Source organism: Streptomyces sp. cf386, from assembly GCF_900103585.1.
In the GTDB taxonomy this organism is placed as follows: Bacteria; Actinomycetota; Actinomycetes; order Streptomycetales; family Streptomycetaceae; genus Streptomyces.
On record NZ_FNHV01000005.1, the window covers coordinates 110686 to 168356 of the forward strand.

Consider the following 57671-nt stretch of genomic DNA (forward strand, 5'->3'; position numbering starts at 1 on the left):
TGCGGGCCCGAGGACGACCGGGAATTCTGAGGACGACCCCCGGGAACAGGGCCTTGTCCGTGCGGCGGATTGCCCCTAATGCCCGAACGGCGAATCGGTCCTATCGTGCTGTTATGGAGCACGCACTCAGTCCCACGACCCTTATCGAGCTGCGGCGCCCGCGCCCCTACCCGGCAGTGTCCGTGCTGACGCCCACACATCGCCGAGAGCCCTACCGGGCGCAGGACCAGGTCCGGCTGCGCAACGTCGTCGCCGAGGCCAAGAAGCAACTGGAGGCCGATCCCTCGGTCACCCGCGAGCGACGGGCGGATGTCGAGCGGCAGCTCGACCAGGCACTCGCCGAGGTCGATCTGACGCACGCCGAGGACGGTTTGGTGATCTTCGCCGCCCCGGGTGAGCACCAGGTGTGGTCGCTCGCCCGCACGGTGCCCGAGCGCGTGGTGCTCTCGGACACCTTCCTGACCCGCAACCTCGTCTCCGCGGAGGCCGCCGAGCGGCCGTTCTGGGTGCTGTCGGTCTCCCCCGACCGCGTCACGCTGTGGGCCGGCGGCCTGGACCGCGTCACCGAGGCCCGCATCGGCGGATTCCCGCTGACCAGGCCCGTCGAGAACTTCGACGCCGAGCGCCGGGAACAGATCGGCGACAACCCGAGCACGTTCCGCGACGAGGGCACCCGCCACTTCCTCAAGGACGCGGACTCCGCGATGAGCACGGTCCTGCGGGACAACCCGCGCCCGCTGTACGTCACCGGCGAGCAGGCCGCACTGTCCCTGCTGGACGAGATCGGCGGTGTCACCAAGGAGGCGGTGCATGTCCCGCACGGCGGGCTCGCGCACGGCACGCACGAGGCGGTGTGGCAGGCGATCCGGCCGGCGATCACCGCCGAAGTCCGCCGGAACACCGACGCCGTGGCACGCGAACTCGAATCGGCCATGGGCCGCAAGTCGTTCGCGGCCGGAGTCGACGAAGTCTGGCGCAGCGCCCGCGAGGGCCGGGTACGGCTGCTGGCCGTGGAGGAGAACTATCGGGTGACGGTGCGCGGCGAGGCCGGCGACCATCTGATCCCGGCGGTGAGCGGCGATCTCGACGCCCGCGAGGACATCGTGGACGAGATCGTCGAGCAGTGCCTGGAGACCGGCGCCGACGTCCGCTTCGTACCGGACGGCACGCTGGGCGACGCCCACGGGATCGCGGGGGTGTTGCGGTACTGACGCCGGAGCGTCGAGGAGGCACAGCGGCGATACCGTCGCCTCCTCGACGGTTCATCTCCTCATGCGGGTGACCGCCTCGTCCGGGAGCCCTCCTCACACACCGTCGAAGAGCGCGCTCAGGCCGCGCTCCACGACCGCCCCGAGGTCCTCCTCCCCGGCCGGCACCGCCGCATACGTACGCAGCAGGAAGCGCTGCAGGGCGGAGGTGTCGAACTGGAGCAGCGCCATGCCGTAGGGCGAGTGCAGTTCCACGACCGTGCGCTCCGGCCCGCACGGCCAGATGTGCACGTCCCCGTCCCCGGCCGGCTCGCGCAGCCCCGCCTCCAGCAGACCGCGGGCGAAGATCCAGGTGGCCCCCTGCCCGTCGAGGGACACCTCGCCCGGGAAGTCGAGGTGCACCGCCAGCGGATCCGTGGAGGCGTACCGCAGCTTGGCGGGCACGGGGAGTTCGCGCTCCTCGCCGGTGATCAGACGGGCGGAGGCGGGCTGCTCGAGGGCGATGTCCATGGGCGGTCTCCCCTGCGGTCGGAGGTCGGACGGTTTTTGCCGCTGTGCTTTTACGACCCCGCAGGTGCCCTTCGCATTACTCCGAACCCGGCACCAATTATGTGATCTGCATCACTCCCATGGAGTGCAACCCTCGGGCCGCCGTGGATCCCCGCGCCACCCCTGGAACACACGACCGTCGAACACGCGAATGAGCGCCGTACGATCGTCTCCCGGGACCGTCAAATCGCGTACGCCGTCTACGACTTGCCCCTCCGACGACGTACCGCATACGCACGGCGCGAGCCCTCCGTGAAGACTCTGGCATATGCCAGACGCACCACCGTATCGGGTGTTGCCAAATCCCTTACAGGGCGTCGCGGGCTGTGCAACAGTCGTAACGGTCCTTCCGTCAGCCTTGGTCGTACCGTCCCCGCATCGGAGTGCGTCATGCCGTCCCATCTCTCTGCGGACCGCCCAGCCGCCCAGCCGCCCGGGCGCGGCTCGGTCGACGCGCTGATATCGCAGACGCGACGGCTCCGCGGTGACGTCGACGCCGTACGGCGGGACGCGCGCAGCGACGATTCGGACCCGCAGGAGCGGTGGCAGCGGGCGCTCTACGACCTCGCCCTGCACCAGCTCAACGACCTCGACGAGCACCTGGCCCAGCTGCGGGACGGCCCGCACCCCGCCGCACCGGCTCCCGCGGCCCAGCCCGAGCCGCCCGTCGCACCGCGCGGCTCGCTGCTCAGCCGGGTCGGCAGCGCGGAGTGGAACCTGCTCACGGACGAGGCCAGTTGGTCCGGTGAGCTCTACCAGATCCTCGGGCGTGACCCCGCCGCTCCGCCGCTCACCCTCGACGAGCTGCCGGCCCTGGTGCTCGACGAGGACCGGCCGAAGCTGACGGCGATGGTCACCCACTGCCTGGTCGACGCCAAGCCCATCGACGGGGAGTTCCACATCGTGCGGCCGGACGGCGAGGTCCGGACCGTGCACATGATGGGCGAGCCCGTGCTCGATTCTGACGGCAGCGCCGCCTCGATGTGGGCCGTACTGCGGGACGTCAGCGAACTGCGCAGGTGCCGGCGCGAGGTGAGCGAGACCCGTGACTCGCTCCAGCGCCAACGGCATCACGCGCAGACCGAGCACCGGCTCGCGGTCGAGCTGCAGGAGGCCGTGCTGCCGCCGTGGCGCGGCTCCCTGCGGCTCCCGCACGGAGGGCCCCGGACCCTGGACCTCGCGGCTCGCTATCTGCCGTCGTCGACGAGTGCGCTGATCGGCGGCGACTGGTACGACGCCCTCGAACTGGCCGACGGCGACACGCTGTTGAGCGTCGGTGACCTCACCGGGCACGGCGTCGCCGTGACATCGGGCATGGCGACCCTGCTGGGCGCCGTCCGCGGCATGGCGATGGCGGGCACCCAGCCGGGACAACTGATGTCCTGGCTCAACCAGTTGCTCGACGCCACCGTCCAGCCGGCCCTCGGCAGCGCCGTCTGCTGCCGCTACCGGCCCGAGACCCGCACCCTGACCTGGGCGCAGGCCGGACACCCCGCCCCGCTGCTGTTCCGCGACGGGACGGGGCGCAGGCTGAACCCACCGGACGGCGTCCTGCTCGGCGCCACCTCGGGTGCCGTCTACGCACAGGCGGAAGAGACCCTGGAGGTGGGCGACCTGCTCCTGCTGCACACGGACGGGCTGGCGCCCAGGCACAGCGGGGACTCCCTGAACCGACTCCTCGACCTGGCCCCCCGTCTGGACGGGGCACGCGGTGCGCAGGACTGCGTACGGCTGGTCGTGGAGGCGTTCGGAGAGAGTGAGCGCGAGGACGACGCCTGTGTGCTCATGGCCAGGGTGACGTCCTAGAAGTCCGGTGAACCGAGGTGGACTTCGGTGACGTCGGTGACGTCGGTGACGTCCTGGAGCTTGCCGGAATCGATCAGCTGCACAGTCCCCCTATGCCCGTGCGCTGTTGCCGCCCTCCGGCCTCCTCGCCTTGGGCAGCGCCAACCGGATCTCCTCCCGTAGTTCGTGGATCCTCGGGTAGCTGGAGTACTCGGCGGTGAGCCGGTACATCTGGCGCAGCCGGTCCCAGGTGCGTCCGGACGAGTTCGAGCCCATCGCCATGAGGGCCAGCCGTGCGTACCGGTCCGCCTGTTCGGGGTCGTCCGCGATGAAGCAGGCGGACGCCATGGACAGATGATCGAAGATCTTCGACCGTTCCCGGCCGTCGATGCGCAGGGACAGGGCCTTCTCCGCGTAGTGCTGGGCGTGCGCGGCCGCACCCGGCTCGAACTCGGCCAGCGTGCGGTAGGCCAGGGCCTGCATGCCGTACAGATCCTCGTCCTTGAAGGTCTGCATCCAGCTCGGCGGCGGTACGTCGCCCCGGTCGGAGACGAAGAGGTCCTCCGCCTGTCCGAGGGTGCGGCGCATGGCCTGGCCCTTGCCCATCGAGGCCTGTGCCCAGGCCTCGATGGTGTGGAACATGGCCCTGGTGCGCGGCAGCACCTCGTCGCCGGAGCCGGACTGGGCGAGTTTCAGCAGGTCGAGTGCGTCGTCGGGCCGGCCGAGGTGCACCATCTGGCGAGCCGCTCGGGAGAGCGCCTCCCCGGCGCGGGGCCGGTCGCCACCCTCTCGGGCCGCATGGGCGGCGATGACGAAGTACTTCTGTGCCGTGGGCTCCAGGCCGACGTCGTGCGACATCCAGCCCGCGAGGACGGCGAGATTGGCGGCGACGCCCCACAGGCGCCGCTGCAGATGTTCGGGGTGACGGTAGGCGAGCATGCCGCCCACCTCGTTGAGTTGGCCTACGACTGCCTTGCGCTGGAGCCCGCCGCCGCGAGCCGCGTCCCAGGCCCGGAACACCTCGACCGAGCGCTCCAGCTCCTCGATCTCCTGCGATCCGATGGGGGCGGCCTCGTAGCGGTCGAACCCGGCGGGATCGGCTTGCAGGGGGTCGTCGTACTGGGGGGTGTCGGCCCTGAGGGCCGGGTCGGTGTGCAGCCAGTCGTACATGGCGCTGCTGAGTGCGGATCCCGCGGCGAGCGCGGCACCCGCGCCCACCAAGCCGCGTCGGTTGAGCATGAGGTCCATTCCCGTGAATTCGGTGAGGACCGCAGCAGTCCGTTCGGGCGCCCACGGCACACCGTCGGGATGCTCCACACTCCCGCCGTCCTGCCGTTTCCCCGCACGCCCGTGCCGGACCAGACCGAGGTCCTCGATGGTCACGACACGGCCGAGACGCTCGGTGAACAGGGCTGCCAGCACCCGCGGCACCGGATCGCGCGGGATCTCTCCCATGTCGATCCACCGCCGCACCCGCGAGGTGTCGGTCGCCAGCTGGGGGTGGCCCATGGCCGCCGCCTGCCGGTTGACCAGCCTCGCGAGCTCGCCCTTGGACCAGCCGGCCAGGCCGAACAGGTCCGCCAGGCGGGTGTTGGGTTCTCCGCTCACGTCAAGCCCCCAGGTTCTCGGCTGAGTTGACAGTAGCCCCGTGCAAGTTGCCGGGCGACTATTCGCCAGGGTTCGCCAGGGTGCGCCAGATGGTGTGCCACTGGGCATCGGGTGTCAGGTAGGAACGCGCCACCCCGACCCGGTTCGCCGAGGGACATTCCCCAGGGTGCACCCGGGCGACCGGATCGGGCAGCGCTTTGTCGTCGCAGGCACACGAAGGGATCTGTCTCTCCCATGTACGCAGCATCATCCTCCGTGTCCGCCCCGCCCCGGTCGCTGCGTGCCCGCCCGGCGGGCAGCGGCCCCTACCTCGACCCCGCGCGGCCGACAGCAGCCCCCGTGCTCGGCACGGGCCGGCCGCGGCGCGCCGCGGGGCTCGGCACCCAACCGCTCAGCGGGAGACTCGACTTGTCCGGCCCTCAGGGCACCCAACTGCGTACCGCGATCGCGTCGGTGCACCGGATCTGCCCGGAGTTCGCTCCGGTCCAGGTACTGCGCCGCAGCGGGCGGGCCGTGCTCCTGGTCGGCACGACCGGGCGCAGCACGGCCGTCGCCAAGTGTTTACTCGACCACTCCCCAGCCTGGGCCGAGCGGATCAGGCACGAGATAGCGGCATACCGCTCGTTCGTCCGGCACCGCCCACCGGTGCGCGTGCCGAGACTGATCGCAGCGGATCCGGACAACTGCACACTCGTCATCGAGCGGATGCCGGGCCGGGTGGCGGCACTGCAGCGGCACCCGTTGGAGGTGCCGCCGCGTGCGGACATCAGGGCAGCGCTCGGAGCGATCTGCCGGCTCAACGCGTGGCGGCCACCGGCGGGCACGTTCGACGCGCCGCTGGACTACGCGACGCGCATCTCCCGGTACCACGAGCTGGGCCTGCTCACCGACCGGGACATGGGCGATCTACAGAAGCTGCTGCACGGCATCGCGGCGACCGCGGGCCGGCAGGGCATGGGCCAGTTCTGTCACGGCGACGCACTGCTCTCGAACATCCTGCTCTCACCGGCCGGTCCAGTGCTGGTGGACTGGGAGCACGCGGGCTGGTATCTGCCGGGCTACGACCTGGCGACGCTGTGGTCGGTGCTCGGGGACGCACCGGTGGCCCGGCGGCAGATCAGCCAGATCGCCCAGTCGGCGGGTCCGGCTTCACGGGACGCGTTCCTGGTGAACCTGATGCTCGTACTGACCCGGGAGATCCGTACGTACGAGACGGCCGTGCAGCGTTCGATGCACGACACGACCCCGGCGGCACCGGGAGTGGCCCACCCGGGTGCTGCGCCGTCCGGCGAGGAACAGCGGCTGCTGCTGAGGCGGCTGCACGACGACTGCCAGTTGGCCCGACGGGCCGTACGTGCGGCGGTCGGCACTCGCTGACGGGGACGGTGGTCCGCGGTGCGCGAAGGACAATGGCGCACCGCGGGCTTTCGTATGTCCGCTCGCGCACGGCCTCTTGGACACTCCTCTCTCACGGCCCATTGGTGTACGCCACTGACGCCCCGCAGGCCTGGCGGCCGCCGCCGCGAAACTCCCGGGACCTCCGATCTCCAGGGGATTTCGCCTGCCTGGCGGCATGATTGACGGATCGTCGGACAGCCGGTACCACAGACGCACGCCCGGCCCCGCACGGCTCATCGCGCCCGACCGTCCCAGGAGGCTGCAATGCGCGGATCCGTCACTGCCCCCATCCGAGCAGCCGGGCGCAGACGTACCCGCGCCGCCGCCGTCGCGTCGGCCGCGGTGGCGCTGTTGTTCCCGCTGCTGGGCGCGGCCCCGCCGGATGCCCCGCACTCGGCGGACCGCCTGCAGTCGGCCTTCGCCTCCGCAGCCGCCGAGTACCACGTGCCGCAGAGCGTCCTGCTCGGCGTCTCCTATCTGCAGTCCCGCTGGGACGCGCACGCCGGGGCGCCCAGCGTGACCGGCGGCTACGGCCCGATGCACCTCACCGACGCGCGCACCGCGCTCGCCGAGACCACCCCGCACCACAGCGAGGGCTCCGAGGACGCGCGCGGCGACAGCGCCCGCCCGCCGCTGCTCCCCGACGCGAAGCTGCCGAGCACCTCGGAGATCCCGGCCCGCCTCAGGACGCTGCCGAGGGCCGCGGAGCTGACCGGGCTGAGCCCGCAGGCGCTGCGTACGGACGCGGCGGCCAACGTGGCAGGCGGCGCCGCGCTGCTCGCCGCCGCGCAGAAGGACCTGGGCGAGCCGCTGAGCTCGGACCCGGCGGCATGGTACGGCGCGGTGGCCCGGTTCTCCGGCGCCGACGACAGGGCGACGGCCACGGCGTACGCGAACGACGTGTTCGACGTCCTGCGGACCGGCCAGGAGCGCCGGACGGACGCGGGCCAACGGGTCGCCGTCGCCGCCCTGCCGGGCCTCTCCCCCGACACCGCGCAACTGAGGCGGGCGGGGTTGCGAACGACGAACGTGCCAGGGACGGAGTGCCCGGCGACGGTGTCCTGCGAGTGGATCCCGGCGCCGTACGAGGAGTTCGGTGAGGGTGACTACGGCAACCACGACCTCGGCAACCGTCCCACCTCCCAGGGCATCGACTACATCGTCATCCACGACACGGAGGGCGCCTGGGAGGGTGTCCTGCAGATGGTCCAGGACCCGACCTATGTGTCCTGGCAGTACTCCCTGCGCTCCACCGACGGCCACATCGCCCAGCACGTGAAGGCGAAGGACGTGGCCTGGCACGCGGGCAACTGGTATGTCAACGCCAAGTCGATCGGCCTGGAGCACGAGGGCTTCCTGGCGCAGCCGGACTCCTGGTACACGGAGGCGATGTACCGGTCCTCGGCACGCCTGGTGACGTATCTCGCCGCCAAGTACGGAATCCCGCTGGACCGGCAGCACATCATCGGCCATGACAACGTGCCGGGGCCGACCACGTCGACGGTGGGCGGCATGCACACCGACCCGGGCCCGTACTGGGACTGGCGGCACTACTTCGAGCTGCTCGGCAAGCCCTTCGTGCCCACCGCGGGCGCGAACGGCGGCATGGTGACGATCCGGCCCGACTACGCCACCAACCGGCCCGAGTTCACGGGCTGCGTGTCCGCCGGCCGGACCTGCGCGGCCCACGGTTCGAGTGCGGTGCGGCTGTACTCGGGGCCCGGCACGTCGTATCCCCTGATCAAGGACATCGGTCTGGGCTCGACCCCGACCACCGGGGTGAACGACCTGTCCTCGCGGGTGTCGACCGGCCAGCAGTACGCGGTGGCCGGCCGGAGCGGCGACTGGACGGCGATCTGGTACCTCGGCCAGAAGGCGTGGTTCAAGAACCCCGCGAAGAGCCCGACCGCGGTGAACGCGACCGGTCTCGTGGTGACGCCCAAGGCCGGGGCCACGAGCATCCCGGTGTACGGGCGTGCCTACCCCGAGGCCTCCGCCTATCCGTCGGGCGTCCCCGCCCAGGCCGTGTCGCCGCTGTCGTACACCCTGCCGGCGGGCCAGCGGTATGTGGTGGGTGACAAGGTGCCGGGCGAGTACTACTACGCGGTGGCCTTCGACACCTCCTCGCACCGGGTCGTCGTCGGCAAGGACCTGTACTACGAGATCCAGTACGGGCACCGGGTCGCGTTCGTGCGGGCGGCGGATGTGCGGGTGGTGTCGTCGGCCGGCTGACGACACCACCGCCGGTCCTGTCGGGCGTCAGTCCTCCCTCTGCCAGGTGTACCGCCGCCCGGCAACCGCCCTGAAGGTCAGGTCCCCGTCCTTGAAAAGGTCACTGCGCACGGTGAGTCGACGGGTCGTGGACGCCTTCAGGGCGATGCGGGTCGCCCGGCCGCCCGCCCACTCGATGTCGAGGGTGGCGCCGCCGCGGGCGCGCAGGCCGCGTACCGAGCCGGTCGGCCAGGTGGCGGGGAGGGCGGGCAGCACCTCGATGATGTCGTACTGGCTCTGGAGGAGCATCTCGACGATCCCGGAGGTTGCGCCGAAGTTGCCGTCGATCTGGAACGGCGGGTGGGTGTCCCAGAGGTTGGGCAGGGTGGAGGACTTGAGCTGTTCTCCGAGCATCTTGTGGGCGTGGTCGCCGTCGCGCAGCCGCGCCCAGAAGTTGATCTTCCAGGCCTTGGACCAGCCGGTGCCGCCGTCTCCGCGTGCGGTGAGGGAGACCTTGGCGGCCCGGGCCCACTCGCTGCCGGGTTCGATCTGCCGTCCCGGATGGAGGGCGAACAGGTGCGAGACGTGCCGGTGGTCGTCGGTGGCGTCGTCCAAGTCCTCCTTCCACTCCTGGAGTTGGCCCCAGGAGCCGATCCGCAGTCCGGAGTCGAGTCGGCTCAGCGTCTCCTCGACGCGGCGGCGGAAGTCGGGCGCGTCGCCCAGGATCCGGGCCGCTTCGAGGGTGCTGGTGAACAGGTCGTGGACGATCTGCTGGGACATGGCCGCGCCGGCGGTGAAGTCGCCGTGCTCGGGCGAGTAGCTGGGGGTGACGACCAGGGTTCCGTCGCGCGGGTCGATGCGCAGGTTGTCGAGCCAGAACTCGGCGGCTTCCTTCATCACGGGGTACGCGGTGGTGCGCAGGTAGTGCGCGGAGCCGCCGAACCGGTAGTGCTCGTAGAGCTGTTGGGTGAGCCAGGCCGCCGCCTCGGGGAACCAGAAGGCGGTCGCCCAGTCGTGCACTCCGGTGAAGCCGTACGGGTTGGTCTCGTTGTGCACGACCCAGCCGCGCGAGCCGAACATCTCCTGTGCCGTACGGCGTCCGGGGGCGCGTAGGGCCTCGACGAAACGGTCGTACGGCTGTGTCGTCTCGGCGAGGTTCGCGGCCTCGGCGGGCCAGTAGTTCATCTGGATGTTGATGTTGGTGTGGTAGTCCGCCGACCACGGGGGCGAGGTGCTGTTGTTCCAGACGCCCTGGAGGTTGGCCGGCAGGGAGCCGGGGCGCGAGGAGGCGATGAGCAGGTAGCGGCCGTACTGGAAGTAGAGGGCTTCCAGGGCGCGGTCCGCCGGGCTCGTCCCGCCGGTGTATGACGACAGCAGTCGGTCCGTGGGCACGTCCGCGGGGAGTGACTGGCCGATGTCGAGTCCGACTCGGCCGAACAGGGCTCGGTGGTCGCGGATGTGCCGGGCGAGCAGTGCCTCGTAGCGGTCGCCGGCCCTTTCCACGGCACGGGTGACGGCGGCGTGCGGGTCCGGACCTCGGTAGTCGGGGTAGGTGTCGGCGTAGTCGGTGCCCGCGGCCAGGACGAACCAGGCGCTGTCGGCCCCGGTGACGGTGAGGGTCCCGTCGGCGGTGGATGTGAGGGTGCCGCCCTGGCTGTGCACCCGGACCTGTGTCTCGAAGCGCAGTCCGTTGTCGGCGAGTGCGCCCCGCACGGTCAGGGTTCCGTCGGCCGCGTCGGTGGTGAAGTCGGCGCGGGGCGAGGTGTGGCGCAGGGTGAAGGTGACGCTGCCGGGGCGGTCGGCGCCGAGCCGGCCCACGATCACGCCGTCGGGGTGGGAGGCGAAGAAGTCCCTTTGGTGGCGGACGCCTTGGTGGGTGTAGGTGACCGAGGCGACGGCGTTGTCGAGGTCGAGTTCGCGGCGGTAGTCCTCCGGGGTCGTCGTCGGCGCGCCCGGCAGGTCGAGGTGGAGGTCGCCGAAGGTCTGATGGGCGCCGTAGCCGATCCGCGGCTGGCCGAGGCGGTCGGCCACGGACTCGGGATCGAGGGTGGTCCGCGTGTCGAGGTCGTCCTGTACGGCGGAGATCGCGCCGGGGCGGGGCTCGCGCCAGTTGCCGTGGTCGTAGCCCTGGACGGAGCCGGGGCCACCGGTCCAGAGAGTCTTCTCGTTGAACTGCAGCCGTTCGGAGGCGAGGGTGCCGAAGACCATGGCGCCGAGCGCGCCATTGCCGATGGGCAGGGCTTCGCGCTCCCAGTCGGCGGCCGGGGCGGCGTACCAGAGCACGGACACCCCCCTCGATACGTCGGAGGAATCAACGGCGGCAGCCTCTACGGTCCCGGCGCCCAGAGCGAGCCCTCCGGCGCCTCCGGCTGCTGCTTTTAAGGTCGTTCTTCGGGTGATCCCATGCGGCTCATACGACATGACCCCTGACGCTAGAGATCCGATGACTCTGCGGCAAGGGTCATGACAAAACGAGGAGGGCGCGGAACAGCGCAGACCGTGGCGCGTGCCACCGCCGGGACGATTCAGCCCTGCTGGAAGAGCTCCGCGGGCAGCGGCTTCAGGAGGGCGTACAGGTCGTCCGTGATGGGGCGGTCCCAGGCGGCGATGGTGACCAGGACGTTGTCGCTGCGGTCGAACTGCACGCAGGAGATCCGACTCTCGGAGAGCTTCAGGCGCCGCACGATCAGGAGGTTGTCGCCCTGCATCACCGGCACGTCCTCGCTGCCGACGACGGTGACCTCCTCGTCGTTCTCCAGGGCCAGCAGCAGCTGCGCGACCTCGAACGGGATCTCTCCCTCGACGACCTCGCGGGCCGGCGAGCCCTCCGGGAGGTTGCCGATGATCATCGCGGGGCCTCGGCCTCCGAAGAGGTCGTATCGCAGGAAGACGCCCTGGCAGCTGCCGTCGGGGGCGGGCAGCAGCCCGGCGCCCAGATTGCCGGGCCAGTCGCCCGGGTCCATGGCCAGTACGTCGAAGTCGGGCCCGGCGGGCGTGGCGCTGCGGCGGCGGAGGAACGACATGTCGCCATGGTACGTGGCCCGACCTGCTCCGTGACGTGCGGGCAGGGGTTCGAGCAGTGCCCCTCGCGCATGAGCTCGGGCTCTCGCGTGGCCCACTCCGCCGCCTGGCGCCGCGAAAATCCGTTGTCCCGCCGAAGGGGCCACCTTACGGTCCCGATCATGCTTCCACCGGTGGAAACGGACGAGGAATGGGACGCCGTAGTCCCTGACGAAACGATCATGCGGCCCGGAGTGGAGGACCTGTGCGCCCGCCTCGGCCTGGGCAGAGCCCCGCTGACCCGCTTCCCGGACGGGTCGCAGCCGGTCTACGCCGTGGGCGACGAGCACGTCCTCAAGCTGTTCCCCGGAGCGGCCGCCCAGGACGGCATCGCCGAGGGCCGGGTCCTGTCCCACCTTCAGGGGCTCCTGCCCGTACCGACGCCGCGCGTGCACGACGCCGGACCGTACGAGAACGGCTGGCAGTACGTGCTGATGTCCCGGCTGCGCGGCGAAAGCCTGGCCGGTGCCTGGGACCGCGTTCCGCGCGCCGACCGTGAGCGGCTCGTCGCCGAGATCGGCGAGGCCCTCGCCGTGCTGCACACTGTGGATCCCGCGCCGCTCACGGACGTCCTCGGGCCCGGCGACTGGGGCGCGTTCGTGGACCGGCAGATCGCCGGGGCGGTGGCACAGCAGAGCGGGCACGAACTGTCGGCCGCCTGGCTGGAGCAGATCCCCGAGTTCCTCGCCTCGGTCCCCCTCCCGCGCACCCCGCGCCCGGCGTTGCTGCACACCGAGGTCATGCGGCAGCACTTCCTCGTCGATCCGGACGGCCCTCGCCTGACCGGGCTCTTCGACTTCGAGCCGGCCATGATCGGCGACCGCGCCTACGATTTCGTCGGCGTGGGCCTGTTCGTCACCCGCGGCGACCCGCACCTGCTGGCCCGCCTCACCAAGTCGTACGGCGCGGTCTTCGACCCGGCCGAGCTGCTCGCGTACACCTTGCTGCACGTGTACAGCAATCTGCCTTGGTATCTACGGGAGTTGGGCGCACCGGCCGACGGCACGTTGGAGTCCCTGGCCGAGTCCTGGTTCGGCACGGCATGACGGGCCCCTCGGGCCCTTCACCCCTCCGGCGGTGCGGGCGGGGCCAACAGGCGGCGTCGGTGGCGGAACCCGAGCGGAACACAGCCGGATCGGCGCGCAGACGGCCGGCGCGAGGGACGGCCGTCCGTCGGCTCACCTGTTTCCACGCGTCATGTCAGGTCGAACTCGCCCTCCCTCGCACCCGACACGAAGGCACCCCACTCGGCGGGGGTGAAGATCAGGGACGGGCTCTCCGGGCTGCCGCTGTTGCGCATCGCGATGAACCCCTCGACAAAGGCGATCTGGACATCCCCCAGGCCACGGCTGCTCGAGTGCCAATCGGCGTTGCTGAGGTCCAGCTCCGGCTTGTCCCAGCCCGCGAGCGGGTGCTGCTGGATGGTGCTCTCGGCCACGTCCGTGCTCCTCCCGATTCGTCGTCCGCGGCCAGCCTAGCGATCGGGTCCGAGTGCCAACAGGCCACGTGAGGGGGACCTTTGTGGAGGCGTCTGAACCGCCGTCCGGGGAGCCCTCTCAGGCGTCCGGGGCCGTGGAGCCCACGAGCCACATCGAGAAGAACTGGGACCCGCCGCCGTAGGCGTGCCCGAGCACCTTCCTGGCCCGCTCCACCTGGTGGTCCCCGGCCTGTCCGCGCGCCTGAAGGGCGGCCTCCGCGAAGCGGATCATGCCGGAGGCCCCGATGGGGTTGGTGGACAGGACGCCGCCCGACATGTTGACGGGCAGATCGCCGTCCAGCTCGGTCACCCCGGCTTCCGTGAGCTTCCAGCCCTCGCCCTCGGCGGCGAAGCCCAGGTTCTCCAGCCACATGGGCTCGTACCAGGAGAACGGCACGTACATCTCGACGGCGTCGATGTCCCGGCGCGGATCGGCGATCCCCGCCTGCCGGTACACGTCGGCCGCGCAGTCCTTGCCTGCCTGCGGTGAGACGAAGTCCTTGCCCGCGAACAGGGTGGGCTCGCTGCGCATCGCGCCGCCGAGCATCCAGGCGGGCGGTCGGGGCGCGCGGGCGGCCCCGGCACGGTCGGTGAGGATCATCGCGCAGGCGCCGTCGGAGGAGGGGCAGGTCTCCGAGTAGCGGATCGGGTCCCACAGCATGGGCGAGGCCTGGACCTTCTCCAGGGTGATGTCGTGCTCGTGGAGATGGGCGTAGGGGTTCTTCAGCGCGTTGCGCCGGTCCTTGTACGCCACCAGCGAGCCGACCGTGTCGGGTGCACCGCTGCGCCGCATGTACGCGCGCACGTGCGGCGCGAAGAAGCCGCCCGCCCCGGCCAGCAGGGGCTGCTGGAAGGGGATCGGCAGGGACAGTCCCCACATGGCGTTCGACTCGGACTGCTTCTCGAAGGCCAGCGTCAGGACGGTGCCGTGCACGCGGGCGGCGACCAGGTTGGCGGCGACGAGGGCCGTGGAGCCGCCGACCGAGCCGGCCGTGTGCACCCGGAGCATGGGCTTGCCCACCGCGCCGAGCGCGTCGGCGAGATACAGCTCCGGCATCATGACGCCCTCGAAGAAGTCGGGCGCCTTGCCGATGACGACGGCGTCGATGTCCGGCCAGGTCAACTCGGCGTCGTCGAGGGCACGTCGGGCGGCCTCACGGACGAGCCCGGCGATCGACACGTCCCGGCGCGCCGCCACGTGCTTGGTCTGGCCGATCCCTACGACGGCCACGGGCTCCTTGCTCATCGCGGATCCCCTTCGAGTACGGCGACCAGGTTCTGTTGCAGACACGGGCCGGAGGTGGCGTGCGCGAGCGCCCGGTCGGACTCGCCCCGGTGGATACGGGCGGCGGCCTCTCCGATGCGGATGAGCCCGGCGGCCATGACGGGGTTGGCGGCGAGGGCCCCGCCCGAGGGGTTGACGCGCACGCTGTCGTCGAGCCTCAGCGCCTTGCGCAGCACGACCTCCTGCGCGGTGAAAGGCGCGTGCAACTCGGCGGTGTCGACGGGCCGTTCGAACGCACCCGCCCTTTCGGCGGCCAGCCGGGCGGAAGGCGAGTCGGTCAGATCACGCACCCCGAGGCTGTGCGCTTCGATGCGGTGGTCGATGCCGCGGATCCAGGCGGGCCTGGCGCACAGTTCCCGGGCCCGCTCCCCCGCCGCGAGGACCACGGCGGCGGCCCCGTCGCCGATCGGCGGGCAGTCGCCGGTACGCAGCGGTCGTACGACGTACTCCCCCTGCGGCACCGAACCCCGCAGCTGCGCATGGGAGTTGGCGGTGGCGTCCGCGCGGCTGCGGGCGGCGACGGTGGCGAGCGCGGGTTCGTCCGTGTCACCGGCGTCGATGAGGGCCTGCGCCTGGAGGGCGGCCAGGGCTACGGAGTCGGGCCAGAGGGGGGCGACGTAGTAGGGGTCGAGCTGGCGGGTCAGGACGTCGCGCAGGGGGCCGGGTGAGGACTTGCCGTAGGAGTAGACGAGCGCGGTGTCGGCGTCCCCCGTGAGCAGCTTGGTCCAGGCCTCGTACAGCGCCCAGGCACCGTCCATCTCGACGTGCGACTCGGAGATCGGCGGCCAGGCGCCGACGCCGTCGAGGGCGAGGGTGAAGGAGAAGGCGCGGCCGGCGAGGTAGTCGCTGGAGCCGGAGCAGGTGAAGCCGATGTCGGCGGTCTTGAGGCCGGTCTGCGCGAGCACCTCGTGCAGGACGGGCATGAGCATCTCCACCTCGGAGAGCTCCTCGCTGGTGCGCCGGTGGTCGGTCTGTGCGAAGGCCACGACGGCGATCTCACGGTTCACAGCAGCTCCCGGTAGGTGTCGTAGTCCGCGTCGGGCTCGCCGGTGGGCCGGTAGTGGTCGGGGTAGCGGGCGCCTTCGGTCCACACCGGTTCGACGCGCAGACCCATGCGCACCTGGTCGTACGGGATGCCGCCGATACGGCCGTGCAGGGCGAGGTCGGCGCCGTCGAGGGCGATGTGGGCGTAGACGTACGGCACTTCGATGTCCAGGTTCTTCGCCTTGATGTTGACGATGCAGAACGTGGTGACTGTGCCGCCTGGACCTACCTCGACCTGTTCCGATGTGGCGACCCCACATGTGGGGCACGCACCCCTCGGCGGGACGTACACCTTGCGGCAGGACGGGCAGCGCTCCCCGACGTTGCGGTTTTCGGCCAGGGCGTTGATGTAGGCGGTCTGGGCGCGGCCGGGTGAGTAGGTGTAGTCGAGACGGGCGGCGGCGACGATGCCGGTGATCGGGTCGTCGAACTCGCCGCTGTGGCCCTTGGGTTCGGCAGGGTCGCCGTCGTACGGCTCGAAGCAGGCGATGTCGGTGATGGCGCCGGTGCGGTCCTCGGCCCAGCGGACCCGGACGCGCATGCCGGTGTGCACGGCGTCGGGGCCGGGGGCGTCCAGGGCGTGCAGGAGAGCGGTGTCGGCGCCGTCGAGGCGGACCAGGACCCAGGCGAAGGGGGTGTCCAGGGGCTGGTCGCGGCGGGGGGCGTGGTTCCAGGCCCAGGTGGTGACCGTGCCCGTCGGGGCGACCTCGACCAGATCGCGGATCTCCTCGGCGGTGACGGGGTCGTACTCGACGGGCGGGACGAGCGTGCGGCCGTCGCCGGTCCGCACCCCGAGCACGATGCGTTCGCGCAGGCCGGTGAGGAAGGCGCTCTGGACGGGGCCGAGGGAGCGGGTGAAGGGGAACTCGACGACGAGGGGCGCTTTGAGGACTTCGGGCACGGTGGCTCCCTCTCTAGACTCGCTTGTAGACGGGCGGCCGCTTCTCCGCGAAGGCGCGGGCGCCTTCCTTGGCGTCTGCGGTGTCGAAGATCGGCCAGCCGCGCCCCAGTTCGGCGGCCAGGCCGTCGGTCTCGGTCAGCTCGGCGGTGTCGTAGACCGACGCCTTGACGGCCTCGACGGCCAGCGGCCCGCAGGCGTTGATCTGCTCGGCGATCTCCAGGGCCTTGGCCAGGGCCGTGCCGTCGGGGACCACGTGCCCGATCAGGCCGATGTCGGCGGCTTCCCGAGCGTCGTAAGGGCGTCCGGTGAGCAGCATCTCCAGGGCGTGGGTGCGCGGGATCTGGCGTTGCAGGCGGACCGTGGAACCGCCGATCGGGAACAGCCCGCGTTTCACCTCGAAGAGCCCGAAGGTGGCCGACTCGCCCGCGACCCGGATGTCGGTGCCCTGGAGTATCTCGGTGCCGCCGGCCACGCAGTACCCCTCGACGGCGGCGATCACCGGCTTGCGGGGGCGATGGTGGCGCAGCATCGCCTTCCAGTGCAGGTCCGGGTCGGCCTTCAGCCGGTCCCGGTGGTGCTCGCCCTCCATGCCCTGCCCGGCCAGCGCCTTGAGGTCCATCCCGGCGCAGAAGGCGCCGCCCGCCCCGGTGAGCACGATGGAGCGGATCGCGTCGTCCTCGTCGGCCTCGATCCAGCCGTCGTACAGCCCGACGAGCATGGACAGCGAGAGCGCGTTCCTGGCCTCGGGCCTGTTCAGCGTGAGCACCAGTGTGGCGCCTTCGCGCCGCACGGTGAGGTGTTCCGTCCCACCCATCGCCCATCTCCCCTCTGAAAGAACGAGAACAGGTTGCAGTAGGCGGGGAGGCACTTCAAGGGTTTTCTGACAGACAGTCAGATTTCTTGTGCGCGGACCCTTCACACTTGTGCCGCCCTTTGCTCTGATGACCGGCAGCCGGTGGTGAGCGAGGTCAGGAGGAGCGGTGGAGTACAACCTTGCCGACCTGTTCGAGTCGGTCGTCGACGTGGTTCCGGGCCGCGAGGCGCTTGTGTACATCGACCAGCCGGGCACAGGCGCGGAACGCCGTCTGACGTACGCGGAGCTGGACACGGCCGCCAACCGGATCGCCCACCATCTGATCGACAGCGGGATACGGCCCGGCGAGCACCTCGGGCTCCACCTCTACAACGGGGTCGAGTACCTGCAGACGGTATTGGGCTGCCTCAAAGCGCGGATCGTTCCCGTCAATGTGAACTACCGGTATGTGGAAGAGGAGTTGGTGTACCTGTACCGGGACGCCGATCTGGTGGCCCTGGTCTTCGACACCGAGTTCACGGAGCGGGTGGCCGCGGCGCTTCCGCAGGTGGACGGGCTGCGGCATCTGGTGCGGGTGGGCGGTGCGGCTCCGGGTTCGGCGGCGGCGCCGGTCGTGCCTGCAGTGGCCTTCGCGGACGCCGAGCGCGGCGGGTCGCCCGAGCGAGGGTTCCCGGCGCGGTCCGGCGACGACCAGTTCATCATCTACACGGGCGGCACCACCGGCATGCCCAAGGGTGTGATGTGGCGCCAGGAGGACCTGTTCTTCTCGGGGCTGGGCGGCGGTGCGCCGACCGGCGAGCCGGTGCAGAAGCCCGAGGAGCTCGCCGAGCGCGTGGCTGCGGGCGGCGACGGGATCACCTTCTTCCCGACCGCCCCGCTGATGCACGGGACATCCACGCTGACCGCCTTCATCGGCTTCAACTTCGGCCAACGCGTCGTGATCCACCGCAAGTTCGCACCGGAGGAAGTGCTGCGGACGATCGAGAAGGAGAAGGTCACCAGCATGTCGCTGGTCGGCGACGCGATGCTGCGCCCCCTGGTCGACGCCCTCAGCGGGCCCATGAAGGGCACGGACTGCTCGTCGATGTTCAGCGTGTCGTCGTCCGGGGCGATCATGTCCGACACGGTGCGCCGGCAGTTCCAGGCACTCGTCCCGAATGTCCTGCTGCTGAACAACTTCGGCTCCTCGGAGTCCGGCTTCAACGGTACGGCGACCGAGGACTCCGGCCCCGAGCGCGGCTTCCGCGTCCGCGTCAACTCCCGTACACAGGTGGTCGATCCGGCCACGCACGCGCCGGTCGCAGTGGGCGAGGTGGGCAGGATCGCGCAGTGCGGCCATGTGCCCCTCGGCTACTACAACGACCCGGGGAAAACGGCCGAGACCTTCTTCGAGAAGGACGGCGCGCGGTGGGTGTTGCTCGGCGACATGGCCACGGTCGACGCGGAGGGCGTCGTGACCGTGCTGGGCCGCGGCTCGCAGTGCATCAACACCGGGGGCGAGAAGGTGTACCCGGAGGAGGTCGAGCAGGCGCTCAAGTCCCATCCCGACGTGTACGACGCGTTGGTGGCCGGGGTACCGGACGCGAAGTGGGGGCACCATGTGGCGGCTGTGGTGCAGTTGCGGTCGGGGGCTGTCCAGCCGTCGTTGTCGGACATCCAGACGCACTGCCGCTCCCATCTCGCGGGGTACAAGATCCCGCGCCAGTTGGTGATCGCGGACTCGATCCGGCGCTCGCCGAGCGGGAAGGCGGACTACCGGTGGGCGCGGGAGGTCGCGTCGGCCGCGGACGGGTGAATTCCGGGCAGCTCGGATTGAACCTAAGGTGACGTGCGGACGTACTCGTGGTGGCAGGCTCGCCCATAGGGCGCTGTCTGCCATGCCATCGCAAGACCGCACGGAAGGACCACCGGGTGTCGCTCTTCACTCGCTCTCGTCAGCCAACGGACCCTGCTGAGGGCGGGGCGGACAGGGACGAGGACACCGCCGCGACAGAGGAAGCCTCGGAAGGGGCGGATGGGGCGGCGGACGCGACGGAACCGGTGGCAGACGCGGCTGACGCGTCGAAAGCCGCCCAAGCAACCGCGACGGCCACGGAGGCGGACGGCGCCAAGGAGACCGACCCCGCGGAAGCGCCCGCCTCCCCCTCCCCCGGCTGGTTCGGCTGGCGCCGCCGCTACCCCCGTACGGCACGCGGCGTCACCGTGGGAACGACGGTCCTGGCCGGTGCGCTCCTGCTCTTCGCGCTCCTCGTGCCGAACCGCCTCGAACGGCTCGGCCCCGAGGCGTTCTTCCGGCTCCCGGCCGAGGGGATCCTGCTCGCGGGCCTGCTGCTGGCGCTGCCGCCCCGGTCACGACGGCTGACGGCGAGGGTGGCGGGAGCGCTCCTCGGGCTGCTCACCGTCCTGAAGTTCGTCGACATGGGCTTCTACCAGGTGCTGGCCCGCCCCTTCGACCTCGTCCTGGACTGGATACTGCTCGACGACGCGGCGGAGTTCGTCCGGGAGACGTTCGGGCGGACCGGTCAGGTGCTCGCGGTGGTCGGCGTGATCGTCCTGCTCCTCGCCGTGCTCGTCCTCATGACGCTGGCGATGGTGCGGGTGACGAACCTCATGGTCCGTCACCGGCCCACCGCCGCCCGCACGACGCTGATCCTGGGGACCGCCTGGATGACCTGCATGACGCTGGGCGTCCAGGTCGCCGGCGTCCCACTGGCCACCAAGGGCAACGCCGAGTTCGTCAACAACCGTGTCGAGCAGGTGCGCGCGGGCCTGAAGGACGGACAGATCTTCCAGAAGCAGGCGGCGGTGGACGCCTTCGCCCAGACACCGCCGGACCAGTTGCTGACGGGGCTTCGCGGCAAGGACGTGCTGTTCACGTTCATCGAGAGCTACGGCCGTGTCGCGATCGACGACCCGGCGATGGCGCCGCAGATCGACTCGGTGCTCAAGGAGGGGACCAACTCGCTCAAGGCGGCCGGGTTCCAGTCCCGCAGCGCCTGGCTGAAGTCGCCGGTGACGGGGGCGGGGAGCTGGCTGGCGCACTCCACGTTCCTCTCCGGTCTGTGGATCAAGAACCAGCAGCGGTACCGGAGTCTGACGACCAGCGACCGCGCGACGCTGAACAGCTACTTCCGCAAGACCGGCGCCTGGCGCACGGTCGGCGTCGTGCCCGGGGTGCGGCGGGCCTGGCCGGAGGGCAAGTACTTCGCCCTGGACCACATCTACGACTCCGAGCACCTGGGCTACCACGGCCCGTACTTCAGCTGGACGCCCGTACCCGACCAGTTCAGCCTGGAGGCCTTCCAGCGTCTGGAGCACGGCAAGAAGAACCGCGAGCCGATCATGGCGGAGATCATCCTGGCCTCCAGCCACAACCCCTGGTCCCCCATCGCCCGCATGATCGACTGGGACGACCTCGGCGACGGCTCGGTCTTCCACCAGATCAAGAAGGAGGGCACGGACCCCAAGGAGGTCTGGAAGGACCCCGAGCGCGTCCGCACCGAGTACCGCCGCGCCATCGAGTACTCGATCCGCAGCCTCACCGAGTGGGTGGAGCGCTACGGCACCGACGACACGGTCCTCGTCTTCCTCGGCGACCACCAGCCCGTCCCGACGGTCACCGCGGGCAGCACGAGCAAGGACGTCCCCGTCACGATCGTCGCCCGCGACCAGAAGGTCCTGGACCACATCGCCGACTGGAACTGGACGGACGGCCTCAAGCCCGCCGAGAACGCTCCGACCTGGGGCATGGACCGCTTCCGGGACCGGTTCATGACGGCGTACGGGCCCCGGACGGGCTGAGCGGGCGGCAGCCGGGGAGAGCCGGCAGCCGGGGGGGGGTCGACAGTCGGGGGGGCTTCGCCTGGGGGCGGAAGCACCGTATGGCGTAGCTGTACGCGACGGCGCACGGGTGGCATCCCTACGGTCGCAATGACGGTCGTCGAGGCCTCAGGACCTAAGGGGAACCCCGTGAACATACCCATACGCGCACTGTGCGCGACCGCCCTCACCGTTGTCGTCACCGCCGGACCGGCGGTCCAGATCGCCCACGCACACGGCGACCTGAACTGCAGCGACTTCCGCTTCCGGGAAGACGCCGAGGCCGAGTTCAACCGCAATCTCAGCGACCCCCACCGCTTGGACGAGGACCGGGGGCGGAACGACAACATCGTCTGCGAGTTCCTGCCCCGCCGCGGCACGGCCGTGGCGGTCGTCCCCCCCGTGGCGGTACTCCCCACGCTCACGCCGCTCCCCACCCTGGGAGTCAGAGGCGGCCTGGGCGGCAGCACGGGGCCGGCGGACTTCGAGGTGGCGCTGGGAGCGGGCATGGCCGCCTGCGCGCTGGGGCTGACCGCCGGATACGTCGTACACCGGCGCCGGCGAGCGCGGAGCTAGCTCATCGCCTCGCACCGGTCGCCTCCCGTTCTGCGCCGTTGCCCCCGGCCCCATTCCGAGGCGGCAGGCGTACGGCCGGAGAGCGGCAACTCCCCGGCCGTACCAGGTGCCCCCGCTCAGGGCCGGCCCACCACGTCCTGGCCCTCCACCACGTCGTGCGGCGCGTCCGCCGACGGCTCGGCCTCCGCATCGCTCTCGGCCCCGCCCCGGGTGTCCGCCTGACGGCCCGGCGTGCGCCCGCCCAGGCGCTCCGTCAGCCTCGTGGCCACAGGCTCCGTGTACCGGGCCGTGAGCGGGCCCAGGATCACGAGGATCAGCACGTACGCGGTGGCCAGCGGACCCAGCGACGGCTCGATGCCGGCGGTGATGGCAAGCCCGGCGATGACGATGGAGAACTCACCGCGGGCGACCAGCGTTCCGCCCGCGCGCCAGCGGCCCTTGACGGAGATCCCTGCGCGCTGGGCGGCCCAATAGCCGGTGGCGATCTTCGTCAGCGCAGTGACGACCGCAAGGGCCAGCGCCGGCAGCAGCACCGGCGGGATGCTCGCGGGATCGGTGTGCAGTCCGAAGAAGACGAAGAACACGGCGGCGAACAGGTCCCGCAGCGGCGCCAGCAGGTTGTGCGCGCCCTCGGCCACCTCGCCGGACAACGCGATGCCGACCAGGAACGCGCCGACGGCGGCGGAGACCTGGAGCTGCTGGGCGAGCCCGGCCACGACCAGGGTGAGACCCAGCACCACCAGGAGCAGCTTCTCGGGGTCGTCGCTGGACACGAACCGCGAGATGTGACGGCCGTAGCGGACCGCGAGGAGGAGGACGAGCCCGGCGACGCCCAGCGCGATGGCGAGGGTGACGCTGCCCGCCGCGAGACCGGCGCCGGCGAGCAGCGCGGTGACGATCGGCAGGTAGACGGCCATGGAGAGGTCTTCGAGGACCAGGATGCTGAGCACCACCGGTGTCTCGCGGTTGCCGAGCCGTCCGAGGTCGCCGAGGACCTTCGCGATGACGCCGGAGGAGGAGATCCAGGTGACGCCGGCCAGGACGACGGCGGCGACCGGGCCCCAGCCGAGCAGCAGGGCCATGAGGGCGCCGGGCAGCGCGTTGAGCGCGGCGTCGACGAGTCCGGCCGGGTACTGGGTCTTGAGGTTGGAGACGAGGTCGCTGGCCGTGTACTCGAGGCCGAGCATCAGCAACAGCAGGATCACGCCGATCTCGGCGCCGATGGCGACGAACTCCTCGCTGGTGCCCAGGGGAAGGAGCCCGCCCTCGCCGAAGGCGAGCCCGGCCAGCAGGTACAGGGGTATCGGCGAGAACTGGAAGCGGGCGGCGAAGCGGCCCAGCAGGCCGAGGCCGAGGATGATCGCGCCGAACTCGATGAGGAAGACCGCGGAGGAGTGCATCGCGGCTCACTCCCGTCCGAGTATCGCGGCGGCCGCCTCCACGCCCTCGCGGGTGCCGATGACGATCAGGGTGTCGCCCCCGGCCAGCCGGAAGTCGGGCGTCGGAGAGGGGATCGCCTCGGCGCGGCGCAGCACGGCCACGATCGACACGCCGGTCTCGGTACGCATCCGGGTCTCGCCCAGCACCCGTCCGTTCCAGTGCGACGTGGCGGACAGCTCGATCCGCTCGGCGACGAGGCCCAGTTCGGTGGTGGACAGCAGGTTGGGGCTGTGGTGCGCCGGCATCAGCGCGTCGATCAGCGTGTCCGACTCTCCCGAGGTGAGCCGAACCGACAGCGCGCACGCGTCCGGATCGTCCTTGCGGTACGCGCTCAGAGTTCGGGAGCCGTCCCGGTGCGCGACCACCGACAGACGGCGCTGTTCGCGTGTGGTGAGGTCGTAGCGGACTCCGATGCCGGGCAATGGCGTACTGCTCAGGCGTGGAGCGCCCATGGCCTTCCCCCTCGTTCAGGTGTCTCTTCCAGCATTCTTTGACGAAACTTTAACGACCCCTGATCTTGCGGACCGAACTCAGTCCCCTCTACGGCCACTCCCGTCCAGGAAGGCGACGACACGTCGTACGAACCATTCCGGGTCGTCGAGCCACGGAAAGTGCCCGGCACCGGGCTGCACGGCGAACTCGGCGTTCGGGAAGGCACTGGCGGCGCGACGGGCGAGTACGGGGCAGGGGCCTCCGTCGAGTTCGCCCGCCAGGACGAGCACTGAAGCGGCGAGGCGGGAGAGTTCGGTGCGCGTCGTGGGCGGGTCGTAGGCGCCGTCGGAGCCGTAGATGTCTCCTGCCTCGTCATTGAACTCGTCGTCGCCACGCGCCTCGTGCTCCTTTGCCGCCTCGTCCCAGCGCCCGTAGAAGAAGGGCGCGAACACGGCGTCGAAGTCTCCCGACCCGGCCAGCCATGCCTCGAAGGCCGGGAACGCCTCCTCGAACCACGGCTCGCCCGCCCTGAGCCGGGCCGCGGCCAGTCGCTCCTCGGCGGTGGCCGGCATGCCCAACGCCCATGGCGTCGCGGTCACCAGGGCCAGCCGCGACACCCGCTGCGGGTACCGGGCGGCATAGAGCATGGCGAGGCTTCCGCCCGCCGAGTGGGCGAGCACATCCATGTGGGCCAGCCCTATGTGGGCCCGCAACACCTCCACGTCGTCCACCAGGTGGTCGCAGCGGTACGTCGCCGGGTCCGCCGGCACGGCCGAGTCCCCGGTGCCCCGCAGGTCGAGCAGCACCAGCTGCCGGTGCGCGGTCAGTCCACCCAGGCCGCCCAGGTAGGCGGAGGCGCGCATCGGGCCGCCGGGCAGGACGACGAGCGGTTCGCCCTCACCCCGCAGGTGGTAGGCGATCTCGGTCCCGTCTGAAGCATGGAAGGTCGGCATGGCGTCGATCTTGGTCGCAGGCGCCCTGTCCCGCAACGGAGCAGCTCACAGGCGCGTGAGTCGACTTGCCCCGCGGCCCCACTCGCGAAAGTGCGGCCCGCCCCCTTGCCTGATCAACCACCGCCTGAATTACTGATCCCGAACACCCGGACCGAATGATCGGTCGTCCGAATTGACGTGGTCGGCGAGGGAGAACTCTCCATGGCGGATGCGACGGAGCTGCTGGACTCGGGGGAACGGCTCGACCCTCAGGCGCTGCGGGCGGTGCAGTTGGAGAGGTTGCGGAAGTCGCTGCGGCACGCGTACGACAACGTGCCGTTCTACCGGGAGTCCTTCGACAAGGCCGGCGTACGGCCCGAGGACTGCCGTTCGCTCGCGGATCTGGCCCGTTTCCCGTTCACCACCAAAGCCGACCTGCGCGAGAACTACCCGTACGGGATGTTCGCCGTGCCCCAGGACCGTATCCGCCGTATCCACGCCTCCAGCGGCACCACCGGACGCCCCACGGTCGTCGGCTACACCGACGCCGACCTCTCCCTGTGGTCCGACATGGTGGCCCGGTCGATCCGGGCGGCGGGCGGACGGCGCGGGGACAAGGTCCATGTGGCGTACGGCTATGGGCTGTTCACAGGTGGGCTCGGTGCACACTATGGGGCCGAACGACTGGGCTGTACGGTCATCCCCGCGTCCGGCGGGATGACGGCCCGTCAGGTCCAGCTGATCCAGGATCTCAAGCCCGAGATCATCATGGTGACGCCGTCGTACATGCTCACCATCCTCGACGAGTTCGAGCGGCAGGGCGTCGATCCGCGTGCGACCTCCCTGCGCGTCGGCATCTTCGGTGCCGAGCCCTGGACCGAGCAGATGCGTCGGGAGATCGAGGAGCGGTTCGCGATCGACGCCGTCGACATATACGGGCTGTCCGAGGTGATCGGGCCGGGTGTCGCGCAGGAGTGTGTGGAGACCAAGGACGGCCTCCATGTGTGGGAGGACCACTTCTTCCCCGAGATCGTCGACCCGATCAGCGGTGAGGTGCTGCCGGACGGTGCGGAGGGCGAGCTGGTCTTCACCTCGCTCACCAAGGAGGCGATGCCCGTCGTCCGGTACCGGACACGGGACCTGACGCGGCTGCTGCCGGGCACGGCGCGGGTGTTCCGCCGGATGGAGAAGGTGACCGGCCGCAGCGACGACATGGTGATCCTGCGTGGGGTGAACCTCTTCCCCACCCAGATCGAGGAGATCGTGCTGCGCACGCCGGGGGTCGCACCGCACTTCCAGCTGCGTCTGGCCCGGGAGGGCCGGCTCGACACCCTCACCGTGCGGGCGGAGGCCCGCCCCGACGCCCCGTCCGAGACCCGGGACGCCGCGGCGCAGGCCATCGCGGCGGCCGTGAAGGACGGCATCGGGGTGTCGGTCGCCGTGGAGATCGTCGAACCGGAGTCGCTGGAACGGTCCGTGGGCAAGATCCGCCGGATCGAGGACCTGCGTCCCCGCTAGTCACCGGCGAGACGGTCGCGCAGCTCCCGTTTGAGGATCTTGCCGCTGGCGTTGCGCGGAAGCTCGTCCACGAACACCACCCGCTTCGGAGCCTTGAAGTGGGCGAGCTTCTCGCGCGCATGGTCGATGAGTTCCTCCTCGGTGACCTCTCCCCGCGGGACGACGACCGCCGTGACGGCCTCGATCCACCGCTCGTCGGGCAGTCCGATCACGGCCACCTCGGCGACGCCCTCGTGGGTGTACAGGGCGTCCTCGACCTCACGTGAAGCGATGAGAACGCCACCGGAGTTGATGACGTCCTTCACCCGGTCGACGATGGTGAAGTAGCCGTGCGCGTCCCGCACCGCGAGGTCACCGGAGCGGAACCAGCCGTCCCGGAAGGCCTCGGCGGTCTCCTCGGGTTTGTCCCAGTAGCCCTCGCACAATTGCGGGGAGCGGTAGACGATCTCACCAGGTGTGCCGTCGGGTACGTCCTCGCCGTCCTCGTCGACCACTCGGGCGTCGACGAAGAGCACCGTACGGCCGCACGAGTCCAGCCTGCCCTTGTGTTCGTCCGGGGCCAGCACCGTGGCCAGCGGGCCGATCTCGCTCTGGCCGAAGCAGTTGTAGAAGGCCAGCTTCGGCCATCGCTCCCGCAGCCGCTCCAGTACCGGCACCGGCATGATCGAGGCGCCGTAGTACGCCTTGCGCAGTCCGTCGAGGTCACGGGTCGCGAAGTCGGGGCGGCCCGCGAGGCCGATCCACACCGTGGGCGGGGCGAACAGGCTGTCCACGCCGCCCGTTTCGATCAGGTCGAAGAGCCGGTCGCCGTCGGGCGCGTCGAGGATCGTGTTCGTGGCGCCGACCGCGAGGTACGGCAGCAGGAACACATGCATCTGCGCCGAGTGGTACAGCGGCAGCGAGTGGGCGGGCCGGTCGCCGGCGCTCAGGTCCAGGGCGGTGATCGCGCTCAGGTACTCGTGCACCAGAGCGCGGTGGGTCATCATCGCGCCCTTGGGCTGGGCTGTCGTGCCCGAGGTGTAGAGCAGTTGCACCAGGTCCTCGCTGCGCGGCTCCGGGCCGTCGTGGGCGGGGGCCGTCGCCTGTCGGGCCAGCAGCGAGTCGTCGGCTTCGCGCAGGGGCACCGTACGGACGCCGTCCGGGAGCCGGGCCGCCAGGTCCGGGTCGGCGAGGACCAGGGAGCTGCCGGACTGGCCGACGATGTACGCGAGGTCGTCGCCGGTGAGGTTCTGGTTCACCGGGACGTGCACGAGGCCGGCGCGGGCGCAGGCGAGGAAGGCGATCAGATAGGCGTCCGAGTTGTGCCCGTAGGCGCCGACCCGGTCACCGGGGGTCAGGCCCTCGTCGAGCAGGACGCTCGCCGCGCGCGACACGGCCTCGTCGAGTTCCGCGTACGTCCAGGAGCGGTCGCGGTAGTCCACCGCGACGCGCGCCGGGGTGCGCCGGGCGCTGCGTCGCAGCACCCCGTCAACCGTGCTGCCGTGTCCAGGCGTCATGACACATGATCCTCGGTGCGCCGCACGGACAGGTCAAGGAGGACGTCCAGCGGGAACAGCACACCGTGCCGGGGACACATACCCGTTGGTACGCTCAACGGCTCCTTCCCTCAAAGACGTTGGGAGGCACGATGCGCACCCGCTTCAGACGGCTCGTCGTCACGGCCGTCGCCCTGCTCACCGCCACGGCCGGGCTGCCCGCCGCCGCGGCCGAGCGGCAGGACCGACAGGACCGGCACGAGCAGCTCTCGCACGGCGGTCTGTCCGCCGTGGTCCGCTCTACCGAGTACGGAATTCCGCACATCGTCGCCAAGGACTACACGTCCCTTGGCTTCGGCACCGGTTGGGCGCAGGCCGCCGACCAGGTGTGCACGCTCGCCGACGGTTTCGTGACCGTGCGCGGCGAGCGTTCACGGTTCTTCGGCCCGGACGCGGCGACCGACTTCTCGCTCTCCTCGGCCGGCAAGAACCTCTCCAGCGACATGTACTTCCGCGGCGTACGTCAGACACGCACCGTGGAGGGGCTCCTCGCGCAGCCGGCACCGCGTGGTCCGAGCCGTCAGGTCAAGGACCTCATGCGGGGCTTCGCGGCCGGGTACAACACCTGGCTGAAGCAGAACCGGATCACCGACCCCGCGTGCAAGGGAGCCTCCTGGGTGCGGCCGGTCACCGCACTCGACGTGGCGGCCCGCTTCTACGCCATCGCCGTGCTCGGCGGCCAGGGCGGCGCCGTGGACGACATCACCTCCGCCCAGCCGCCGACCGGATCCGCCGCCCATGCCCAGGGCATCGCGACAAGCCCGGACGCCGAGGCCCTGATCCGGGCCGTGCGGGAGCGGACCGCCGACGCGGGCATGGGGTCGAACGCGGTCGCCTTCCGCGGCGACACCACGGCCAACGGCCGCGGTCTGCTGCTGGGCAACCCGCACTACCCGTGGCACGGCGGACGCCGCTTCTGGCAGGCCCAGCAGACGATTCCCGGCGAGTTGAACGTCGCCGGCGGGGCGCTGCTCGGCTCGCCGACGATCTCCATCGGTTACAACTCCCATGTGGCGTGGAGCCACACCGTGTCGACCGGCGTCCCGTTCAACCTGCACCGCCTGACGCTGGATCCCGCCGACCCGACCGTGTACGTGGTGGACGGCGAGCGGCACCGGATGACGAAGCGGACGGTGACCGTCGCGGTCAAGGACGGCGCCCCCGTGACCCGCACCCAGTGGTGGACGCGGTACGGCCCGGTCGTCGCCTCCACCGACGGCGAGCTCCCGCTGCCCTGGACCACGACGACGGCGTACGCGCTGAACGACCCCAATGCCGCCAACATGCGGTTCGCCGACACCTCGCTCGGCTTCGGCAAGGCGCGCGGCACGGCGGACGTCCTCGCGTCCCTGGCCCGGCACCAGGGGCTCCCGTGGGTGAACACGATCGCCGCGGACTCCTCGGGGCACTCGCTCTACACCCAGTCGCAGGTGCTGCCCCGGGTCACCGACGACCTCGCGGGGCGGTGCTCCACGGACCTCGGCAAGGCCACCTATCCGGCGGCGGGTCTGGCGGTCCTGGACGGCTCCCGTGGCGACTGCGCGTTCGGCCGCGACGCCGACGCCGTGCAGTCCGGGATCTTCGGGCCCGCGCGCATGCCAACGCTGAAGGACGCGCCGTACGCGGAGAACTCCAACGACAGCGCCTGGCTGGCCAACGCCGACCGGCCGCTCACGGGCTACGAGCGGATCTTCGGCACCATCGGCACCCAGCGCTCGCTGCGCACCCGTGGCGCGGTCGAGGACGTGGCGGCGATGGCGGAGCGGGGCGGTCTGACCGTCCGGGATCTGGAGCGGCAGCAGTTCGCGAACCGGGTGCCCGCGGGCGACCTGGCCGCGGCCGACGTGGCGAAGGCGTGTGCCGCGCTGCCTGGCGGTACCGCAACAGGCAGTGACGGCAAGGCGGTTGATGTCGGTGAGGCCTGTTCGGTGCTCGCGGCCTGGGACCGTAAGGCGGACACCGGCAGCCGGGGCGCCCTGCTCTTCGACCGGTTCTGGCGCAAGCTGGCCGCGAAGGTGCCGGCCGCCCAGCGGTGGAAGGTGCCCTTCTCGGCGGCGGACCCGGTGCGCACCCCGAACACCCTCAACACCGACGCCCCGGGCTTCGCCACGGCCCTCGCGGACGCGGTGACCGAGCTTCGGGCCGCGGGCATCGCGCTCGACTCCCGCCTCGGCGAGCACCAGTTCGTCGTACGGAACGGGCAGCGCATCCCGATTCCGGGCGGCACCGAGTCGCTGGGCGTGTGGAACAAGGTCGAGCCGGTGTGGAATCCGGCGGGCGGCGGCTACACGGAGGTGTCGACCGGCTCCAGCCACATCCAGGCGGTGGGCTGGGACGGCAGCCGCTGTCCGGTGGCTCGTACGCTGCTGACGTACTCGCAGTCCTCGAATCCGAACTCGCCCCACTTCAGCGACCAGACCCGGGTGTTCTCCGGTGAGAAGTGGGTGACCTCGCGATTCTGCGAGAAGGACATCCTGGCTTCGCCCTCATTGAATGTGGTGCACGTGCGCGAACGCTGAGCAGGTGTGGTCCCGTTCCCCATGGGGCGGGGCCACACTGGAGGGGCGGGTGAAATCGCCACTGATCGGCGATACATCAACGACCGTTCGCCGAATGCTTCTTTTTGCTTCTTTTTGCTCCTCCGTGCTCCTATGCGCCCCTTTGGAGAAAGGTTTCGGGAAACCGAGAGCCACTGGGACTGGGCAGGACTTGTCTCAAGTGTCAAGTCCGTGGCACGTTCACCGATTTCACGTGCCGCGTCGGGCAGGAGGTTTCCATGAGTCATGTTGTGCCTGAACACGAGCGAGCGTGGAGGATTGGTACTGCTCCAGGCATATTCCCACTCCTCGGTCACGGTATCGCGTTGTTCCGTCAGCCGTTGGCGTTTCTGAATTCTTTGCCGACATACGGGGATGTGGTCGAGATACGGCTGGGCCCGCAGCGCGCCTGGATGGTGTGTCACCCGGAGTTGGTTCACCAGATGCTCAGGGACACGCGCACCTTCGACAAGGGGGGTCCGCAGTACGACAGGCTCCGGATCCTGATGGGCGACGGCGTGGTGACCTGCCGTCACGACGACCATCGGCGTCAGCGCAGGCTGCTGCAACCGGACTTCCGCCTTTCCCGCGTCGCCGACCACACGGAACTGATGGGCGAGGAAGCCGAATCGGTGTGCCGCGAGTGGCAGCCCGGGCAGAAGGTCGATGTCACCGGGGCCACGATGGCCTTCACGACGGGGGTCATCAGCCGTGTGCTCTTCTCCGACTCGCTGGACGCCGCGACGGCCGCGGAGGTGCGGCACAGTCTCGCGGCCATCGTCCGTGGCCTGTTCGTCCGCACGGTCGTGCCGGTCGACGCCCTGTTCCGGGTGCCCACACCCGCGAACCGTCGCTACCGGCGTGCGGTCGACCGGGTGCACGCGATCATCGACGCGGTCATCGCCGAGCGCCGCGGGAGCGCTCCCCGCGACGACCTGCTGGGCACACTGCTGACGGCGGCGCAGGGCAACGGCTCGCAAAGGGCGATCACCGAACAGGAAGTCCACGACCATCTCGTCTCCCTCCTGCTCACCGGATCCGAGAGCCCTTCCATGTGCCTCGCGTCCGCCTTCAGTCTCCTGGCAGAACATCCGGAGGTGGAGCGCCGCCTGCACGCCGAGGTCGACGCCGTGCTCGCCGGACGGCAGCGGCCCGGTCCGGACGACCTCCCGCGCCTCGTCTACACCCGGTGCGTCATCACGGAGACGCTGCGCCACTCACCACCCGGCTGGCTCTTCACGCGCATGACCACCAGGGAAACGAGTTTCGCCGGGTGCCGTCTCCCCCGGGGAGCCACCGTTCTTTACAGCCCCTACCTGCTGCATCGCGACCCCACGTCCTTCGCCGACCCCGAACGATTCCTTCCGGAACGCTGGCTGCCGGGCCCGGCCGCCGACGACCGGCAGGGGGCGATGTTCCCGTTCGCCGCGGGCAGCCGCAAATGCATCGGCGACATGCTCTCCATGGCGGAGATGACCATGGCCCTCGCGACGATCGCCGGCCACTGGCGCCTGCGCCACCTGCCCGGCCCCGTCGCACAACCACGCCCCGGTGCGACGCTGGGACCGAGGTCGCTGGTGATGATCTGCGAACCACGCACGCGCGTGCCCGCCGGCACATCGGCACACGCCCGTTCACTCGCACATGGAGCAACTGCCGCCCCCCGCACACACGAACCCCGAAGGGCAGGTGGCAACGGTGTCGACGACGCATGAGGAAGTCGCGCTCGCCGCGCAGCACGGAATTCCGGCGTCCAACCTCAAGGAATTGATCGACGCGCACCTCTACATGCCCTTCCCGTTCCTGAGCAACCGCCACGCCCCCGAAGCCGCGGCAGGCGTCGACGCATGGTTACGCTCGTGCGGGCTGACCGACGAAGTGGGGGTGGCGGCCATGATCGCCTTCACTCGGCCGGCCGAGCTCGCGTCCTACAACAGCCCTGCGGTGGAGTTGGACGTCCTGCAGATCGTGTCCAACCAGATCGCCTATCAATTCGTCTTCGACGACCGGGCGGAAGAGATCGGTCGGCGGTCGCCGGAACGACTGCTGCCCATGCTCTGCGAGAGCATCGGAATTCTGCGCGACGGCGCTCCGCCCAGCACTCCCCTCGGAGCGGCGCTGGCCGATCTCCACCGACAGGTCCGGGAGCGGTGCACACCCGCGCAGGCCGCGCGCTGGGCATGGAAGAGCCGCGAATACGTACATGGCCTGCTCTACGAGGCGGTGGCCCAGGCCCACCCTCTTCCCCCACGCATGGGACTGAGCACCTCCATACGTTCGCTCACCGCGGGCGTCGAGCCCTTCTACCCGTTGGCCGAAGCGGCACAGCCGTGTGAACTGGCCCCCGAGGAGCTCCACCACCCCGTCGTGCAACGCCTGAGCCGGCTGTCGGCCGATGCGGCGGTGTGGATACCCGACCTCTTCTCCGCGGTGAAGGAGCAACGGGCGGGCGGAATGATCAATCTGGCCCTCGCCCACCAGCGGGCTCTGCGGTGCTCCCTTCCGATGGCCGTCATGCTGGCCATCCGGCAGATCAACAGCACGATCAGGGAGGTCGAGCAGCTCTACGACGAGATCAAACCGAAGTTGAGCCCCGCCGGGGTCGGCTACGTGGAGGGCATGGTCGGCTGGATCCGCGGGTGTTACTACTGGTCCCGCACCGTGCCGCGCTATGTGGACGCGACACTGACGCCCGCCCTCGCGTAGAGCACCGTGCGCCCGTCTCTGCCGCGCGGCGGGCGCACGGCCGCACCAAAGAGGGGGGTCATTCAAGTTCCCTTACCCGATAGGCGGACAATCGAACCACTTCGGCGCGGGATTCATCCTTCCCTGTCATCCTCGTGCGCCACACCGCCATCGAGCGCTCACCTGGGGCGTACGCTCTGCGCTGTCTTCCGACGATCAACGACAGGAAGCGGTAGGGCATATGGCGCATGGGGCGTGGCAACCGAACTCCGATCCCCGTCCGTTGCTCGAGCGCCAACGGGAACTGCGCGCGCTCGAATCCGCTTTGTCGGACCTGCGCGACGCCGCCGACGGCGTTCAGCGGGCGCGGCCCAGCGGAATGCTCGCCTTCACCGGTCCGGGCGGGCTGGGCAAGACAGCGCTCCTCACGAAAGCACGCGCCCGCGCCACGGGACACGGATTCACGGTGCTCTCGGCCTGCGGCGGGCAGAACGAGCAGGACATGGCGTTCCGCCTCGTGCGCCAGCTGGTCCAGCCCGTCCTGGCCACGATGGACGAGCCGGAGCGCCGTACCTTCCTGGGAAGTTGGTACGACATCGTCGCCGTCGCCCTCGGTCTGGAGGCGACGGGCACCACCCATGCGCCGGACCCGACCGGGGTGCGCGACGGCCTCGACTGGGTCATGACGCGCATCGCGACGATGAAGGCGCCGCTCGTCCTGCTCCTGGACGACCTGCACTGGGCCGATCCCGAGTCACTCGGCTGGCTCGCCTCCTTCGCCCCTCGGGCCACCGATCTCGCGCTTCTGATCCTCGTCGCCTACCGGCCCGACGAACTGCCCTCCGACGCGGCCGCGTTCCGCACGGTGGTCGAACGCCACGGGAACCGCCCCTACCCGCTCGCCCGGCTCAGCACCGCCGGCGTGGCCCAGATCATCAGGGACGAGCTGGGCGAGGGAGCCGAGGACGAGTTCTGCGACGAATGCTGGTCGGTCACCGGCGGGAGCCCGTTCGAGGCCGTCGAACTCGCCATCAAGCTGGGCGAACGGAACCTCAAGGGCGCGCAGGACGAGTTGGACGCGATGCGGGGCCTGGCCGCCGCGGTCAAGGGCCCCGGCCTGATCGAGACCCTTCACGGGCTCGGCACGAGTACCGTTCGTTTCGCCCATGCCGCGGCCGTGCTGGGTCCGCCGGTGTCACCGGAGCTCGCCGCCGCCCTCGCGGTGATCGGCAGTGAGGACGCCGTCGAGGCGACAGAGCGGCTGCGCGCCGCCCGGATCCTGGCCGACGCCCAGGGGCCCGGGGGCGGCCTCGAGTTCGTCCACCCACTCACCGCCACGACGATCTACCGGTCCATCTCCTCGGGCCTGCGGGTCGGTCTGCACGACAGGGCCGCTGAGGCCGTCCGCGCGGCGGGGCTGGGTCCGACCGCCGCCGCCCGGCATCTGCTGGAGGTTCCGTGCGAAGGCAGGCCCGAGGTGGTCGAGTGCCTCCGCGAGGCCGCCCGTGAGTACCTCCGTGCGGGGGCTCCGGAGGCCGCCCGGCGCGTCCTGGCCCGAGCGTTGCAGGAGCCACCGCTTCCGGAGGACCGGGCGCAGCTACTGCACGAGCTCGCCGGCGCGACCTTTCTGATCGAACCCACGGCCACGGTCACTCATCTCCAGGAGGCTCTGGCGGAGCCCGCAGTGGATCCCGAACTGCGGGCCTCCATCGTCTACCGGCTCACCCAGGCGCTGGCCCACACCGACCGGTTGGCCGAGGCCGCGACCGTGTCCGCCGACGAGGCGCGGCTGGCCACCCATCCGCGCATCCGACTGCGCATGCAGGCCGACCACTTCGTGTGGAGTGCCTTCCGCGCCGACGAGCCCGACTCGTACGCCCGCACGCGCAGGCTGGTGCGGCTGGCCGAGCGCCTGACCGGCCGCGGTCTGGAGGAGCGGTACATCCTGGGCTCGCGCGCCTGGGACGCCCTGGTGCGCGGCGAGCCTCGGCGGACAGCCCTCGCGTGTGCGGAGGAGGCACTGCTCGGCGGACTGAGCTGGACCGACGAGAACCGTGGTTTCGAGGTACCCGTTTCGGTCGCCCTGGTGTTCATGTACAGCGACCAGCCTCGACGGGCCGAGGAACTGTTCACCAAGGGCATCGCCGAGTGTGAGGGCAAGGGCTGGCGCGGCTCTCATCTGGCCCTGGGGCAGACCCTCTACGGCTATATCCGCTACCGTCGCGGCTGCCTGGCCGACGCGGAGGAGCTGGTGCGCGAGGGCCTGCGCATCGCCGACCGGGTCGAAGGCGCGGTCCCCGCCCAGTGGTTCGCCATCGGCATCCTCATCCAGACCCTGCTCGCCCGCGGCCGCACCACCGAGGCGCGTCGCCTCGCGAACGCCTACCACTACGGCGAGATCGTCCCGAACGCCGTCATCTACCCCGACCCTCGGACGGTGTACGCCGAACTGCTCCTGGCCGAGGGGCGGCACGCCGAGGCGGCGGAACTGTTGTCCGACGTCGGGGAGTGGCTGGACGCACGGGGATGGCGCAACCCCTCCTGGTGTCCCTGGCAGCTGCACCTGGCGTCCGCCCTCGCCCCCACCGCCCCCGGCCGGGCGCTGTCCCTCGCCCGCGACGCCGTCAAGCGCGCCCGGGAGTTCGGTGCCTCCTCCACCATCGGCCAGGCGCTGCACATCGAGGCCGAGGTGACCGGCGGCTCGTCGGCGCTCAAGCTGCACGCGGAGGCCGTGGAGCACCTGGAGCAGTCCCCCGCCGCCTACGAACTCGCCCGCGCCCTGATCGGCCACGGCGCCGCCCTGTCCCGCAACGGGCGACTCCAGGAGGCCGCCGATCGGCTCTACCAAGGCCTCGAAGGTGCCGTCCACTGCGGGGCCGAGGGGCTCGCCGCCCGGGCCAGGGAGGAGCTCTCGGCGGCGGGACTGCGGCCGCTGCCGCTGCGCTACGCGCAGGCGGACACGCTGACCGCGCAGGAACGCCGTACCGCCGAACTGGCCGTCCAAGGGCAGCCGGTGCCGGTGATCGCCAAGGAACTACGCCTCACCGAGCAGGGCGTGCGGCAGTTGCTGTCCGGTGTCTACCGCAAGGTCGGCACCGATGCCGCCGGTCTCGCGAGAGCCTTGGAGACCTTTCCCCGCCCTCGCGCCTGAAGTTCACACGGGTCGCGTCCGGCCCTCCCAGTACGGGTCCCGCAGTCGCCGCTTGTACAGCTTTCCGTTGGGGTCGCGCGGCATCTCGGTGATGAAGTCGACACTCTTGGGCCGCTTGTACCCGGCGAGCCGGTCGGCGCAGTGGTCGAGGATCGCGGCGGCCAGGGCCGGGCCAGGGTCGTGACCGGGGGCCGGTTCGACCACTGCCTTGACCTCCTCGCCCCAGTCGTCGTGCGGGATGCCGAAGGCTGCGGCGTCGGCGACGGCGGGGTGGGCGAGGAGTACGGACTCGATCTCGGCCGGGTAGATGTTGACCCCGCCGGAGATGATCATGTCGATCTTGCGGTCGCGGAGGAAGAGGTAGCCGTCCTCGTCGAGACAGCCGAGGTCACCGACGGTGAAGAAGTCGCCGATGCGGTTCTTCCGCGTCTTGGCCTCGTCCTTGTGGTAGGCGAAGCCGCCGGTGTTCATCTTCAGGTAGACGGTGCCGAGTTCGCCGGGCGGGAGTTGGTTGCCGTCGTCGTCGAAGATCGCGAGTTCGCTGATGGGCCAGGCCTTGCCGACCGTACCGGGCTTCTTCAGCCAGTCCTCGGCGGTGGCGAAGGCGCCGCCGCCCTCGCTGGCCGCGTAGTACTCCTCCACGCACGGGCCCCACCAGTCGAGCATCGCCCGCTTCACATGGTCGGGGCAGGGGGCGGCGCCGTGGATGGCGTGCCGCATGGCGGAGACGTCGTAGCGGGCGCGTACGTCCTCGGGCAGGGCGAGCAGGCGGTGGAACTGGGTCGGGACCATATGTGTGTGGGTGCACTTCTCCCGGTCGATCAGCCGGAGCATCTCCTCGGGCGTCCACTTGTCCATCAGGACCAGGCGGTGGCCTATGTGCAGCGACGCGCCCGCGAACTGGAGCACGGCGGTGTGGTAGAGCGGCGAGCAGACGAGGTGCACGTTGTCGTCGAAGGGGCGGATGCCGAAGATGCCGAGGAAGCCGCCCAGGTAGGCCTCCTCGGGGAGTTTGCCGGGCAGCGGGCGCCGGATGCCGCGGGGGCGGCCGGTGGTGCCCGAGGTGTAGTTCATGACCCAGCCGAGGGTCCGGTCGCCGGGCGGCGACTCCGGTTGTCCGTCGAGGAGTTCGGCGTACGGCCGGAAGCCCTCGACCGTGCCGATCGCGTACCGGTGGGTGACGGGCAGGCCGGCCTCGTCCGCGGCGCGGCGTACGGGGGCGGCGAAGCGTTCGTGGGTGAGGAGGACCTTGGCGCCGGAGTCGGCGACGATCCAGGCCATCTCCGGTCCGACGAAATGGTGGTTGATCGGGACCAGGTAGAAGCCCGCCTGGCTGGCGGCCAGGTATGCGGTGAAGAACTCCGCGCTGTTGGGCAGGACTACCGCGAAGGCGTCACCGCGCTCCATGCCGGCCGCGCGCAGGCCGTGGACGAGGCGGTTGACGTCGGCGTGCAGCCGGCCGGCGGTCCACTCCTCGCCGTCGGGGGCGATCAGGACCGTACGGTGAGGGTCGGCCGCGGCCTGGGCCCAGAAGCCTGCCGGGGGTGTGCTCGTGCTCGTCACTCGCCGCTCCTTCCGGCTATGCGGTTGATGCGATCGACGGCTCGCTCGAAGCCGCGGGTGAGGTCGTCGAAGACGGCCTGGACGCTGCGTTCGCTGTTCATCCGGCCGACGATCTGGCCGACCGGGGTGCCGAGCAGGGGCTCGACCTCGTACTTCTGGATGCGCGAGACGGCCTCGGCGACCAGCAGGCCCTGGAGGGGCATGGGCAGGGTGCCGGGTCCGTTCGTGTCGTCCCAGGCGTCGGTCCACTCGGTGCGCAGCTGGCGTGCGGGCTTTCCGGTCAGGGCGCGGGAGCGCACCGTGTCGCCCGAGCCGGCGGCGAGCAGTTTGCGGATCAGGGCGGGTGAGTGGAGGTCGGCCTCTGTGGTGGTCAGCCATATGGAGCCCAGCCACACACCCTGGGCGCCGAGGCTCAGTGCCGCCGCCACCTGTTGGCCGCTGCCGATGCCTCCGGCCGCCAGTACGGGCAGCGGGTCGACGGCTTCCACGACCTCGGGCGTCAGCACCATGGAGGCGATGTCACCGGTGTGGCCGCCCGCCTCGTAGCCCTGGGCGACGACGATGTCGATGCCGCGCTCCTTGTGCTTGACGGCGTGCCGGGCGCTGCCCGCGAGAGCGGCCACCAGGACATCCTGCTCATGGGCACGCTCCACCACGTCCGCGGGCGGTGAGCCCAGGGCGTTGGCGAGCAGCTTGATCGGGTAGTCGAAGGCGACGTCGAGCTGGGTACGGGCGACCCGCTCCATCCATCCGGTGATGCGCCAGCCGGAGGCCTCCCCCTCGGCCAGTTCGGGCACGCCGTACTTGGCGAGGGTGTCCTTGACGAACTCCCGGTGGCCCTCCGGGATCATCCCCTCGACGTCGGCCTCGGTGACGCCCTCGACCTTCTTCGCGGGCATGACCACATCGAGCCCGTAGGGCCTGCCGTCGACATGGGCCTCGATCCAGTCGAGATCGCGCTTGAGATCGTCGGGGGCCGTGTAGCGGACCGCGCCGAGCACTCCGAAGCCGCCGGCCCGGCTGATGGCCGCGGCGACGGCGGGGAACGGCGTGAAGCCGAAGATGGCGTGCTCGACTCCCAGTTTCTTGCTCAGCTCCGTCTGCATGGGCGCAGGATGCCGCAGTCCTTCGGACGACGGAAGGCCTTTTCTGATACCCCGTCAGATCTATTGGGCCGAACGCCCCGTTGACACCGAGCACGACTGACACAAAAGCTTCATCACGCAAGGTGATCCCGGAAAGATACTTTCAGCCGGAGTGGCGGGAGGAACCTCGATGACCGACGGCCGAAGCAGACTGACCAGGCGTCAACTGGGCAGGAGCGCCCTGGCCTTGGGCGGCGCCCTGGCCATCGCCCCCTTCCCCGCCGGCCCGGCCGCCGCCTCCCCCGGCAGCGGCAGCACCCTGCGCCGCGGTTCCCCCGAGCGCGCCGGCCTGCTCCCCGACCACCTCCGCCGACTCGTCACCGACGCCGAGGCGTTCCTCGGCCCCTCCCCCAAGCACCCCTGGTACGCGGGCGCCGTCCTGCTCGCCGGGCGTGGTGGCACGGTGGCCCTCCACCAGCCCATCGGGAAGGCGGTGCGCTATCAGTCGTACGACGAGAAGACCGACACCGGCGTCGAGTTCCCGGCCGGGCAACAGATACCGATGGCCGAGGACACCGTCTTCGATCTGGCCTCGGTGTCGAAACTGTTCACCTCGATCCTCGCCGTGCAGCAGATCGAGCGGGGTGCCCTCGGACTGGAAGCGACCGTCGCGTCCTACCTCCCGGACTTCGGCCAGGCCGGCAAGCAGGACATCACGATCCGTCAGCTCCTCACCCACACCTCGGGATTCCGGGCCTGGATCCCGCTGTACAACGCGCCGACGTACGAGGAGAAGCTGCGGCTCATCTGGAACGAGGCGCCGTTGAACCCGCCGGGGACGACGTACCTCTACTCGGACCTCAACCTGATTACCCTCCAACTGGTCCTGGAGAAGATCACCGGCCGTATGCTCGACGCCCTCCTGCGCGACGAGATCACCGGCCCGTTGGGCATGCATCGCACCCGCTACAACCCGCCCGCGGCCTGGAGGCCGAGGATCGCGGCCACCGAGGACGCCCGCAAGCCCTGGTCCGGCCTGGACCGGGGGCTCGTGTGGGGCGAGGTGCACGACGAGAACGCCTTCAGCCTCGGCGGAGTCGCGGGCCACGCAGGCGTGTTCTCCAACGCGTGGGACCTCGCGGTCCTCGGGCGGACGCTGCTCAACGGCGGTGCCTACGGCCGCTCCCGCGTCCTGGAGCCGGAGTCGGTGGAGCTGATGTTCACCGACTTCAACACCGCCTTCCCCGGCGACGAGCACGGCCTCGGCTTCGAGCTCTACCAGCACTGGTACATGGGCGCGATGGCCACCCCACACACGGCGGGGCACACCGGCTTCACCGGCACCTCGCTGGTCCTCGACCCGTCGACCGACTCCTTCCTCATCGTCCTCGGAAACTCCGTTCACCCGGTGCGCAGTTGGCGCTCCGGTTCCGCGCCCCGGGTCGCCGCCGCGAACAACATGGCCCGCGCCGTACCGGTCCGCCCACGGCACGGTCGTACCGCATGGTTCTCCGGGATGGTGACCGCCACGACCGCGACCCTCGCACTCCCTCCCCTCGACACGTCCCCCGGCGATGGCCGGCTGTGCTGCGCCCTGTGGTGGGACACCGAACCCCAGTCGGACGCCCTCACCCTGGAGGTCACGACCGACGGGGGCTCCACCTGGCAGCCGCTCCCCTTCACGACGGCACGACACGGCCGGCAGCCGCAGGACCACCCGAACGGAACCGTCACCGGCTGGTCGGGCCGGGCCTGGCACCGGCTCACGGCTCCACTCCCCGCGCACCGGGAGCTGGTGATCCGGTGGCGGTACGCGACCGACCGGCTGTACGTGGGCCGGGGCGCGTACGTCGACGGCCTGCGCGTCGAGGCGGCGGACGGCGTCCTCTTCGACGAGGCCCGGCCTGCGGACACGACACGGATCACGGCGAGCGGGTGGACGGCCTCCGCGAACTGACGACCCGGCCCTGGCCGGTCAGAACGCCGGGCAGGGCGGGGTGAGGAGGTCGGAGTGGAGAGGCGTGAGGCGGGCCGCGCGCAGCTCCTCCCGGGTTCGTGAGCGCTGGATCTTGCCGCTGGTGGTCCGGGGCACGCTCATCGGTCCGACGACGACCACCTGGACGGCCAGGCGTAGGTCTTCGGCCAGGCGTTTTCTGATCAGCTCCGAAAGGGCCGCGGGAGTGCGGCCCTTGAGGTGCAGGGGGCGGATTTCCTGTACCAGGACGATGTGCTCGTGGCCGTCGGCGTCGGGCAGGGTGAAGGCGGCGCAGGGGCCGGTGGCGGGGTCGGTGGATTCACTGACGTGTTCGATGTCCTGGGGATGGATGTTGCGGCCGTTGACGATGATCAGGTCCTTGGCGCGGCCGGTGACGTAGAGCTCGCCGTCCTGGACGAAGCCCAGATCTCCGGTACGCAGGAAGGGCCCCTCACCGTCGGCCGTGGTGGCGGCGAAGTGCTCGGCGGTGGCTCGGGGGTCGCCGAGGTAGCCGCCGGCGACGCTGTCGCCGCGTACCCAGATCTCGCCGATCTGCCCGTCCTTGAGGGGGTGTGAGGTGGCGGGGTCGACGATGCGGACGTCCACTCCGGCGGGGTGGCCGCAGCCGACGAGGTCGACGCCGTCCGGGGCGGGTACGGCGTGACCGGCCTCCAGCGCGTCCCGGTCGAAGCGTCCCACGGTCGGCCCTTTGCCGCAGGGTGTGCCGGTGACCATGAGGGTGGCCTCGGCCAGGCCGTAGCCGGGTGCCCAGACCTTTGGGCGAAAGCCGAGGGGGGCCAGCCTGCGGGCGACCGCGTCCAGGACGCCGGCCTGGACGGGTTCGGCGCCGCTCAGCGCGAACCGCAGACAGCTCAGGTCAAGGTCCGCGTCCGTGAGTTGGTGGTCCTTGAGGCTCCTGAGCAGCCAGTCGTAGCCGAAGTTCGGGGCGAAGGTGTAGAAGGCCTGGTATCGGCTGATCATCTGGAGCCACAGCAATGGGTGGGCGATGTAGGAGACCGGCGAGCTGAAGACGAGGTTGGTGTAGCTCGCGAGGGGGGTGAGCAGCATGCCGACCAGGCCCATGTCGTGGTAGTGCGGGAGCCATCCGGCGCTGGTGGGCGAGGGACCATGGCGCAACTCGTCCCTGATGTCCTCGTTGGCCATCACTTCCCTGATGGACAGCAGGTTGTGGAGCAGGTTTCGGTGGGTGATGACGACACCGCGCGGTTCGCTGGTCGAGCCGGAGGTGTACTGGACGTAGGCGGTCGCGGAGAGGTCCTGGGAGAGGGGGGACCAGGTGTCGGGGTCCGGGAGCGCGGTCACGTCGGTGGCGACGCACTCGGGGCGCGGTGCCAGGTTCAGTCCGGTGAGCCAGGAGCCGAGCGCGGGCTGGTGCGCGGCGTCGCTGAGGACCAGTCCGACGCCCGCGTCGCGGATGATGCCCTCGGCACGCTGCAGGGCCCGCCGGTCGGTGTCCGGGAGCGGGGCGGGAATGGCGACCCTCCCGGAGTACAGACAGCCGAGGAAGGCGGTGAAGAACTCCAGGCCCGCCGGATACATCAGCATGACGCGGGCGCCGGGCTGCGTCCGGTCGGCCAGCCACGCCCCCACCGTGCGGGCCCGCGCGTCGAGTTGGGCTAGTCCGAGGCGTTCCACCTCGACGAGCTCGCCCCGCACGCTGTCCACGCGCGCGTACCAGCGGGTGTCACCGAGGAGCCAGGCCTTCTCGCGCAGGAACCGGACGAGTTCGCTCAACTCTGTGCTCCCGTCCGCCCGGACAGGGTCTCCTCGACGTAGTTGACCACGGCGCCGACCGTGTGCAGCTCCCAGGCGACCTCGTCGGGGATGCGTACCTCGAACCGCTCCTCCGCTACGACGGTCATCCGCACCAGGACCAGGGAGTCCAGCCCGAGGTCCGCGATGAACGCGGTCTGCTCGTCGACCTGTTCGGGGTCGACGCCGCCGAACTCGGCGAGCATCGCCTTCAGTTCGGCCAGGATGTCGGCCCGGTTCACCGTGCTCCTCCGTCCTTCGGCGTGTCCCAGGCGACGGGCAGCACGCTGAGTCCGCGTTCGAACTGACTGGGCCGCCACCCCGGCGTGCCGTCCAGTCGCAGGCCGGGCAGTCGGCGCAGGACGGTGCTGACGGCGGCCTCGGCGGTCATACGGCCGATATGGGCGCCCAGGCAGTAGTGGGCGCCGTGGCCGAAGGCGAGATGTCCGGGGGTGGGGCGGCGCAGGTCGAGGAGGTCGGGGTCGGGGAAGCGTGCGGGGTCCCGGTTGGCGGCGCCGATGCACAGGAACAGGGACTCGTTCGCGGGGACGGTCACGGCGCCGAACTCGACGGGAGCGAGGGTGCCCCGCCAGCTGGTGAACGGCAAGGGGCTTTCGTAGCGGAGCAGTTCGCCGAGGCCGGTCGCCATCAGGGACGGGTCGTCGCGGAGTTCGGCGAGCTGGGCGGGGTGGGTGAGGAGGGCGTGCAGGCTGTTGCCGACGCTGTTGATGCTGGGGTCCTGGCCCGCGACGAGCATCATCATGACCTGGCCGTGCAGTTCGTCCTCGCTGAGCAGGCCGTCCTGGTCACGGGCCCGCACCAGCAACGAGATGAGGTCGTCGCCGGGGGCGCGGCGTTTCTCGGCGACGGCCGAGCGGACGAACGCGTCGACCTCGTGGGCGAGCGCGGCCACATACGGGACGACGTTGTTCCACTCGGCGGTGCGCCAGATCATCGCCCGCAGGTGATGCATGCGGGGCGGGGTGGCGCCGAGGACGGCGAACAGGACATTGCCGCCGAGCGGGTAGGCGACGGCCGCCATGAGGTCGCCACTGCCCCGGTCCACGATCTGGTCGATCCGGGTGTCGACGAGGCGCTGCACCCGGGTTCGCCACTGCTCCTGCCGGGCGGGCGAGAAGAACGGCCGCATGATCGCGCGCAGTTCGGCGTGGCGCGGATCGTCGCTGTCCAGCAGATGGGTGAAGAGCCGCTCCCGCAGTGCGGACGGCCAGTGCCGCATCCACATGTGGCCGGCGGAGATGCGTTTGCTGTCACAGGTGACCCGCGGGTCGATGTGGGCGTCACGGACGTCGTCGTAGCGGGTCAGCAGCCAGCCCGGGCCGTCCGGGCTGATGACGCGGCTCACCGGACGGTGTGCGCGCAGCCAGCGCAGGGTCGGGTAGGGATCGTGGTGGAAGGCCTCGGTGAACGGCGCCGGCAGCCCGCCGGGCAGGTCTTCGGGCGGCCAGCCGGGCGGGTACTCCCGGATCGCCTCGACCCTGGGCCTCCGCCGCACCGGGACGTACGGCACCGGAACCCCCTCCGCCGAAGAGCTGTCATTCGCCACGGAAACGCCCTGGAGGCGGCTGGTGCGCAGCATCGGGTAGTTGAGCTCGCCGAAGCGGTCGCCGCTCAGACCCGGGCCGCCGTGGTTGGCGAGATACGGCACGCCCGCGAGGTGGGAGTCGTTCACCCGGAGCTGGCCGCACGAGCGGACGTCCCGGAGGAACCGGTCGATGACGTCGGGGCTCCGGGTCCACAGCGAGTTGCGCAGGCCGTACGAGCCGGACGCCACGAACGACACCATCTCGGACAGGAGTTGGTCGTCGTCGGCGGGCACGGGAACGGCCAGGGTCAGCAGCGGGAAGAACGTCTCGTACCGGACCGACCGCAGCTTGAGCGCGCGGGCGAGCCCGTCGATCCGGATGAGCGCCGGCTCCGCGAAGACGGCGTCGTCGCTCTCGTGGCCGTGTACGTCGAGGTGGCGTCCACCGGTCAGTACCCGGGCGCCCGCCCGCCGGGCGTCGGCGAGTGTGGCGTCGTATCCGGCGGTGTTGGGCGAGGCCGCCAGCACCACGTCGGGGTCGTCGGGGAAGCCGGGCCGCAGGGCGCGGACGCGCTCGGTCAGCCGGTCGGTGAGTCGGTCGGCGATGTCCGGGTGGACGAGCGCGATGTTGGGCGCGCAGCAGATCTGGCCGCTGCCGTGGTACGACTCCATCAGCGCCTCGACGGCCCGGTCGAGGGGCGCGTCCCGCCACACCACGACCATGTCGTTGCCGCCGAGTTCCAGGATCGGCTTCTTTCCCGAGGCGAGGCATGCCTTCTCGAGTTGCTCACCGCGGATCGAGTCGCCGAAGTACAGCACGTCGTCCACCAGCGGGCTCTCCAGCCAGGCGTCCAGTGCCTGCGCGGGGTCGGTGCACAGCGCCGACAGGACTCCGGGCGGGGCGCCCGCCTCGGCGAGCGCGGGTAGGGCGATCTGTTCCACCAGGTACATGGCGGCGATCGGCGCGTGCCGGGACAGCCGGACCACGAGCGCGTTGCCGGCCAGTACGGACTGGAAGGCCGCGCCGACACTGAGCGCCGGGGTGTTCTGTGGTGGCTGCACACACACGACACCGTCCGGCACCCGGCGCAGCACCACCGTCCGGCCGTCGACGGTGTGCTCCGACTCCATGTGCCGCAGACACCAGTCGGTGGTCTCGGGGCCGTAGAAGGTGAGGAGGTTTTCCACCTCCATCCGGGCCAGCCGGACGGGGTGGCCCTCCTCCACCAGGAGGCCGGTGACGGCGTCGGCGTGTTCCCGCAGCCGTGCGCGGAACGCTTCGGCGAGGGCGGCGCGCCGGGCCGGTGGGCTGCCGCCCCACTCGGCCGCCGCGAGCCGGGCCGTGTGCAGAGCGGTGTCCATGTGGTCGGGTCCGGCGAGGGCGCAGCGTCCCAGGATCGTCTCGGGGTGGGCGTCGGGGCCCATGTACCCGGCGTTCAGCGCGTTGCGGTAGCAGGTGGCGCCGATGGGGTCGTCGATGAACGCGCTCGCGCGGAGCACGTACACCCACTCGGTCGGGTCGGGGACGGTGGCGCCGGCGATGAGGGGTCCGAAGGTGAGAGAGCCTTCAGCGCAGTCCGTCGCCGTTCCCTTGGGTTCCTGACAGGTCACCATGGCGGGCCTCTCTTTCAGCCGTTGGCGGTGTCGGTGGCGCGGACGCCGAGGCGCAGCAGCACGTGGCGGGACAGGTCGGTGAGGGTGACGCCGCCCTGGAGGAGTTCCATGGGCGGGATCTCGACGTCGAGGCGTTGCCGCAGCGTGGTGAGCAGTTCGGCGGCCATCAGGGAGTCGACGCCGTAGTCCTGGAGTGGCAGTTTGGGGTCGAGACGGGCGGCGTCGGTCTGCAGGATGCGGGCCATCACGTCGGCGAGTGCGGCGTTGGCGGTCTCCAGTGCCTCGTCCGCGGAGAGACCGGCGAGGGCTGCCAGGAGGTCCTGGCGGGTGTGGCCGTCGAGGTCGCCGTCGGCGGGCAGCAACGCCGCGAATCTGGGCGAGGTCAGCATCGGCAGGAAGGTGCGCAGCCGGGTCCAGTCGTAGTGGCCGATTCCGGCGACGGTGGTGCCGGACGCTGCCAGGGTCTCCAGGGCGGCCAGTGCCTCGTGGGGGCCGAGCGGGGCCATGCCGAGCGCTTCCATGGTCGGGGCGAGGCCCTCCCGGGCGACATGGCCCACGCCCCCGAGCGCGCCCCAGGTGACGGCGAGGGCCCCATCGCAGCTGTGCCGTTGCCTGGCCAGTGCTTCGGTGAACAGGTTCCCGCCGACATAGGGGGACTGTTTGATGTTTCCGAGAACCGTGGTGAAGGAGGAGTACATCCAGAACAGGCGCAGGTCGCGCTCACGCGTCAGGGTGTCGAGGACCGCCGCCCCGGCCACCTTCGGCGCCAGCACCGTGCGGATCCGTGCGTCGGTCAGTTCGGTGAGCGGGGCGTCGTCGAGGACCATGGCCGCGTGGACCACACCCACGAGCGGGTGCCCGGTGGCGTCGATGCGTCCGATCGCCTCGGCCAGAGCGGCGGCGTCGGTGACATCGACGGCGTACGGCGTGGCGGTCACGCCTCGCGCGGCCAGCTCGGCCAGCACGGCTGAGGCCTCGGGGCCGTCGGCGCCCCGCCGGGAGACCAGCGCGAGGTGGCGGGCGCCACGGTCGGCGAGCCGGCGGGCGGTGGCGGCGCCGAACCCGCTCAGCCCACCGGTGACCAGGTAGCTGCCGTCGGGGTCGAGCGGGGGCGGCTCGGGCCGGGTCCGGACGGGCACCGGCCCGTCCTGCGGGTCGAGGCTGACGACGACCTTGCCGATGTGCCGGGAGTGCTGGAGCAGCGCGAACGCCTCGGTGACCCGCGCGGCCGGGTACACGGTGTGCGGCAGCGGCCGGTAGCGGCCGTCCGCGACCCGTTCAGCGACCTCGGCCAGCAGACGCCGACCGTGTACGAGCCCGGCCTCGTCGGACAGCAGAGCGGTGACGTCGACGCCGAAGAAGGCGATGTTTCGGCTGAACGGCCGCATCAGCAACGGCTTGTTGGCATAGATGTCGCGCTTGCCGAGTTCGACGAACCGGCCACCTGACCGCAGCGTCTCCAGGCCCCGGTCGATGGCCTGCCCGGCCAGCGAGTTGACCACGACGTCCGCCCCTCGCCCACCGGTGATCCGCAGGGCCTGGTCGGCGAAGTCCAGGGTGCGGGAGTCCAGGACGTGCTCGACGCCCAGCGCCCGTAGCAGGTCGCGCTTGGCCGGGCTGCCCGCGGTGGCGATCACGGTGGCGCCCACCAGGCGGGCGTACTGGAGGGCGGCCAGCCCCACGCCACCCGCGGCGCCGTGCACGAGAACCGTCTCCCCCGGCGCCAGCCGCGCGAGGTCGTGCAGCGCGTAGTGGACCGTCAGGAAGGCCACGGGCAGGGTCGCGGCCTCCGCGAAACCGAGATCGTCGGGGACCTTCACCACAGCCGACGCGGGCACCACCGCGTGAGAGGCCAGGCACACGGAACCGACCGCGCACACCCGGTCTCCGGCGGCCAGGCCGCTCACGCCCTCGCCCACCGCCGTGACGACCCCGGCGCATTCGAGACCGAAGCCGGTCCCGACGAACGTCTCCTCTGCCGCCTCGGGGGGCAGCAGACCTGTCGCCTGCATGATGTCGCGGTAGTTCAGCGCCGCCGCCCGCACCGCGATCACCACCTCACCGACGCCGGGTTCGAGGGGGCGGGTCCGCGTCCAGACCGGCTGGTACGACAGGCCCGGCTCACCGATCTCCAGGACGAAGGGCTCGTCGCCGCTGGGCTCGACGTGTTCGCCGGAGGGGAGTTCGCGTTCCCGGGGTACGAAGCGTCCGCCCGTCGTGAGCACGATCTCGTCCTCACGCGCCGCCGCACCCTCGTCATCGCCATCGCCGGACAACGGGAGGGGCGCCAGCAGCTCGCGGGCCAGCCGGTGCGCGTCGCCGGCCGGGTCGTCGGCGCGTTCCAGGGACAGCCGGGTCACCCGCAGCCCGGGGTGTTCGTTGGCGAGGGTGCGGGCCACTCCCCAGGCGGCGGCGTCCTGCGGCTGGACGGCCCGTTCGGGCGCGGGCAGCGCGCCGCTGGGCCGGGTCACCAGCCACAGGGATGGCCGGACACCGTCCGGGAGGTCCCGGCAGGCGACGGCCAGGTCGCGCAGCGTGGCAGCGCGGCGCACGGCCTGGTCGAGCAACGCCTGCGGCTCGGTGGGGGCCTCGCCCAGCAGGAGTACGACGGTCGGGTCACCTTCACCGCGCAGTGTTGCCGCCCAGGCCGCCGGGTCGACGGGGGCCGGCGTCACGGCTGCGGACCGCGTGGTGCCGTCTGTCAGGAGTGCGGCGAGGTCCTCGGCCAGCGGCGTCTCGGGCTCGCTCTCTGTGGCCACGATCCACCGGGTGCCGTCGTCCGGGCGGGGCAGCGCGGGCTGGACGGTCTCGTACGCGGGTGCCGATGCCAGCAGCACGGAGCCGCCGTACGTAGCGGGTGCGTCGATGGCGCCACCGAGGCAGACCACATCGGTGAGGCCGCACCCGGCCAGCACATCGGGCCACTGGTCGCGCCCCAACAGGGGCGAGTCCGGCCGGAGTTCGTCGTCGGCGCACCAGAAGCTGTCGAGCACTCCGAAGAACGGCAGCAGGTAGTCCGTGTCGTGCGTCTCGAAGGCGAGCAGGCGCCCACCCGGGGCCAGCAGCCCCCGCACCCTGCACAGGGCCGTTTGCAGCTCGTTCGCGGTGTGCAGGGAGTTGGCCGCGACGATCAGGTCGTACGCGCCGTCGGTGAAGCCCTGCTCGGCTGGGTCGGCGTTCAGGTCGAACGGGCGGTAGTCGACGAACGGGTGGGTGCCGAAACGGTGTTGAGCACGGATGAAGAAGCCTGCGGACACGTCGGTGAAGTGGTAGACGGACCGTTCGGGCGGCAGCACCGGCAGCAGTGCCGCTGCGGTGCCACCCGTGCCCGCGCCGATCTCCAGGACCCGCAGTGGCCGGTCCTCGGGCCAGGCCCGGACGATCTCCGCCGCCAGTGCGGCGACGAGCCGGTTGTGGAACCGGCAGGATGGCGCCACGTCGTAGAACTGCTCCAAGGCGTCCTGGGTGCCCTGGCCGGCCAGCAGGTGAAGTGCGTCGCGCTCGCCGCGCAACACCTCTGGCAGGCAGGTCAGCTGACGGATCGCCAGTTGAGCCTCGGCGCTGCACGCCGGGAAGTCCGAAGGCAGCCGGGCCAGCAGGGGCCCCGGGGCCGCTGTGCCGGTCAGCCGCCACGGCCCGTCGTTCCCACCGGCTGCCAGACCATGGCCGGCCATCAGGCCGAGCAGGGCCCGCGCCAACTTGTCGTGTTCGGGGAGCATTCCCTGCCGTACCAGGTCGGCGGGCCTGAACTCGACCGTGTCGTCGGGCAGCAGGTCCGCGAACGCGGCGGCGGCGACATGAGCGGTCAGCCGCTTGAGCAGGGCGACGAAGTCCGTGAAGCGGGTGGAGCGCCAGCCGGCCTCCAGCGCGTCGACGCTCGCCGCGACCGCCCCGGCCAGGTCGTGGTTGCTGGCCAACGGCGATGCCTCGGAGGGCAGTTGGGGATGCGGGGCGGCGCGCAGCACGGTCTCGTACCGCAGGGGCGCCCGGTCCGCGGGGCCGGGCACGCGCCGCAGGCGTACGCCGTCCAGTTCGGCGGTGACGCTGCCGTCCGGGTCGGTGACGGTGATGTCGAAGCAGAGTTCGGTGGTGCCGCGGGTGCGGTCGCGCATGTGCAGCAGCCCTGTCGGGGATGGGCTTCGCCAGACGCGTACGGCCCCGATCGCGGCCGGAAGCCAGGCCTGCCCGGCGCCGACCTGGGCGGCGACGAGCGGCACGCATGCCTGGAGCGCACCGTCGAGCAGTGCCGGATGGGCCACGTACTGCATGGTGTCGGCCGCGTCCGTGGTGTGCCGGTAGGCGGCGAGCAGTTCCCCCTCCCCCATGTGCAGCCGCACCAGCTGCCGGAACGCGGGCCCGTAGTCCAGGCCGCTCGCGGCCAGTTCGGGGTACAGGGCGTCGGCTTCGCCCCGGCGGGTACAGCGGGCGCGTACTCCGGCGAGGTCGATCCGCGCGGGCGGGCGGCCGATCAGTTCGCGGACCCGGCAGCGGGCGTGCGGGCGGGGCGGGGTGCCGTCGCCTTCACCGCTGTCGGCGGCCTCGGTACTGGTGATGGCCACCATGCCGTCGTCGGGCGAGTACGCGAGCTGCAGCCGGACGTCACCGGCCCGGTCCCACGGGACGACCAGCGGGCGGCTCACCTCCAGCCAGGCCAGTTCCACCGGGCCGTCCAGCACCCGTCGGCCGGCCGCCAGCGCCATCTCGACGTAGCCGGTCGCCGGGAACACCACCGACCCGGCCACCTTGTGGTCGGCCAGCCACGGCACCAGCGCCGGCTCGATGGGCCCCTGCCAGGAGGGTTCCGCCGTCGGCAGCCGCTCGCCCAGCAGGGGGTGGTCCAGTCGTCCCGATCCGCTGTTGCCGATCCAGTGCTGTGGGGTGCCGCTCCAGTGGCGTTCCCGCTGCCACGGGTACGCGGGCAGTTCCGCCACCCGCGACGGGCGGGGGAACCAGCGTGTCCAGTCCAGCTCCGCCCCGGCGGCGATCAGGGCCTCGACCGACTCGCGCAGCGCGGTAGGCCCTGTGGTGTCGCGACGCAGGGTGGCGAGGACGGCCACCCGGTCGTGTGCGGCGGCGATGCGACGCAGGTAGGAGCGCAGCACGGGATGCGGGCCGACCTCCAGCAATACGTCAACGCCCGTGTCCAGGGCTTGTTCCACAGCGTCGGCGAACCGGACCGGCTCTCGGACGTTGCGCCACCAGTAGTCGGCGTCCAGGCCGCTCGCGGGTACCGGGCCGCCGGCGACCGTGGAGATCAGCGCGTCGGTTCCGCCACCCGGTGCCAGCCCGGCGAGGCCTGCGGCCAGCGGGGCCCGGACTCGCTCCATGACCGGGCTGTGGAAGGCGTAGTCGAGGTCCATGAGCCGGAAGAACACATCCCGATCCACCAACTCCTCACCCATGGACTTGAGTTGATGTACCGGCCCGGCGATCGTCACATCCCTGGCACTGTTCACGGCGGCCACGACCAGACCCGGGTAGGCCGACAGCACCCGCTCCGCCTCGGCCGGCGGCAACCCGACCGCGGCCATCCGGCCCTGACCGGCCGTCGCCGCCTGGACCCGGCTGCGCTCGGCGATCACCCACGCGGCCTCCTCCAGTGTCAGCGCGCCGACGGCGTACGCGGCGGCGACCTCCCCGACGCTGTGCCCGAGCGCGACCGTCCACCGCACACCGCGCTCACGCAGGACCGCCGTGATCCCGGCCTGCACCGCGAACAGCAGCGGCTGGGCCACCTCGGTGGCCTCCAGTCCCCACTCGTCCGCCGGCCGGCGCAACTGCCCGGCGACCGACCAACCCAGCCGGGGCGTCAGCGCGGCGTCCACGGCCGCCACCTCGCTCCGGAACACCGGGTCGTCGTCCAGCAGGTCCGCGGCCATCCCCGCCCACTGCGAGCCGTTGCCCGCGAAGACCAGCCCGACCCGGCCGTGCTCGACCGCCTCACCGGTCACGCCCTCGCCGGACAGGCTCCGCGCGGCCTCGTGCGGAGTCGAGGCCAGCGCCACCCGGCGGTAGCGGTGCCGGGCCCGGCGAGCGCCGGTGGTGACAGCGATGTCGTAGAACTCCGCCGACTCGACCGGCGCGGTATCCGTCAGCCGGGCGGCCAGCCTCCGCGCCGCCTCCTCGGCCGCCTGCGGGGTGCGGCCCGAAGCGATCACCGGCACATCGCCGGTGAACTCGCCGCCGTCTCTCGGGGCGAGCGGGGGCAGGCCGACCACCACATGTGCGTTGGCCCCACCGAACCCGAAGGAGTTGACGCCCACGAAGCGCCGCCCTTCCCGCGACGCCGTCGGACGGGCCCGCCCGACCGGCTCCAGCCCCAGCCCGGCGAAGTCGATGCCGGGGTTGAGCGGTTCCAGGTGCAGCGAGGCGGGGATCGTGCCGTGGCGCAACACCGCGAGCGCCTTGAACAGCCCCGCCATGCCCGAAGCCGGCTCCAGATGCCCCACGTTGGACTTCACCGACCCGATGGGCAGCGGCCCCACCATCCGCTCGGCGCCCAGTACCCTCCCCAGCGCTGTGCACTCGGCCGGGTCGCCGACCTGCGTGCCGGTGCCGTGCGCCTCCACGTACACCACCTCGTCGGGCGCGATCCCCGCCCGCTCGTACACCTGCCGCAGCAGATCCTCCTGGGCTTGCGCACTGGGCAGGGCCAGTCCGACGGTGCGTCCGTCGCAGTTGCTCCCGGCCCCGGCGATCACCCCGTGGATCCGGTCCCCGTCCGCCAGCGCGTCGGCGAGCGGCTTCAGCACGATCACGCCCGCGCCCTCGGCCCTGACGAACCCGTCCGCGTCCGCCGAGAACGCGGCACAGCGGCCCCGCTTCGACAGCATGGACGCCTGGCTGAACCCGACGTAACCCGCCGGGTTCAGCAGCACGTTGACCCCACCCGCCAGGGCCATACGGCTGCCGCCGGACGCCAGTTCCCGGCAGGCGCGCTCCACGGCCACCAGCGAGGACGAGCAGGCGGTGTCGATGGCCATGCTCGGCCCGCGCAGGTCGAAGAAGTACGACAGCCGGTTCGCGGCGATCGAATGGGCACTCCCCGCCATGGAGTAGGCGTTCATCTGCCGGGCCCTGGTCATCTGCAGCCCGCCGTAGGAGAAGTCGGAGATGCCGACGAACACACAGGTGTCCGAGCCCGCCAACGTCACGGGGTCGATGCCCGCGTCGTCCAGCGCCTCCACGGCCGTCTCCAGCAGCAGCCGGTGCTGGGGGTCCATCTGCGCCGCCTCTCGCGGCGAGATCCCGAAGTACTCCGCGTCGAATCCCGCGATGTCCGCCAGGAACCCGCCCCGCGCGGTGTAGGACTTCCCTGTCCTGGCCATCTCGGTGTCGACGAACCGCCCGGCCTCGAACCGGTCCTCCGGCACCTCCCCGACCAGGTCACGCCCGCCCTCCAGCGCCTCCCACAGCCCGGCCAGATCCACGATCCCGCCGGGCAGCCGGCACCCCAGGCCGACGATCGCGAACGAATCCCCCGCCATGAACACACCCCATTCCTAAAAGCTCTGCGCAGTTGCTGAATTGCGTGATCGCGTGATCACGACGAACGGAGGAAGTCGCGGACGTGACGGTCGAGTTGTCCGGCCGCGTCCTCCATCACGAAGTGGCCGGCGCCGTCGTAGCGGCGCACCCGTGCCTGCGGAAACCGGCGGGTCCATTCGGCCAGCACCGCCTGCGTGAACACTCGGTCCCTCGTCCCCCACCCGATGAACATCGGCAGCCCGGCGAGGCCGCCGTCGGCGTCGGTCGGTTCGAGGAGGCGCCACGCCGGGTCGTCGTCACTCCGGGGTATGCACCGGATGAACTCCACGGCAGTACGGCGGTGTTGTCGGCCCGCGAAGGGCAGCAGGTACGCCATCCGCTCGGCCGCGCCCAGCCGGCGTACGACTCCGAGCCGTACGGCGGCGCGCGGAAGGGCATTGGTGGCCCGCGCGAGCGCGGCGACGGGACCGCCGGCCCTGATCCACCGCAGGTACATCGGCAACCGGTGACCGGCGGGCCAGGGAAAGGCCGCGCTGTTGAGGACGACCAGCCGCGCCACCACGCCCGGATTCCGCAGGGCCCATGCGATGCCGATCGGCCCTCCCCAGTCATGCATCACCAGGGTCCACCGGCGCCCTGGCAGCCCCTGACCGGCGGTGAGATGACGGAACAGGCGGTCCAGACACCAGAGCTGCCGCTCAAGGGCGTCGACGGACCCCTGCGGCTCCGGAACGGGAGGCGACAGGCCGAACCCGGCAAGGTCGGGGGCGATGCAGCGGAAGTCCGGCGACAAGGTGCCCAGCAGGCTCCGCCAGAGGTAGCTCCAGGACGGGTTGCCGTGCAGGAAGAGCACCGGATCGCCGGTACCGATGTCGACGTAGTGCTGGTCCGTGACGGGAACCTGCCGCCAGTGACGGGGGCCCGGGTAGCCGGGAAGCGCTCGCACTCTGATCACGGTAGGGCCGGAAGACCCAACTTGCCCTTCTCGCCCGGTTTTTCACCTCAAGGGCGGATGATGTGATCAAAGAGACGAAAGCAACTTGCCGAATGGTTGGTCAGGTTTTGGGCACTATACGTCCGCCTGGAGGACGGCCATCGCCGCGTTGTGCCCCGGCACCCCGCTCACCCCTCCCCCACGCACCGCGCCCGCCCCGCACAGCAGCACGTTCGGGTGCGGTGTCTCCACGCCCCAGCGCCCCGTGCCCTCCTGGGCGTACGGCCAGGCCAGTTCGCGGTGGAAGATGTTGCCGCCGGGGAGGCGGAGGTCGCGCTCCAGGTCCAGCGGGGTCTTCGCCTCGATGCAGGGACGTCCGTCGGCGTCGGTCGCCAGGCAGCCCAGGATCGGCTCGGCGAGGTGGGCGTCGAGTTGGGCGAGCGTCGACTTGAGCAGTTCCTCGCGTACGGCGTCGTTGTCGCGTTCGAAGAGCCGGGCCGGCGTGTGCAGGCCGAACAGGGTGAGGGTCTGATAGCCCTGGTCCACGAGGGCGGGGCCGAGGATCGACGGGTCCGTCAGCGAGTGGCAGTAGATCTCGGACGGCGGCGCGGCGGGGAGCTCCCCGGCGGCCGCCTGGGCGTGGGCGGTGGCCAGTTGGTCGTAGCCCTCGGCGACGTGGAAGGTGCCGGAGAACGCCTCACGCGGGTCGACGGAGCTGTCGCGCAGTCGGGGCAGGCGCTTGAGCAGCATGTTCACCTTGAGCTGGGCGCCCTCGGCGGGGGCCGGGGGCGTGTCGCCGGTGAGGGCGGCCAGGGCGTGCGGGGAGGCGTTGACCAGGACGTGCCGGGCGACGGCGACGCCCTCGCCGTCCGCCGTGCGATAGGTGATCTCCGCCGTACGGCCGTCCGTGTCGATCCGTTCCGCCTCGTGCCCGGTGGCGATGACGGCGCCCGCCGCACGCGCCGCCGCGACCAGGGCGTCGGTGAGCGCGCCCATGCCGCCGACGGGGACGTCCCAGTCGCCGGTGCCGCCGCCGATCACGTGGTAGAGGAAGCAGCGGTTCTGCTTCAGCGAGGGGTCGTGGGCGTCGGCGAAGGTTCCGATGAGCGCGTCCGTCAGGACCACGCCCCGTACCAGGTCGTCCGCGAAACGGTCCTCGACCGCGACCCCGATCGGCTCCTCGAAGAGGGTCCGCCAGGCCTCCTCGTCGTCCACCCGGCGGCGCAGCTCCTCGCGGCTCGGCAGGGGTTCGGTGAGTGTCGGGAACACCCGCTTGGCGACCTCGCCGGTCATCCCGTAGAAGCGCTGCCAGGCCTGGTACTCGCGCTCCCCGCCGGTCAGCTTGGCGAACGCCTCGCGGGTGCGCCGCTCGCCGCCGCCCACCAGCAGACCGGTCGGCCGTCCGTCCCGCTCCACAGGGGTGTACGAGGAGACATTGCGGGTGCGGACCCGGAAGTCCAGGCCGAGGTCCCGCACGATCTTCTTCGGCAGCAGGCTGACCAGGTACGAGTAGCGTGAAAGGCGCGCGTCGACCCCGGCGAACGGCCGCGTGGAAACGGCGGCGCCCCCGGTGCGGTCCAGCCGCTCCAGGACCAGCACGGACCGTCCGGCCCGGGCCAGGTAGGCGGCGGCGACCAGGCCGTTGTGGCCGCCGCCGACGATGACGGCGTCGTACGTACGGTGTCCCGGGTGTCCCTCGTGTGCAGGCATGGTTCTTCGTAACACGTGATGATCTAGGTCGGCCATAGGTGCGACGCGCGGGAGTCACGGGACGCCGCCCCGCTCACGCACCGCCGGACGTCCCCTGCTGCCGCAGCGCAGCCACCCTCCGGTACAGCTCCGCCGCCTCCGCACCCCGCCCGAGCTGCTGAAGGCAGTGGGCCTCGTCGTTGCGGCTGGCGAGGGCGTCGGGGTGGTCGGCGCCGAGGACCCGTTCGCGGGCGGCGGCCACCCTGCGGTACTCGGTGAGTGCGTCCGGCCAGCGACCCAGCCAGCCGAGGCTCACGGCGACCTCGCGCCGGCTGACCAGGGCGTCCGGGTGGTCGGGGCCCAGCACCCGCTCCCTGATCGCGCACACGTCCCGGGACTCGGCGAGGGCCTCCTCCCAGTGCCCGAGCCGGCCGAGGTTGACGCCGAGGCCGTGGCGGGCGCGGAGGGTCTCGGGGTGGGCGGGGCCGTGGACGCGGGTGCGGTCGTCGACGAGGTCGCGGTAGAGCTGGAGCGCCTCCGCGCTGCGGCCGAGCCTGCCGAGGCTGATGCCGACCTCGTAGCGGGCGGCGAGGGTGTCGGGGTGGTCGGGGCCGAGGGCCTGGGCGCGGGCGTCGGCGACCTCGCGGTAGGTCTGGAGGGCCTCGGCCCAGCGGCCCAACTGACCGAGTGCGTAGGCGACTTCGTACCGGGTGACCAGGGTGTCGGGGTGCTGCGGGCCGAGCACACGGGCGCGGCCGGCGGCGACCTCGGCGGCCATGCGGTAGGAGTCCTCCAGGCGACCGAGTCTGCTGAGGTTGAAGGCGAGGTTGTGGCGGCAGCGCAGGGTGTCGGGGTGATCGGCGCCCATGCTGCGCTCCCGGGCGACGAGTACGGACGTGTAGACCTGGTGCGCGTCGAAGTGGCGGCCCAACTGGCCGAGCACGTACGCCATTTCCTGCCGGGCGGCGAGCGTTTCGGGGTGGTCGGGGCCGAGGGCGAGGCTGCGGGCGCGGGCGACGTGCTTGTACTCGCGCAGCGCGTCGGCGGCGCGGCCGGTGCGGCTGAGGGTGAAGGCGACCTCGTAGCGGCTGGCGAGGGTGTCGGGGTGGTCGGGGCCGAGAAGGTGCTCGCGCTCGGCGGCGACGGCCCGGTGCACCTCGCCCGCCTCGGTCCAGCGGCCCAGCCGGCCGAGGCTCAGCCCCGCGTTGTGCCGTCCGGCCAGTGCGGTGAGCGTGGCCTGGGACGGGGCGGGCGGTTCGTCCGGTACGGCGGTCTCGTCGGGCCGGCCGGTGGCCGAACGGGGGATCCACTCGCCGGTGAGCCCGGCTGCGGCGTCGGGAGGCGTGGTGCGCAGTCCGGCGCCGGTGGCCTTGTGGCCGGTGGTCATGCCACGGGTCCAGGAGGGCAGCCGGGGCGCGCGGGCCACGGGCTCCGGGGGCCTGAGGGAGGGCTCCTGGAGCGGGCGGAGAGCGGGTTGCGGGGTCACCACGGTCGGCACATACGTCGGTGTCGTACGGCCGAGGTCGATCCGGCGGCCCAACTCGCGTCCGTCGTGCGGGCGTTCCTCGGGCCGCTTGGCCAGCAGGTCGAGGATGATCCTCTCGAAGTACTCGGGCAGTTCGGCGCGGTGGCTGCGCGGGGGCCTGGGCGGGGTGTCCCGGTGGCCGACGAGGATGGCCCAGGGGTCGTCGAGGTCGAACGGCGGCACCCCGGTGGTGATCTCGTACAGCACGCACCCCAGCGAGTACAGGTCGCTGCGCTGGTCCACCTCCTCCCCGCCGATCTGCTCCGGCGACATGTAGTGCGGGGTGCCCATCGCGATGCCGGTGCCGGTCAGCCGGGAGGTGAAGCCGATGTCGTGGCCGAGGCGCGCTATGCCGAAGTCGCAGATCTTCACCGTGCCGTCGCCCAGCCGCATGATGTTCGCGGGCTTCAAGTCGCGGTGCACGATGCCCTGCTGGTGGGTGTAGGCGAGGGCGGCGGCGACCTGGTCGGCGATCTCGACGACGTCCGGGACGGGCAGCGGGTGCTGCTTGTTG

At 71.2% G+C, this 57671-nt stretch carries 37 protein-coding genes (2 of these 37 only partly in view); 15 read left to right on the forward strand and 22 right to left on the reverse strand.

Annotation, left to right across the window (positions count from 1 at the left end):
- Positions 1-30, forward strand: partial view of an alpha/beta hydrolase gene (locus tag BLU79_RS14480; RefSeq protein ID WP_093906159.1) — the 3' portion only. Its footprint begins 1557 nt before the window's first position; the window shows 30 of its 1587 coding nt (coding positions 1558-1587); the start codon falls outside the window, past its left edge; its stop codon occupies positions 28-30.
- 83 nt (positions 31-113) lie between these two features.
- A complete protein-coding gene (locus BLU79_RS14485) occupies positions 114-1211 on the forward strand; it encodes a baeRF3 domain-containing protein (RefSeq protein WP_093906160.1) in 1098 nt (365 codons plus the stop codon).
- 93 nt (positions 1212-1304) lie between these two features.
- On the opposite strand, the gene BLU79_RS14490 is transcribed toward BLU79_RS14485, so the two are convergent.
- Positions 1305-1718: an SsgA family sporulation/cell division regulator gene (locus tag BLU79_RS14490; RefSeq protein WP_093906161.1), complete on the reverse strand. Its 414-nt coding sequence runs from the start codon at positions 1716-1718 to the stop codon at positions 1305-1307.
- Between the two features lie 429 nt (positions 1719-2147).
- On the opposite strand from BLU79_RS14490, the gene BLU79_RS14495 reads away from it, so the two are divergent.
- Positions 2148-3563, forward strand: a complete 1416-nt coding sequence (locus tag BLU79_RS14495) for a PP2C family protein-serine/threonine phosphatase (protein ID WP_093906162.1) — start codon at positions 2148-2150, stop codon at positions 3561-3563.
- A 90-nt stretch (positions 3564-3653) separates the two neighbouring features.
- Here the strand turns inward: BLU79_RS14495 and BLU79_RS14500 are convergent, their stop codons facing one another.
- Entirely contained in the window at positions 3654-5150 is a 1497-nt protein-coding gene (locus BLU79_RS14500) for a DNA-binding protein NsdB (RefSeq protein WP_093906163.1), read from the reverse strand.
- A 234-nt stretch (positions 5151-5384) separates the two neighbouring features.
- Between BLU79_RS14500 and BLU79_RS14505 the strand changes: the two genes are divergently transcribed.
- Complete coding sequence (locus BLU79_RS14505) at positions 5385-6527, forward strand: aminoglycoside phosphotransferase family protein (protein ID WP_093906164.1); 1143 nt, start codon at positions 5385-5387, stop codon at positions 6525-6527.
- 285 nt (positions 6528-6812) lie between these two features.
- Entirely contained in the window at positions 6813-8780 is a 1968-nt protein-coding gene (locus BLU79_RS14510; RefSeq protein ID WP_093906165.1) for an N-acetylmuramoyl-L-alanine amidase, read from the forward strand.
- A 27-nt stretch (positions 8781-8807) separates the two neighbouring features.
- On the opposite strand, the gene BLU79_RS14515 is transcribed toward BLU79_RS14510, so the two are convergent.
- Together BLU79_RS14515 and BLU79_RS14520 are read right to left on the reverse strand one after the other, a co-directional pair.
- Positions 8808-11042: a glycoside hydrolase family 95 protein gene (locus BLU79_RS14515; protein WP_093906464.1), complete on the reverse strand. Its 2235-nt coding sequence runs from the start codon at positions 11040-11042 to the stop codon at positions 8808-8810.
- Between the two features lie 242 nt (positions 11043-11284).
- Entirely contained in the window at positions 11285-11782 is a 498-nt protein-coding gene (locus BLU79_RS14520) for a hypothetical protein (protein WP_093906166.1), read from the reverse strand.
- Between the two features lie 159 nt (positions 11783-11941).
- Here BLU79_RS14520 and BLU79_RS14525 point away from each other — a divergent pair, with 159 nt between their 5' ends.
- Positions 11942-12865 (forward strand): phosphotransferase family protein, encoded by a 924-nt coding sequence (locus BLU79_RS14525; RefSeq protein WP_177001021.1) that lies wholly within the window; start codon positions 11942-11944, stop codon positions 12863-12865.
- A 149-nt stretch (positions 12866-13014) separates the two neighbouring features.
- Here BLU79_RS14525 and BLU79_RS14530 read toward each other — a convergent pair whose 3' ends face one another.
- The 5 genes from BLU79_RS14530 to BLU79_RS14550 form a co-directional block, all read right to left on the reverse strand.
- Positions 13015-13257, reverse strand: a complete 243-nt coding sequence (locus tag BLU79_RS14530; RefSeq protein WP_093906168.1) for a DUF397 domain-containing protein — start codon at positions 13255-13257, stop codon at positions 13015-13017.
- 118 nt (positions 13258-13375) lie between these two features.
- Positions 13376-14542 carry a thiolase domain-containing protein gene (locus tag BLU79_RS14535; protein WP_093906169.1) on the reverse strand — a complete coding sequence of 389 codons (1167 nt, stop codon included), beginning with the start codon at positions 14540-14542 and terminating at the stop codon, positions 13376-13378.
- Positions 14539-15588, reverse strand: a complete 1050-nt coding sequence (locus BLU79_RS14540; protein ID WP_093906170.1) for a thiolase domain-containing protein — start codon at positions 15586-15588, stop codon at positions 14539-14541. The genes BLU79_RS14535 and BLU79_RS14540 overlap by 4 nt, the downstream gene beginning before the upstream one ends.
- Positions 15585-16526: a Zn-ribbon domain-containing OB-fold protein gene (locus BLU79_RS14545; protein WP_093906171.1), complete on the reverse strand. Its 942-nt coding sequence runs from the start codon at positions 16524-16526 to the stop codon at positions 15585-15587. The genes BLU79_RS14540 and BLU79_RS14545 overlap by 4 nt, the downstream gene beginning before the upstream one ends.
- Positions 16527-16539: 13 nt before the next feature.
- A complete protein-coding gene (locus tag BLU79_RS14550; RefSeq protein WP_093906172.1) occupies positions 16540-17340 on the reverse strand; it encodes a crotonase/enoyl-CoA hydratase family protein in 801 nt (266 codons plus the stop codon).
- A gap of 166 nt (positions 17341-17506) precedes the next feature.
- Between BLU79_RS14550 and BLU79_RS14555 the strand changes: the two genes are divergently transcribed.
- From BLU79_RS14555 to BLU79_RS14565, 3 genes are all read left to right on the forward strand, one after another.
- Positions 17507-19135 (forward strand): acyl-CoA synthetase, encoded by a 1629-nt coding sequence (locus BLU79_RS14555; protein WP_093906173.1) that lies wholly within the window; start codon positions 17507-17509, stop codon positions 19133-19135.
- Positions 19136-19380: 245 nt separating this feature from the next.
- Positions 19381-21141 carry an alkaline phosphatase family protein gene (locus BLU79_RS14560; protein WP_371131864.1) on the forward strand — a complete coding sequence of 587 codons (1761 nt, stop codon included), beginning with the start codon at positions 19381-19383 and terminating at the stop codon, positions 21139-21141.
- A gap of 168 nt (positions 21142-21309) precedes the next feature.
- Positions 21310-21735, forward strand: a complete 426-nt coding sequence (locus BLU79_RS14565) for a hypothetical protein (RefSeq protein WP_256333296.1) — start codon at positions 21310-21312, stop codon at positions 21733-21735.
- A gap of 116 nt (positions 21736-21851) precedes the next feature.
- On the opposite strand, the gene BLU79_RS14570 is transcribed toward BLU79_RS14565, so the two are convergent.
- The 3 genes from BLU79_RS14570 to BLU79_RS14580 form a co-directional block, all read right to left on the reverse strand.
- Positions 21852-23135 (reverse strand): cation:proton antiporter, encoded by a 1284-nt coding sequence (locus BLU79_RS14570; RefSeq protein ID WP_093906175.1) that lies wholly within the window; start codon positions 23133-23135, stop codon positions 21852-21854.
- 6 nt (positions 23136-23141) lie between these two features.
- Positions 23142-23627 carry a cation:proton antiporter regulatory subunit gene (locus BLU79_RS14575; RefSeq protein WP_093906176.1) on the reverse strand — a complete coding sequence of 162 codons (486 nt, stop codon included), beginning with the start codon at positions 23625-23627 and terminating at the stop codon, positions 23142-23144.
- A 78-nt stretch (positions 23628-23705) separates the two neighbouring features.
- Complete coding sequence (locus tag BLU79_RS14580; protein ID WP_093906177.1) at positions 23706-24560, reverse strand: alpha/beta fold hydrolase; 855 nt, start codon at positions 24558-24560, stop codon at positions 23706-23708.
- A 201-nt stretch (positions 24561-24761) separates the two neighbouring features.
- Between BLU79_RS14580 and paaK the strand changes: the two genes are divergently transcribed.
- Entirely contained in the window at positions 24762-26057 is a 1296-nt protein-coding gene (gene paaK / locus BLU79_RS14585; protein WP_093906466.1) for a phenylacetate--CoA ligase PaaK, read from the forward strand.
- On the opposite strand, the gene BLU79_RS14590 is transcribed toward paaK, so the two are convergent.
- Positions 26054-27553 (reverse strand): acyl-CoA synthetase, encoded by a 1500-nt coding sequence (locus BLU79_RS14590; protein WP_093906178.1) that lies wholly within the window; start codon positions 27551-27553, stop codon positions 26054-26056. The genes paaK and BLU79_RS14590 overlap by 4 nt on opposite strands.
- A gap of 131 nt (positions 27554-27684) precedes the next feature.
- Between BLU79_RS14590 and BLU79_RS14595 the strand changes: the two genes are divergently transcribed.
- From BLU79_RS14595 to BLU79_RS14610, 4 genes are all read left to right on the forward strand, one after another.
- Entirely contained in the window at positions 27685-30111 is a 2427-nt protein-coding gene (locus BLU79_RS14595; protein ID WP_093906179.1) for a penicillin acylase family protein, read from the forward strand.
- 257 nt (positions 30112-30368) lie between these two features.
- Positions 30369-31844: a cytochrome P450 gene (locus BLU79_RS14600; RefSeq protein WP_093906180.1), complete on the forward strand. Its 1476-nt coding sequence runs from the start codon at positions 30369-30371 to the stop codon at positions 31842-31844.
- Positions 31828-32835, forward strand: coding sequence for a (-)-alpha-amorphene synthase (locus tag BLU79_RS14605; RefSeq protein ID WP_256333297.1), 1008 nt, complete (start codon positions 31828-31830; stop codon positions 32833-32835). Before BLU79_RS14600 ends, BLU79_RS14605 begins: the two co-directional genes overlap by 17 nt.
- 220 nt (positions 32836-33055) lie before the next feature.
- Entirely contained in the window at positions 33056-35965 is a 2910-nt protein-coding gene (locus BLU79_RS14610; RefSeq protein ID WP_093906181.1) for an ATP-binding protein, read from the forward strand.
- Positions 35966-35968: 3 nt separating this feature from the next.
- On the opposite strand, the gene BLU79_RS14615 is transcribed toward BLU79_RS14610, so the two are convergent.
- Together BLU79_RS14615 and BLU79_RS14620 are read right to left on the reverse strand one after the other, a co-directional pair.
- Complete coding sequence (locus BLU79_RS14615; RefSeq protein ID WP_093906182.1) at positions 35969-37528, reverse strand: acyl-CoA synthetase; 1560 nt, start codon at positions 37526-37528, stop codon at positions 35969-35971.
- On the reverse strand, positions 37525-38634 hold the full coding sequence (locus BLU79_RS14620; RefSeq protein ID WP_093906183.1) for an NAD(P)H-dependent flavin oxidoreductase: 1110 nt from the start codon (positions 38632-38634) through the stop codon (positions 37525-37527). Before BLU79_RS14620 ends, BLU79_RS14615 begins: the two co-directional genes overlap by 4 nt.
- A gap of 169 nt (positions 38635-38803) precedes the next feature.
- Between BLU79_RS14620 and BLU79_RS14625 the strand changes: the two genes are divergently transcribed.
- The gene (locus BLU79_RS14625) at positions 38804-40570 is read left to right on the forward strand and encodes a serine hydrolase domain-containing protein (RefSeq protein WP_177001022.1); all 1767 of its coding nucleotides are present in this window, start codon (positions 38804-38806) and stop codon (positions 40568-40570) included.
- Between the two features lie 18 nt (positions 40571-40588).
- Here BLU79_RS14625 and BLU79_RS14630 read toward each other — a convergent pair whose 3' ends face one another.
- From BLU79_RS14630 to BLU79_RS14660, 7 genes are all read right to left on the reverse strand, one after another.
- Positions 40589-42343 (reverse strand): fatty acyl-AMP ligase, encoded by a 1755-nt coding sequence (locus BLU79_RS14630; protein ID WP_177001023.1) that lies wholly within the window; start codon positions 42341-42343, stop codon positions 40589-40591.
- Complete coding sequence (locus BLU79_RS14635; protein WP_256333298.1) at positions 42340-42603, reverse strand: acyl carrier protein; 264 nt, start codon at positions 42601-42603, stop codon at positions 42340-42342. Before BLU79_RS14635 ends, BLU79_RS14630 begins: the two co-directional genes overlap by 4 nt.
- Positions 42600-45521, reverse strand: coding sequence for an aldehyde dehydrogenase family protein (locus BLU79_RS14640; protein WP_093906186.1), 2922 nt, complete (start codon positions 45519-45521; stop codon positions 42600-42602). Before BLU79_RS14640 ends, BLU79_RS14635 begins: the two co-directional genes overlap by 4 nt.
- Before the next feature lie 14 nt (positions 45522-45535).
- Entirely contained in the window at positions 45536-53008 is a 7473-nt protein-coding gene (locus tag BLU79_RS14645) for a type I polyketide synthase (RefSeq protein ID WP_093906469.1), read from the reverse strand.
- A 56-nt stretch (positions 53009-53064) separates the two neighbouring features.
- Entirely contained in the window at positions 53065-53955 is an 891-nt protein-coding gene (locus tag BLU79_RS14650) for an alpha/beta fold hydrolase (protein ID WP_256333299.1), read from the reverse strand.
- A 123-nt stretch (positions 53956-54078) separates the two neighbouring features.
- On the reverse strand, positions 54079-55653 hold the full coding sequence (locus BLU79_RS14655) for a phytoene desaturase family protein (RefSeq protein WP_093906188.1): 1575 nt from the start codon (positions 55651-55653) through the stop codon (positions 54079-54081).
- A gap of 73 nt (positions 55654-55726) precedes the next feature.
- Positions 55727-57671, reverse strand: partial view of a serine/threonine-protein kinase gene (locus BLU79_RS14660; RefSeq protein WP_093906189.1) — the 3' portion only. It continues 320 nt past the right edge of the window; 1945 of the gene's 2265 nt are visible here — the last part of the coding sequence; the start codon falls outside the window, past its right edge; the stop codon is at positions 55727-55729.

What these genes read in the sequence shown, in the direction of transcription:
- BLU79_RS14485 (WP_093906160.1), top strand. Translation starts at nt 114, where the DNA reads ATGGAGCACGCACTCAGTCCCACGACCCTTATCGAGCTGCGGCGCCCG.
- BLU79_RS14490 (WP_093906161.1), bottom strand. Translation starts at nt 1,718, where the DNA reads ATGGACATCGCCCTCGAGCAGCCCGCCTCCGCCCGTCTGATCACCGGC.
- BLU79_RS14495 (WP_093906162.1), top strand. Translation starts at nt 2,148, where the DNA reads ATGCCGTCCCATCTCTCTGCGGACCGCCCAGCCGCCCAGCCGCCCGGG.
- BLU79_RS14505 (WP_093906164.1), top strand. Translation starts at nt 5,385, where the DNA reads ATGTACGCAGCATCATCCTCCGTGTCCGCCCCGCCCCGGTCGCTGCGT.
- BLU79_RS14510 (WP_093906165.1), top strand. Translation starts at nt 6,813, where the DNA reads ATGCGCGGATCCGTCACTGCCCCCATCCGAGCAGCCGGGCGCAGACGT.
- BLU79_RS14520 (WP_093906166.1), bottom strand. Translation starts at nt 11,782, where the DNA reads ATGTCGTTCCTCCGCCGCCGCAGCGCCACGCCCGCCGGGCCCGACTTC.
- BLU79_RS14525 (WP_177001021.1), top strand. Translation starts at nt 11,942, where the DNA reads ATGCTTCCACCGGTGGAAACGGACGAGGAATGGGACGCCGTAGTCCCT.
- BLU79_RS14535 (WP_093906169.1), bottom strand. Translation starts at nt 14,542, where the DNA reads ATGAGCAAGGAGCCCGTGGCCGTCGTAGGGATCGGCCAGACCAAGCAC.
- BLU79_RS14550 (WP_093906172.1), bottom strand. Translation starts at nt 17,340, where the DNA reads ATGGGTGGGACGGAACACCTCACCGTGCGGCGCGAAGGCGCCACACTG.
- BLU79_RS14570 (WP_093906175.1), bottom strand. Translation starts at nt 23,135, where the DNA reads ATGCACTCCTCCGCGGTCTTCCTCATCGAGTTCGGCGCGATCATCCTC.
- BLU79_RS14575 (WP_093906176.1), bottom strand. Translation starts at nt 23,627, where the DNA reads ATGGGCGCTCCACGCCTGAGCAGTACGCCATTGCCCGGCATCGGAGTC.
- BLU79_RS14580 (WP_093906177.1), bottom strand. Translation starts at nt 24,560, where the DNA reads ATGCCGACCTTCCATGCTTCAGACGGGACCGAGATCGCCTACCACCTG.
- paaK (WP_093906466.1), top strand. Translation starts at nt 24,762, where the DNA reads ATGGCGGATGCGACGGAGCTGCTGGACTCGGGGGAACGGCTCGACCCT.
- BLU79_RS14590 (WP_093906178.1), bottom strand. Translation starts at nt 27,553, where the DNA reads ATGACGCCTGGACACGGCAGCACGGTTGACGGGGTGCTGCGACGCAGC.
- BLU79_RS14595 (WP_093906179.1), top strand. Translation starts at nt 27,685, where the DNA reads ATGCGCACCCGCTTCAGACGGCTCGTCGTCACGGCCGTCGCCCTGCTC.
- BLU79_RS14600 (WP_093906180.1), top strand. Translation starts at nt 30,369, where the DNA reads ATGAGTCATGTTGTGCCTGAACACGAGCGAGCGTGGAGGATTGGTACT.
- BLU79_RS14610 (WP_093906181.1), top strand. Translation starts at nt 33,056, where the DNA reads ATGGCGCATGGGGCGTGGCAACCGAACTCCGATCCCCGTCCGTTGCTC.
- BLU79_RS14620 (WP_093906183.1), bottom strand. Translation starts at nt 38,634, where the DNA reads ATGCAGACGGAGCTGAGCAAGAAACTGGGAGTCGAGCACGCCATCTTC.
- BLU79_RS14625 (WP_177001022.1), top strand. Translation starts at nt 38,804, where the DNA reads ATGACCGACGGCCGAAGCAGACTGACCAGGCGTCAACTGGGCAGGAGC.
- BLU79_RS14640 (WP_093906186.1), bottom strand. Translation starts at nt 45,521, where the DNA reads ATGGTGACCTGTCAGGAACCCAAGGGAACGGCGACGGACTGCGCTGAA.
- BLU79_RS14645 (WP_093906469.1), bottom strand. Translation starts at nt 53,008, where the DNA reads ATGGCGGGGGATTCGTTCGCGATCGTCGGCCTGGGGTGCCGGCTGCCC.
- BLU79_RS14655 (WP_093906188.1), bottom strand. Translation starts at nt 55,653, where the DNA reads ATGCCTGCACACGAGGGACACCCGGGACACCGTACGTACGACGCCGTC.